Here is a 57,671-nt window from a genome sequence, read left to right as displayed (position 1 = left end):
AAGTGGGAGACATGGGCGAGAAGCTGCGGCGCACGGGTCTGTCGGCGGCCGCGGTGGCGGCGGCGCTGGCGCTGGTGGCCGGGTGCGGCGGCGATGGCGGGAAGGACGGCGCCGAGGGCGGCGGGAAGGACGCGTCCGCGCAGGAGAAGCCGGCGGCGGAGAACGCCGAGCCGCTGACCGCTGCCGAGCTGGAGAAGCGGGCGCTGAAGCAGGGGGACGTCGAGGGCCACCGCATCGAGAAGGCGACGGAGAAGGACCTCGCGGAGCAGCCGGGGGCGGTCAAGCCGGCCTCGTGCCGGCCCGTGGTGGACGCGATCGCCACGGCGGCGGCGGGTGATCCGGCCGCCACCGTGCTGCGCGACGCCCAGGAGAAGCCGGGGGGCACCCCGTCGCTGGACGAGAACACCACCGAGGAGGAGATGGACCGGGCCCTCGAGGACGCGCTCGGGGCGACGGTCGTCCGGATGGGGCTCTCCACCTACGAGGGGAAGGGCGCCCAGGGGGTGCTGGCGGAGTTCCGCGAGCAGCTCCAGGGGTGCGAGGGCACGTTCACCGTGAACGGGACCGAGCAGCGGGTGGACAGCCTCACGACGGACGCTCCGGCGCGGGGCGGGGACGAGGCGGTGACCTTCTCCATGGTCACCACCGACGAGCAGGGCAAGGAGATCCCGGGCTCGGCCTTCGCGGTGCACCGGAAGGGCAACGTGCTCGCCTTCTTCATGGCCGTCAGCTTCACCGCCGAGAAGAAGGGGGACGTGCAGGTGCCGGCCGCGCTGGTGGAGGCGCAGACGGCGAAGCTCGCCGGCTGAGCGGCGCCGCGCAGCGCGCGCTGGTGCCCGTCGCCGGGGCCGCGCTCGGGCGGGGCGGCCGGTGCTCCGGGAGCACCGGCCGTGTCACGGCGGCCACAGGATCAGCGATCCGGTGCGCCCACGTGCCGTGGATGTGGTCGCCGTCGGCGCGCAGGCGGGCGGCCGCGGGCCGTCGCACGGCCGGGCCCGTCGGTCCGCACGGGCGGACAAGGGGTCGGCGCGTCCGTTCGGTGCGCCGTGGGCCCGCGTCGAGTCCGTGCGCGGCGAGCCGTGGACGTGGTCGTGCCTGGCCGCGCCGGTCGCCGGCGCGCAGGCGGACGCGGGTCGTGGGCCGGCGGGGCGGACCGTCGGCGGGCGCGGGCGGGCCCCGATGGGCAGACCCGGGGTGCCCGGGCGAAACCGGGAAACGGGCGGCCGTACGGACGGGGCCCCGGCCGTCAGGCCGTCAGCCCGCTGCCGCGTCGGCCTCGGACTGGCGCTTGCCGCGTTCCATGAGGCGGTCGTGGCCGAAGTAGGAGCCGTCCAGGGCCGCTTGCTTGGCCTTCTCGTCGTCGTCGCCCGCGGGGGTCCCGTCGGTGTGCCCGGCGATGGTGAAGAAGGCGTACCGGCCCAGGGCGTTGACCGTCGTGCGGCAGAGCACCACGCGGCAGAAGTCGGGGACCCCGCCGCCGGGGAGGGCGGCGACGTTGGGCTCGTAGCCGGACTTGACCTCGGCGGCGGCGGCCTCGGAGCCGAAGACCGCGATGCCGAGGGTGAAGGCCAGGCCGTCCCGCTCGTAGGTGGCGCGGAAGAGCTTCTCGCAGCCGTGCTTCCTCAGCACCGGGACGAGGTCCTGCTGGGCGGCGTCGGCGCACTTCTTCGCGGTGTCGGTCTCGGCGCGCTGGTACTGCCGGCCCCGGACGGTGACCTTCTCGTCGGGGAAGAGGGTGTCCTCCCCGAGGGGGGCGGTGTCCTTCGCCGGGTCCTTGAGGTAGTCCTCCGGCGGGGCGGGCGGCCGCTCGGTGGCGAACGAGGGCTGGGGGCCGGTCGGCTCGGAGGGCAGGTCCCCGGGCGGGGGCAGCGACTCCGACGGCTTCGCCGACGGACTGGAGCCGCCGCCCTCGCTGATCACCGCGACCGCCACGATGCCGGCCACGGCGGCCGTGGCCAGTGCTCCGCCGCCCGCCAGCAGCCAGCGTCTGCGGCGGGCCCGCTTACGCTCGGCCTGCTCGGCGAGCGCGGCCCAGTCCGGAGTCGAGGAACCCCCGGGCCCCCATGCGGGACCCCCCTGCCCAAAGCTCATGGGGCGCATCTTATGCGGCCCGGAAAACCGTTGGCCCCGCACCGGCGGGCCTCGGGAGAATCCGCGGCATGGGCCATGTGGAGGCAGCGCATCTGGAGTACCACCTGCCGGACGGGAGGCCGCTCTTCGCCGACGCCTCGTTCCGGGTCGGGGAGGGCGTCTCGGCCGCGCTGGTGGGCCCGAACGGCGCCGGGAAGACGACGTTGCTGCGGCTGGTCGCGGGGGAGTTGCGGCCGGACGGCGGCACCGTGACCACCGGGGGCGGCGTCGGGGTGATGCCGCAGTTCGTCGGGTCCGTACGGGACGAGCGGACCGTCCGCGACCTGCTGGTGGCGGTGGCCCCGCGGCGCGTCCGGGAGGCCGCCCGCGCGGTGGACGACGCCGAGCTCGCGCTGCTGGCCGAGGACGGGCCGCCGGACGAGGAGGCCGCGCAGCTCCGGTACGCGCAGGCGCTCGCCGACTGGGCGGAGGTCCAGGGGTACGAGGCCGAGACGCTCTGGGACATGTGTACGACCGCGGCGCTGGGGGTGCCGTACGAGCGGGCGCGGTGGCGCGAGGTGCGCAGCCTCTCCGGCGGCGAGCAGAAGCGGCTGGTGCTGGAGGCGCTGCTGCGCGGCCCGGACGAGGTGCTGCTGCTGGACGAGCCGGACAACTATCTGGACGTGCCCGGCAAGCGGTGGCTGGAGGAGCGGCTGCGGGAGACCCGGAAGACGGTGCTCTTCGTCTCGCACGACCGGGAGCTGCTGGCTCGTGCGGCGGACCGGCTGGTCAGCGTGGAGCCGGGGCCGGCGGGCGGGGACGTCTGGGTGCACGGCGGCGGCTTCGCCACGTACCACGAGGCGCGGCGGGAGCGCTTCGCGCGCTTCGAGGAGCTGCGCCGCCGCTGGGACGAACAGCGCGCGCGGTTGAAGCGGCTGGTGCAGATGTACCAGCAGAAGGCGGCCTTCAACTCCGACATGGCCTCCCGGCTGCAGGCGGCCCGCACCCGGCTGCGGAAGTTCGAGGAGGCGGGCCCGCCGCAGCGCCCGCCGCGGGAGCAGGACATCCGGATGCGGTTGCGCGGCGGTCGTACGGGGGTGCGGGCGGTGATCTGCGAGGGGCTGGAGCTCACCGGGCTGATGGACCCGTTCGACCTGGAGGTGCACTACGGGGAGCGGGTCGCGGTGCTGGGGTCGAACGGCTCCGGGAAGTCGCACTTCCTGCGGCTGCTGGCGGGGGAGCCGGTGGCGCACGCCGGGGCGTGGCGCCTGGGGGCGCGGGTGGTGCCCGGCCACTTCGCGCAGACCCATGCCCACCCGGAGCTGGAGGGGCGCAGCCTGCGGGAGATCCTGTGGCGGGAGCACGCCAGGGACCGGGGCGCGGCGATGAGCGCGCTGCGCCGGTACGAGCTGGCGCAGCAGGCGGAGCAGCCGTTCGACCGGCTCTCCGGCGGGCAGCAGGCCCGCTTCCAGATCCTGCTGCTGGAGCTGGCCGGGGCGACGGCGCTGCTGCTGGACGAGCCCACCGACAATCTGGACCTGGAGAGCGCGGAGGCCTTGCAGGAGGGGCTGGAGCGGTTCGAGGGGACGGTGCTGGCGGTGACGCACGACCGCTGGTTCGCGCGCTCCTTCGACCGCTTCCTGGTCTTCGGCGCGGACGGGCGGGTGCGGGAGGCACCGGAACCGGTCTGGGAGGAGGGCCGGGTGGTCCGTGCCGGGTGAGCAGGGGCCGGGCGCCGGGCCGCGGCCGGCGGGGCGGGCGGGGCGTCGCCGGCCCGTACGGCGGCGGGGCCTGTTTTTGACCGCGGTCATGCGGACCGGTATTCTGCCAGTTCGTTATGTGTATCGGCTTGCTCATTCTCACGTGAGGGGCCCTTACACCGGCCCACCGGCCGAGCACCGGCATTCCGCACCCGGCCCGCGTCACCGCGTGCGGTCATGACTGCCGTGATCCGGCGGGTGGCCTTGTCAGGACCCGACTCCCGAGTCCGTGCGGCTCGGGGGACCACACTCACTGAAGAAGCGAAGGCTACGACCGTGCGTACGTACAGCCCCAAGCCCGGCGACGTCCAGCGCCAGTGGCACGTCATCGACGCGCAGGACGTCGTCCTGGGCCGTCTGGCCTCACAGGCCGCCACCCTTCTCCGGGGCAAGCACAAGCCGGTGTACGCGCCCCATGTCGACACGGGTGACTTCGTCATCATCGTCAACGCCGACAAGGTGCACCTCTCCGGCAACAAGCGGACCCAGAAGATGGCCTACCGCCACTCCGGCTACCCCGGCGGTCTCCGTTCCGTCCGCTACGACGAGCTCCTCGAGAAGAACCCGGCGAAGGCCGTCGAGAAGGCGGTCAAGGGCATGCTTCCCAAGAACACCCTGGGCCGGCAGATGCTCTCCAAGCTGAAGGTCTACGCGGGCGACCAGCACCCGCACGCCGCTCAGCAGCCGGTTCCGTTCGAGATCAGCCAGGTCGCGCAGTAAGTCCGGCCACCCCCTAAGACGAAGAGAATCCGAGGAGAACTCGTGGCCGAGACCACCCCCGAGACCCCTGTCAACGAGAGTGTCGACGAGGGCGTCCAGGAGTACACGACCGAGACCCCCGACGCCCCGGAGGAGTACACCTCCGAGTCGCTGGCCTCCCGCTTCGGCGACCCGCAGCCGGCCGCCGGCACCGGCCGCCGCAAGAACGCCATCGCCCGGGTGCGCATCATCCCGGGCAGCGGCCGCTGGAAGATCAACGGGCGCACCCTGGAGGGCTACTTCCCGAACAAGGTGCACCAGCAGGAGGTCAACGAGCCCTTCAAGGTGCTCGAGCTGGAGGAGCGCTACGACGTCGTCGCCCGCATCGCCGGCGGCGGCATCTCCGGCCAGGCCGGCGCCCTGCGCCTGGGCGTGGCCCGCGCCCTCAACGAGGCGGACGTGGACAACAACCGCGGCCCGCTGAAGAAGGCCGGCTTCCTCACCCGTGACGCCCGTGCGGTGGAGCGGAAGAAGGCCGGTCTCAAGAAGGCCCGTAAGGGCACCCAGTACAGCAAGCGCTGACGCCGCGCTTGCCGGGCGGCCGGCGCCGTCCCGGGCCCCGGCCCGGGAACCCGCCGGACCGCCGTTGGCAGCGTCGACGCCCCGGTGGCACGCACCGTGCCACCGGGGCGTTCCCCTTATCGGGGCAAGGGGACGAATCGGGGGTTTCCGCAGGCCGGCGGCACCCTCGGCGTGCCGCCGGGGCATAACGGCGGTGGGGCGCCCGGTGGCGCGTATACCTGGAAGGGCCGGGGAGGGCGCCAGCGCCCGACGGCCAGGCTCGACTCTCGGAGGAAGCACGGTGGGACGACTCTTCGGAACGGACGGGGTGCGCGGCGTCGCCAACGAGGACCTGACGGCGGAGCTGGCGCTCGGCCTGTCGGTCGCCGCGGCGCACGTGCTCGCCGAGGCGGGAACGTTCGAGGGACACCGCCCGGTGGCGGTGGTCGGGCGGGATCCGCGCGCGTCCGGGGAGTTCCTGGAGGCCGCCGTGGTGGCCGGGCTGGCCAGCGCCGGGGTGGACGTGCTCCGGGTCGGCGTGCTGCCCACGCCGGCGGTCGCCTACCTGACCGGTGCACTCGGCGCCGACCTCGGCGTGATGCTCTCCGCCAGCCACAACCCGATGCCGGACAACGGCATCAAGTTCTTCGCCCGCGGTGGGCACAAGCTCGCCGACGAGCTGGAGGACCGCATCGAGGAGCGGCACCGCGAGCACGCAGCCGGGGAGCCCTGGGACCGGCCCACCGGCGCCGGTGTCGGCCGGGTCCGGGACTACGACGAGGGCTTCGACAAGTACGTCGCCCACCTGGTCGGGGTGCTGCCCAACCGGCTCGACGGCCTCCGGGTCGTGATCGACGGCGCACACGGCGCCGCCGCCCGGGTCTCGCCCGAGGCCTTCGCCCGCGCCGGCGCCGAGGTGGTCACCATCGGCACCGAGCCCGACGGGCTCAACATCAACCACGAGTGCGGCTCCACGCATCTCGCCAAGCTGCGCGCCGCCGTCGTCGAGCACGGCGCCGACCTCGGCGTGGCGCACGACGGGGACGCGGACCGCTGTCTGGCCGTGGACGCGGCCGGGGACGAGGTGGACGGCGACCAGATCCTCGCCGTCCTCGGGATCGGCCTGAAGGAGGCCGGCGCCCTGCGGCAGAACACCGTGGTCACCACCGTGATGTCGAACCTCGGCTTCAAGCTGGCCATGCGCCGGGAGGGCATCGAGTTGCTGCAGACCGCCGTGGGCGACCGCTACGTGCTGGAGGAGATGAAGCGGGGCGGCTACTCGCTGGGCGGCGAGCAGTCCGGGCACGTCATCGTCCTGGACCACGCGACCACCGGTGACGGCACGCTGACCGGGCTGATGCTGGCGGCGCGGGTCGCGGCCACCGGACGGCCGCTGGCCGAGCTGGCCGCGGTGATGGAGCGGCTGCCGCAGGTGCTGGTCAACGTGCGGGACGTGGACAAGTCGCGGGTCGGCAGCTCCGCCGAGCTGGCCTCCGCGGTCGCCGACGCGGAGACCGAGCTGGGCGAGACCGGCCGGGTGCTGCTGCGCTCCTCGGGCACGGAGCCGGTCGTACGGGTGATGGTGGAGGCGGCCGAGCTGGAGCTCGCCCGGTCGGTGGCGGACCGGCTGGCGGACGTGGTCAAGCGCGCCCTCGGGTAGGGCGCCGCCGGGTGCGGGTGTACCTCGCCGCGGTGCCGGGTGCCGGGTGCCGCGGGGTGCCGGTGTTCCCGGACTCGGCGGCTGCGTGACCGCGGAGCCGAAGGCCCGGCAAAAAGCGGGTAAACCCGGACGACCGGGCGGAATGTCAGTGGCGTGGGTCACAGTTGTCGCAGGAGTGGACGCCGAGCCGGGCGGTCACGACCCGAGAGACTCCGAGGCCACGTCATGAGTTACGCGATCCAGGCAGAGGGCCTGGCCAAACGGTTCAAGGAGACCCAGGCGCTGGACGGCGTCGACCTGGCGGTGCGCACCGGTTCGGTGCTCGGCCTGCTGGGCCCGAACGGCGCGGGCAAGACCACCGCGGTGCGCATCTTCGCCACCCTGCTCCGGCCGGACGCGGGCCGCGCCACCGTCGTGGGTCACGACGTGGTGCGCGAGGCCGGCCGGGTGCGGTCCCTGGTCGGTCTCACCGGGCAGTACGCCGCGGTCGACGAGAACCTCACCGGCACCGAGAACCTGCTGCTCATCGGCCGGCTGCTGGGCATGCCGCGGCGGGAGGCGAGGGGCCGGGCGGCCGAGTTGCTGGAGCGCTTCCAGCTCGGTGACGCGGGCGGCCGGGCCGTGAAGACCTTCTCCGGCGGCATGCGCCGCCGGCTGGACCTGGCGGCCAGCCTGGTCGGGCGGCCGCAGATCCTCTTCCTGGACGAGCCGACCACAGGCCTGGACCCGCACAGCCGCGGGGAGCTGTGGGACATGCTGCGCGGCCTGGTCGCCGAGGGCGTCACGGCCCTGCTCACCACGCAGTACCTGGACGAGGCGGACCGGCTCGCGGACGACATCGTGGTGATCGACAAGGGCCGGGTGATCGCCGAGGGCACGCCCGACGAGCTCAAGTCGGCGGTGGGCGGCCAGGTGCTCCAGCTCCGCCCGCGGGAGGCGGCGGACCTGGGCGCGGTCGCCGTGCTGGTGGCCGAGGCGGCCGGCCCGCAGACCCAGGTCGAGGGTGAGGTGATCACCGCTCCGGTCAACGACCCGGCGGTCCTCCCCGCGGTGGTGCGGCGGCTGGACCAGGAGGGCATCGCGGTCGGCGAGCTGGCGTTGCGCCGCTCCTCGCTGGACGAGGTGTTCCTGGCCCTGACCGGCCACCGGGCGGAGCCCGAGGCGGAGCCTGCCGAGGGCCCGGAGGCGGCCGCGGTCGGCGCGGCGGAGTACTCCCGGGCGGAGAGTGCGTGATGAGTGCGACGACGCTGACCGCCCCGCTGACCAAGAGCGGCCGGGTCCGAGCGGGCGCGGGTGTCCGGCAGACGGGCACCATGGCGTGGCGGAGCCTGGTCTCGGTGAAGCACAACCCGCTGGAGCTGGTGGACTACAGCATCACGCCGATCATGTTCGTGTTCCTCTTCACGTTCGTCTTCGGCGGTCAGATGGCCGGCTCCCCGCAGGACTACCTGCAGTACGCCCTCGCGGGCATCATCGTGCAGAACACCCTCTTCATGTCGATGTACACGGCGATGTCGCTGAACAACGACCTGACGAAGGGCGTCTTCGACCGGTTGCGGAGCCTGCCCATCGCGCGCTCCGCACCGCTCTTCGGGCGGATCACCGCGGACCTGGCCAAGCAGCTCTGGGCGATGCTGCTGATGATCGCGCTCGGCTCCGCGCTGGGGTTCCGCATCACCGGCGGCCTGGACGGGTTCCTCGGCGCGGCGCTGCTGCTGATGATCTTCGCCGCGGCCGTCGCCTGGAGCGCCGTCCTGATCGGCATGCTGGCCGGGGACCCGGAGAAGGTGCAGGTCTTCGCCTTCACCCTGATCTTCCCCATCACCTTCACCAGCAGCGCGTTCGTCCGGGTGGAGACCATGCCCGGCTGGTTGCAGGCGTGGGTGGACGTCAATCCGGTCACGCATCTCTCCGACGCCTTCCGCGGGCTGCTGGTCGGCGGCGAGGTCGCCGCACCGGTGCTGTGGTCGCTGGTGTGGGCAGCCGGGATCGCGGCGGTCTTCCTGCCGCTGGCCATGCGGGCCTACCGGCGCCGCGCCTGAGCCGCGGGGTCGGCGCCGCGCCGGATGCGCGGGCCCCGGGGACGCGCCGGGCCGCCCGTCGGTCGTCGCGCCGGATACGCGGGGCGCCCGTCGCGCCGGATACGGAAGGGGGGCGTCGTACCCGGGCCGGGGTGGGCGTCCGCGCCCCGGTGCCCCGGTCGTCGCGCCCGGGCGGTCGCGCGTCAGCCGCCGGGCGCGTCCGGCCGGGGAGGCAGCCGCAGGGCCAGCAGGGCCAGGTCGTCGTGGCCGTCGCCGGGCTGTCGCTCGGCGAGCAGCCGGCACAGGTCGTCCGGCAGGAGACCGGTGTGCGCGGCGGCCAGCTCCTTCAGCGCGTCCAGCCCCCGGTCCAGCGGGTGGTCGCGGTGCTCGACCAGACCGTCGGTGAAGAGCAGCACGGTGGCGCCCGGCGGCAGCGGCAACCACTGGTCAGTGCGGGGCAGGGTGGCGTCCACGCCGAGCGGCAGCCCCGGGTCGGTCGGGGCGTAGTGCGCTTCCCCACGCGGGTCGAGCACCAGCGGCGGCGGATGTCCCGCGCTGCACCAGTGCAGCCGCCACCCGTCGTCGCCCTCCGGTTCGATCCGGGCCAGACAGGCGGTCGTCACCGGGTTCTCGGTGATGGCGTGCAGCGTCTCGTCGAGCTGGGCCAGCACTCTGCTGGGCGGGCTGCGCCGGTCGAAGAGCAGCGCCCGCAGCATGTTCCGGGTCTGCGCCATCGCCGCGGCGGCGGCGAGGTCGTGACCCACCACGTCCCCGATGACGGCCCCCAGCGTGCCGTCCGGCAGCAGCACCGCGTCGTACCAGTCGCCGCCCACCTCACCGGTAGCGCCCTCCCGCTCCGACGCGGGGCGGTAGAAGGCGGCCGCGCCGAACGGCCGCACGTCCGGCAGCCGGGGCAGCAGCAGCCGCTGGAAGTCCTCGGCCGTGTTGCGGGTCTGGCCGAAGAGGCGGGCGTTCTCGATCGCCACCCCCGCGGCGCCGGCGAGGGCGCGCACCACGGCCTCGTCGTTCTCGTCGAACGGGCGGCCGTCGGTGCGCTCGGTCAGATAGAGGTTGCCGTAGTCGCGGTCGCGCACGCTGATGCCCACCCCCAGCAGCGTCCGCATCGGCGGGTGCCCCGGCGGGAAGCCGGCCGAGTCCGGGTGCCGGGCGATGTCCGCCACCCGGAGCGGCTCCGGGTGGCGGATGAGCCGGCCCAGCAGCCCGCGGCCGTGCGGCAGCTCCACGCCCGCCAGCGCCGCCTCCTCCTCCGTGCTCAGCCCCACCGGGATGAACTCCGCCAGCGTCTCGCCGCGCTCGTCCAGCACCCCGAGCGCGCCGTAGCGGGCGCCGACCAGTTCCATCGCCGTGGTCACGATGCGCCGGAGCACGGAGGACAGGTCCAGCTCACGGCTGATCGCCAGCATCGCGTCCAGGACTCCCTGCATCCGCCGATGGGCATCACCGAGTTCCCGGAGACGGTCGGCGATCGCCTCCAGGTCGCCACCCGGCCCGTGCGCCTCGGGCACGTACCGTGCGCCCGGGGGCCGCCCCCGGGGGCCCTCCGGCCGCTCGGGCACCTCACCCACGGTGCCTCCCCGCTCATCACACTCCCGCGGTCCCGCTCGGGGCACGGGGCCACCCCCTCCATGGTGCGCCGCGCAGCCGCTCTCCGCCCGGCGGAGCGGGGCCGGACGGCGCACCGGCGGAACGAGGACTGAACGCGGACCTCCGCACATGTCGATCATGTGGGAAGGGTGTACGTGCCCCGGGGCCACCGCTTACGTTTCCTCCACGTGTCACCGCCGTATGGGGGACCCCATGAGCTCACTTCTCGCCCGGGTGCGCCGGCACCGGGACCGGGCCGCCGGACGCCCGTACGCGGCAGGCGCGCGCCCCTCGACCGCCGGCCGGGTCCACGAGGACATAGCGGCCGACCTGCCCGAAGAGGACCTGGGCGAGGATCTCGCCGAGTCCCTCGACCTCTACGTGCCCGGCAGCAAGCCGCGCTGCGAGGAAGCGGAATACCTCGATCTGCTGCAGGACGCCATAGAGCGGGCCGCCCACGAGGGGTGATGCGTGGATCCCCCGGGGCCGCGTCGTAGGCTTCGCGCATGTGCGGAATCGTGGGTTACGTGGGAGGGCGGTCCGCCCTCGAGGTGGTCATGGCCGGGCTGCGGCGTCTGGAGTACCGCGGCTACGACTCGGCCGGGGTCGCCGTGCTCGCCGACGGCGGGCTGGCCGCGGCGAAGAAGGCGGGCAAGCTCGCCAACCTGGAGAAGGAGCTGACCGAGCGGCCCCTGCCCACCGGGGCCACCGGCATCGGCCACACCCGCTGGGCCACCCACGGCGCCCCCACCGACGGCAACGCCCACCCGCACCTGGACAACGCGGGACGCGTCGCCGTGGTCCACAACGGCATCATCGAGAACTTCGCACTCCTCCGCGAGGAGCTGACCGAGCGCGGCCACACCCTGGAGTCCGAGACGGACACCGAAGTCGTCGCGCACCTGCTCGCCGAGTCCTTCTCCTCCTGCGGCGACCTGGCCGAGGCGATGCGGCAGGTGTGCCGCCGCCTGGAGGGCGCCTTCACCCTGGTGGCCGTCTCCGCGGACGACCCGGACGTGGTGGTCGGCGCCCGGCGGAACTCGCCGCTGGTCGTCGGCGTCGGGGACGGCGAGCACTTCCTCGCCTCGGACGTCTCGGCCTTCATCGCCCACACCCGGGAGGCCATCGAGCTGGGCCAGGACCAGGTCGTCGAGGTACGCCGGGACGCCGCCACGGTCACCGACTTCGAGGGCGCTCCCGCGGACGTGCGGAGGTTCCACGTGGACTGGGACGCCTCGGCCGCGGAGAAGGGCGGCTACGACTACTTCATGCTCAAGGAGATCGCCGAGCAGCCGCGGGCGGTCGCCGACACCCTGCTCGGCCGCATCGACGCCTCCGGGGCCCTGCGCCTGGACGAGGTGCGCATCCCCGACTCGGTGCTGCGGGAGATCGACAAGGTCGTGATAGTGGCCTGCGGCACCGCCTACCACGCGGGCATGATCGCCAAGTACGCCATCGAGCACTGGACCCGCGTCCCCTGCGAGACGGAGCTGGCCAGCGAGTTCCGTTACCGGGACCCGATCCTGGACCAGCGGACGCTGGTGGTGGCCGTCAGCCAGTCCGGCGAGACGATGGACACCCTGATGGCGCTGCGGCACGCCCGCGAGCAGGGCGCCAAGGTGCTGGCCATCTGCAACACCAACGGCTCCACCATCCCCCGCGAGTCCGACGCGGTGCTCTACACCCACGCCGGCCCCGAGGTCGCCGTCGCCTCCACCAAGGCCTTCCTCACCCAGCTCGTCGCCTGCTACCTGGTCGCCCTCTACCTGGGCCAGGTACGCGGCACCAAGTGGGGCGACGAGGTCGGCTCGGTGATCCGTGAGCTGTCCGGCGTCGCCACCCAGGTGGAGGAGGTGCTCACCACCATGGAGCCGGTGCGGGAGCTGGCCCGCTCCCTCGCCGGGAAGAACACCGTCCTCTTCCTCGGCCGGCACGTCGGCTACCCCGTCGCCATGGAGGGCGCGCTCAAGCTCAAGGAGCTCGCCTACATGCACGCCGAGGGCTTCGCCGCCGGCGAGCTCAAGCACGGCCCGATCGCCCTCATCGAGGACGACGTGCCGGTCGTGGTGGTGGTGCCCTCGCCGCGGGGCCGCTCGGTGCTGCACGACAAGATCGTCTCCAACATCCAGGAGATCCGGGCCCGCGGCGCCCGCACCATCGTCATCGCCGAGCAGGGCGACGAGACCGTACGCCCCTACGCGGACCACGTCATCGAGGTGCCGCCCACGCCCACGCTGCTCCAGCCCCTGGTGGCCACGGTGCCGCTGCAGGTCTTCGCCTGCGAGCTGGCCACCGCCCGCGGCAACGAGGTGGACCAGCCGCGGAACCTCGCCAAGTCCGTCACGGTGGAGTGAGGCGGCCGGTCCGGTGATCGTGGGGGTGGGGATCGACGTCGCGGAGATCGACCGGTTCGCGGCGGCGCTGGAGCGTACGCCGCAGATGGCCGAGCGGCTCTTCGTCGAGGCGGAGCTGTACCTGCCGAGCGGCGAGCGGCGCGGCGTCGCCTCGCTCGCCGCGCGGTTCGCGGCGAAGGAGGCGCTGGCGAAGGCCCTGGGCGCGCCGCGCGGGTTGCGCTGGACGGACGCGGAGGTGGTGCAGGCGGACTCCGGCCAGCCCTCCCTGGTGGTCCGCGGCACCGTGGCCGCCCGGGCGGCGGAGCTGGGCGTCTCCGGGTGGCACGTGTCGCTCAGCCATGACGCGGGCGTCGCCTCGGCAGTGGTGGTCGCCGAGCGCTGAGGGAGTCGGCACCCGTGCCGGGCGCGGGGCGAAGGGCCCTCCGGCCGCGGGGCGGACGCGGGTTCGTCACACTGGGCGCATGAGGACTGCGTACCGGGTGGAGACCGTACGGAACGCGGAGCGCGCCCTGATGGCGCGGCTCCCCGAGGGGACGCTGATGCAGCGGGCGGCCGCCGGGCTGGCCGCCGCCTGCGCCGGGATGCTGGTACGGACGTACGGGTCCCGGGTGGTGCTGCTGGCCGGCAGCGGCGACAACGGCGGGGACGCGCTCCACGCCGGGGCCCGGCTGGCCCGCCGCGGCGCCGGGGTGACCGCCGTGCTGCTCACCCCCGACCGCGCCCACCCCGGCGGGCTCGCCGCCCTGCGGGCCGCCGGCGGGCGGGCCGTCGGACCGGAGGAGGCCGGGCCCCCGCTCGCCCGCGCCCACCTGGTGCTGGACGGGATCGTCGGCATCGGCGGCACGGGCGGGCTGCGCCCCGGGGCGGCGGAGCTGGTGCGGGCGGTGGCGAACGCCGGCACGCCGGTGGTCGCGGTGGACCTGCCCAGCGGCGTCGACGCCGACACCGGCGAGGTGCGGGGTGAGGCGGTACGGGCCGCCGCGACGGTGACCTTCGGCGCCTACAAGCCGGGGCTGCTGGTCGACCCCGCGCGGGAGCACGCCGGGGCGGTGCGGCTGGTCGACATCGGGCTCGGGCCGTATCTGCCCGGTCCCGAAGAGGCCGCCGCCGAGGCCGCCCAGCACGCGGACGTCGCCGCGCTGCTGCCGCGGCCCGCAGCGGAGAGCGACAAGTACCGCCGCGGGGTCGTCGGGGTGGCCGCCGGGTCCGCGCGCTACCCGGGTGCCGCGGTGCTCGCCGTCGCCGGGGCGCTGCGCGGCGGCGCCGGGGCCGTGCGGTACGTGGGGCCGGCGGCGGACGCGGTGGTGCGGCGGTTCCCGGAGACGCTGGTGAGCGAGGCCGGGCCGGCCAAGGCGGGGCGCGTGCAGTCCTGGGTGGTCGGGCCGGGCCTCGGTGACGGCGCCGGACCTCGTGGCGCCCTGGAGGAGGTGCTGGCCTCCGAGGTGCCCGTGCTGGTCGACGCCGACGGGCTGCATCTGCTGGACCGCGCCGCGCTCCGCGGCCGTTCGCAGCCCACCCTGCTCACCCCGCACGCGGGGGAGGCGGCGGCGTTGCTGGGCGTCTCCCGCGAGGAGGTGGAGGCGGCCCGGATGAGCGCGGCCCGGCGCCTGGCCGCGGACACCGGGGCCTCGGTGCTGCTCAAGGGGTCGACGACGGTGATCGCCGGCCCGGACGGGGAGGAGCCGGTACGCGTCAATCCGACCGGTACCGGGCGCCTGGCCACGGCGGGCACCGGGGACGTGCTGTCCGGGCTGGTCGGTTCGCTGCTGGCCACGGGGCTGCCGGTACGGGAGGCCGCGTCGGCGGGGGCCTATCTGCACGGGCTGGCCGGGAGGGTGGCGGAGGAGCCGCCGTCCGCGATGGATGTCGCCGGGGCGCTCTCCCGTGCCTGGACCGACGTCGAGGCGAGCCGCCCCGGCTGAGCGGGGCGCGCCTGCGCGGCGGGCGTGCTCCGCACCACGGGGTGCGGTGCCGGCCGGAGGGGCGGCACCGGACACCCGGGCGGAGGGCGTTGCTCCCGCGGGGGGAAAAGGCCGTGCAGGGGGGTGGTCGTGGCGGGTCTCCGCGTGAGAGGGCCCGCGAACCGCGGGAGAGGTACGGGCGTGACTGCCAGAACCCCACGCCCACGCCTGGGCGCGGCGCTGCTCGCCGCCGCCACCGCCCTGCCCCTGTTCCTCGGCGGCGCCGCCACCTCCGCGGCGGCCGCCACGACCGACGACGGCCCCGGACCCGGCGGCCACGTCCCCGAGTCCCGGCTCGTCCCGGGCTTCCCGCTGCCGCCCAAGCAGCGCTACCAGCGCATCACCCCCGACCAGGGCGCCTTCCCGCCCCGCGAGGACCCGGGCCCGGCCGCGCGGCGCCCCGCGGACCCGGACGCCCCCGCACAGGGCGCCGACCGGCGGTACGGGCGCCCGGGGCCGGAGCGGCGTACGCCCGGCCCCGAGTACGCGACGCCCACCGCGCTCATCGAGTACGTACCGCCCGGTGAGGAGGTCACCGTCCCCGGCAGCGGCACGCGGCCGGCACGGCCGCCCAACCCGCGGCAGGAGCCGCGGCCGCAGTGCTCGGAGTCGACCGGGCCCTACCAGAGCTTCGTGGAGCGCCGGCTCGGCCTGGAGGTCGACGGCGTGCAGTCGCCCGCCGACTGCCGGGCGATCCAGAAGTACCAGACCCGGATCGGCATCTATCCGAACAGCGGCTTCGCGGGTCCCACCACCTGGAAGGTCATGACCCTCCGCTGGGCCCGCGCCAACCCGGACCAGCTCCGCGGCTGCCCGCGCACCAGCGGCACCGTCGCCTGTCTGGACCTGAGCCGGCAGATCATGTGGGTGCGCCACGGCGACCGGATGATCTACGAGCCGGTCCCGATCCGCAGCGGCAAGCCGGGCTACGAGACCCGCACCGGCTGGCACCGGATCACCAACCGGGTGCGGCACGAGCACTCCCGGCTGTATGACGCGCCGATGCCGTTCAGCCAGTACTTCAACGGCGGTCAGGCCATCCACGGGGTGTACGACGACATCTACACCGGGCCGGGGTCGCACGGGTGCGTCAATCTGCAGTACGAGGACGCGAAGCGCCTGTGGCACGTGCTGAGCCGCGGCGACCGGGTTTACATCTGGGGACGGAAGCCGAATCGCTAGCGGTGAGAGACTGGGCGGGTGAACCACCAGTCCTCCGCCTCGCCGCCCCCGCCGCCCGCGGCCGTGCCTCCGCCCTCCGCGGAGGCGTTCCGGGTCCGCGCCGAGATCGATCTCGGCGCGGTGCGGTCCAACGTCCGGGCCCTGCGGGCCCGCGCCCCCGGGGCGGCGCTGATGGCCGTGGTCAAGGCCGACGCCTACGGCCACGGCCTGTTGCCGTGTGCCCGTGCCGCCCGGCAGGCGGGCGCCGCCTGGCTGGGCACGGCCACCCCCGAGGAGGCGCTGGCGCTGCGTGCCGCGGGCGACCGGGGCCCGGTGCTGTGCTGGCTGTGGACGCCGGGCGGCCCGTGGCGGGAGGCCGTCGAGGCCGGGGTGGACGTGGCGGCGAGCGGCCGCTGGGCCCTGGACGAGGCGGTCGCGGGGGCGCGGGCGGCCGGGCGCACCGCCCGGGTCCAGCTCAAGGTGGACACCGGGCTGGGCAGGAACGGCTGTCCGCCCGCCGACTGGCCGGATCTGGTCGCGGCCGCCCGGGCAGCGGAGTCCGAGGGAACGGTGCGGGTCACCGGCGTCTGGTCGCACTTCGCCTGCGCGGACGAGCCGGGCCATCCGTCCATCGCCGCGCAGCTCGACGCGTTCCGGGAGGCGCTGTCCGTCGCCGGGCGGGCCGGCCTGGACCCCGAGGTGCGGCACCTGGCGAACTCCCCGGCCACCCTGACGCTGCCGGAGTCGCACTTCGACCTGGTCCGGCCGGGGGTGTCGGTGTACGGCCTCTCCCCGTCCCCCGAGGTGGGGAGCGCGGCCGAGCTGGGCCTGCGCCCCGCGATGACGTTGCGCGCCTCGCTCGCGCAGGTGAAGCGGGTACCCGGCGGGCACGGGGTGAGCTACGGGCACACCTACACCACCCCCGGCGAGACCACGCTGGCCCTGGTCCCGGCCGGGTACGCGGACGGCATCCCGCGGCACGCCTCCGGCACCGGCCCCGTGCTGGTGGCCGGGAAGCCGCGGACGGTCGCCGGGCGGGTGGCCATGGACCAGTTCGTGGTCGACCTGGGCGGCGACACGGCGGAGGCCGGCGACGAGGCCGTGCTGTTCGGCCCGGGCGACCGCGGCGAGCCGACCGCGGAGGACTGGGCCCGCGCCGTGGGCAGCATCGGATACGAGATCGTCACGCGCATCGGGGCGCGGGTGCCCCGGGTGTACGCCGGGGAGGACCCGGCCGGCGAGACACAGGGGGAGGCATGACCGGATGGGCGAGGGGACGGGCGGGTGGCTGCGCCGTGCCGGGATCGCGGGCGCTGCCCTGGGAGCCGTCGCGGGCGCCGCGGCCGCCGGCCGTGCAGCGGACCGGCTCATGGTGAACCGCACGGTGCGGCGCAGGGCGCAGCTCACCCTGGACATCGCGGGGCCCTACGGGTCACTGCGCGGCACCCCGGCCACCGTGCACGCCGAGGACGGCACCGAGCTCTACTACGAGGTGGAGGAGTTCGTCGTGGACGCGCCGGACGGGGATGCCGGGGGCTCCCGGGAGGCCCGGGAAGCCGCGGCGGCCGTCGCGGAGGGGGCGGAGGAGCCGGGCCCGCTGGGCGCCGACGGGCTCGGCGGACCGGGCGTACGGCCGGTGCGGCTGGACCCCCCGGGCGAGGACCCGCCGGAGGGCGCCCGGTCGCGGCTGCTGCGCGGCCGTGGCGCGGAGGGAGCCGGGGCGCCGCCCACGGTCGTCTTCTCGCACGGGTACTGCCTGGGTCAGGACTCCTGGCACTTCCAGCGCGCGGCACTGCGCGGCGGGGTGCGCTGCGTCTTCTGGGACCAGCGCAGCCACGGGCGGTCCGGGCGGGGGCCGGCGGGCGAGCCGGTGAGCATCGACGTCACCGGCCGGGACCTGAAGGCGGTGCTGGACGCGGCGGTGCCGGAGGGCCCGATCGTGCTGGTCGGGCACTCGATGGGCGGCATGACGATGATGGCGCTGGCCGAACGGTTCCCGGAGTTCGTGGCGGAACGGGTGGCCGGGGCGGCCTTCATCGGCACCTCCGCGGGCCGCCTGGACGAGGTGACGTACGGGCTGCCGGCCGCCGGCGTACGGGCGGTACGGCGGCTGCTGCCCGGGGCACTGCGGGCGCTGGCCGCGCAGAGCGGGCTGGTGGAGCGCGGCCGGCAGGCGACCTCGGATCTCTTCGCGACCCTGGTGCGGCGCTACTCCTTCGGCAGCCCCGGCGAGGTGGACCCCGGGGTGGCGCGGTTCGCGCAGCGGCTGATCGAGGCGGTGCCGGTGGACGTGGTCGCGGAGTTCTACCCGGCCTTCGCCGAGCACGAGAAGACGGCGGCCCTGGACGCCTTCGCCGAGCTGCCGGTGCTGGTCCTCGCCGGGGACCGGGACCAGATCACGCCGCACGCGCACAGCGAGGCCATCGCCGCGGCGCTGCCCGGCGCGGAGCTCGTGACCGTGACGGACGGCGGGCACCTGGTGATGCTGGAGCAGCCGGGGCTCGTCGACGCGCACCTCGCGGCCCTGCTGGCGCGTACCATCCGGAGCCATGGAAGCACCGCACCAGAACCACCCTCCGCAGGGCGCCGGGGCCGTCGTGGACAGGGACCGGACCGAGCACGCCGTCACGGTTGAGACGCCGGACGGGATGCGGGAGCTGGGCCGCCGGCTGGCCGGACTGCTGCGCCCCGGCGATCTCGTACTGCTGACCGGGGAGCTGGGCGCGGGCAAGACGACGCTGACCCGCGGGCTCGGGGAGGGCCTGGGGGTACGCGGCGCGGTCACCTCGCCGACCTTCGTCATCGCCCGGGTGCACCCCTCGGTCTCGGGCGGGCCGCCGCTGGTGCATGTGGACGCGTACCGGCTCGGCGGGGGGCTGGAGGAGATGGAGGACCTGGACCTGGACGTCTCGCTGCCGGAGTCGGTGGTCGCCGTGGAGTGGGGCGAGGGGAAGGTGGAGGACCTCTCCGAGGACCGGCTGCACGTGGTGATCGAGCGGCGGCTCGGCAACGGGACCGGCGCGGGCGGTACGGGCGGCGGTCCGGACGCCGGGGGGCAGACGGGTGAGGACCACGACGTGCGGCGGGTAACGGTCACCGGCGTCGGCGCCCGCTGGGCCGCGGCAGACCTGACCGCCCTGGGCTGAGCGCCCGGGCCGGGCGCGGGGCCCACGCACCGGAGGCCGGGTGCGGACGCGGGCGCCGGGCGACTGGCGTCGGGGCCCGTGCACCGGGTGTCGGGCCGCGCCCCGGGAGCCGGAGGCCGGAGAGCGGGCGCCGCGTACGCGCACCGGGCCCTGTCCGCGGCGCCGGAACGGCGGCGCTGCCCGGCCGGTCCCGGCCCGCCCGCGTTTCCGACAACGCGTCGGCAAGCGGTTGCGCGGAGGGCTACGCCCGTGGTCACATGGGGGGTACGCGAGGAGGTTAGGTCTGCCTAACTCCGTGCCCGACCCCAGGAGGAGCTCATGCCGGCCGAGGAGCGGAAGCGCCCCCGCGCGGGGCAGCAGGCGTCGCCGTCGATGAGTGAGCTGCTCGCCTCCTGCGCCGCGGCGGACGCGGTCTCCCGGCCGCCGTCGGTGCCGGAGCCCGTTCCGGCGGCGGGCCCGCCCGAGGAGCCGCACGGCGCGACCGAGCCGTCCGTGGGGCGCGACGCCGCGTAGCGGGGCAGCCCGGGTCCGCGTACGGGCCGCTCGCGGATCCCTCTTCCGGGTGATTCTTCGTCCCGTGTTCTCGGGGCGTGCCCGTCCCCCGGGGAGAGGCAGCGGCGAGGGCCGTCGGGGTCCTCAGGGCACGACCACGACCGTGGTGCCGACGTCGGCGAAGAGCCACATGGCCTCGCCGTCCGCCCGCCGCTGGCGGACGCCACCGGTGCGTTCACCCGGCTCCGGGTCGGGCCGGGAGCCGTCCAGGGCGGCGCTGAAGCCGACCGTGGTGCCGTCGACGCTCGCGAACCGCACCACGTTCTCCACCGGCACCCCGTCGGAGCCGGTCACCCGCGCGGAGCGCGAGCTCACCCGGTACTCGCCGGGCGGCGGGCTGACGGAGCTCGGCCACACCCGGTAGGTGCGGGTGACCTGTTCACCCGTGCCGACCAGCCAGACCCGCTGTGCGTCGAGGGCGTAGACCACGCGTTCCCCGTCCCCCGAGCCGGCGGGCAGCGGAGGCCTGCCGGGCCGGGCGTCGTCGGTGCCGCCGTCGCCGCCGGGGGAGGCGGAGGCGGACTTCCGGGCCTCGGGGCCGTCGTCCGGCACCCGGTCCGCGGCGGCGGACGCCTGGTAGGCGAGGAAGGCCACCGCGGCGAGCGCCGCGGCGGTCAGCCCGGCCACGAATGCTCCCGCGCTGCCACCGCTGCTGCGTGCCACGTGTGCCGCCCTTCCTCGCTCTTCCCGCCCCGCCCGACGTTAGCAGTCCGGGGGGATCTTGGTGGCGTGGCTCCCACCGGCGTCACCTGGGCGCCGTCCCGTGTCGTCCCGCGCGCCGTCCCACCGCCTTCGGGGCCCGGGTGCGGTGCGCGGTGGGGCGACGGCGGGGACGCGGCGGGCGCCGGCCGCCGTAGGCTTGGGCCCGTGCTGTTGCTCGCTCTGGACACCGCGACCCCCGCCGTCACCGTCGCCCTGCACGACGGCGACCGCCTCCTCGCCCGCTCCGACCAGGTCGACGCCCGCCGGCACGGCGAGCTGCTGCTCCCCGCGGTGGACCGCGTGCTGCGGGAGGCCGGCCGGGAGCTGACCGAGGTCACCCGTCTCGTGGCCGGCGTCGGCCCGGGCCCGTACACCGGCCTGCGGGTCGGGCTCGCCACCGCCGAGTCCTTCGGGTCGGTGCTCGGCCTGCCGGTGCTCGGCCTCTGCACGCTGGACGGCATCGCCTACGCGACCGGGCTCACCACCCCGTTCGTGGTGGCGACCGACGCCCGCCGCAAGGAGGTCTACTGGGCGCGCTACGCCGACGCCCGGACCCGGCTCGGCGAGCCCGCCGTGGCCCGGCCCGCGGAGATCGCCGGCGAGGTGGCGGGGGTGCCGGCGGCCGGTGCGGGCGCGCTGCTGTACGCGGACACCTTCACCGGGGCCCGCCCCGACCTGCCGTCCCAGGCGTCGGCCGCGGCGCTGGCGGCGCTCGCCGCGGAGCGGCTCACCGCAGCGGGGACGGCGGCGGCCGCGGTGGACGCGGCGCCCGCGGACGCCGGCTTCCTGCCGCCCCGCCCGCTCTATCTGCGGCGCCCGGACGCCAAGGTGCCGGCCGGCTACAAGGTGGTCACCCCGCGGTGAGCACCCCGGCGGACGGAGTCGTGACGGTGGACGGCGGGTCCGGTGGGACCGTCGTCCTCCGCGAGATGCGCTGGTGGGACATTGACGCGGTGCTCGGCCTGGAGAAGGTGCTCTTCCCGCAGGACGCCTGGACGGCCGGGATGTTCTGGTCGGAGCTGGCGTACGCCCGCGGCCCGCGCCCGACCCGGCGCTATCTGGTGGCGGCGGAGCCGGACGGCCGGCTGGCCGGGTACGGCGGGCTGGCCGTCACGGACCGCACGGGCGACGTGCAGACCATCGGCGTGCTGCCCTCGTACGAGGGCGGCGGCCTCGGCTCCCGGCTGCTGACCGCGCTGCTGTCCGCGGCCGACGACTTCGCGTGCGAGGAGGTCATGCTGGAGGTGCGGGTGGACAACGCCCGTGCCCGGCGCCTCTACGAGCGCTTCGGCTTTCGTCCCGTCGGCGTCCGCCGCGGCTACTACCAGCCGGGCAACATCGACGCCCTCGTCATGCGGCGGCCGTCCGCCGCCGTGCACGAAGACCACACCCAAGGAACGACCACCCATGGCTGACGAGCCCCTTGTCCTCGGTATCGAGACCTCCTGCGACGAGACCGGTGTCGGCGTCGTCCGCGGCCGGACCCTGCTGGCCGACGCCGTCGCCTCCAGCGTGGACGAGCACGCGCGGTACGGCGGCGTGGTGCCGGAGGTGGCCAGTCGCGCCCATCTGGAGGCGATGGTTCCCACCGTCGACCGTGCGCTGCGGGAGGCCGGGGTCGGCCCCCGGGACCTGGACGGCGTGGCCGTGACCGCCGGGCCGGGGCTGGCCGGGGCGCTGCTGGTGGGCGTCTCGGCGGCGAAGGCGTACGCCTACGCGCTGGGCAAGCCGCTCTACGGCGTGAACCACCTGGCCTCGCACATCTGCGTCGACCAGCTCGAACACGGTGCGCTGCCGGAGCCGACGATGGCGCTGCTGGTCAGCGGTGGGCACTCGTCGCTGCTGCTGGCCCCGGACATCACGGCGGACGTGCGGCCGCTCGGCTCGACCATCGACGACGCGGCCGGCGAGGCGTTCGACAAGATCGCCCGCATCCTGCACCTCGGCTTCCCCGGCGGCCCGGTGATCGACCGGTACGCCCGGGAGGGCGACCCGGAGGCCATCGCCTTCCCGCGCGGGCTGACCGGGCCGCGGGACGCGCCGTACGACTTCTCCTTCTCCGGTCTGAAGACCGCCGTCGCCCGCTGGATCGAGGCGAAGCGGAACGCCGGGGAGGAGGTGCCGGTCGCCGACGTGGCCGCGTCGTTCCAGGAGGCCGTCACCGACGTGCTCACCCGCAAGGCCGTCCGGGCCTGCCGGGACGAGGGGGTCGACCACCTGATGATCGGCGGTGGCGTGGCGGCGAACTCGCGGCTGCGGGCGATGGCCGAGGAGCGGTGTGCGGACGCGGGCATCCGGCTGCGGGTGCCGCGGCCGAAGCTCTGCACCGACAACGGCGCCATGGTGGCGGCGCTGGGCGCGGAGATGGTGGCCCGCGGACGCTCCGCCTCGCACTGGGACCTGCCCGCGGACTCCTCGCTGCCGGTGACGGAACCGCATGTCCCGGGCGTGGCGGGGGACCCGTACGGTACGGGGCCGCGGCAGGTCCCCGGTCCCGCGCACGACCACGACCACGTCCACGAACTCAGCCGGAAGAACCTCTACGAGACATGACCGTCGCACTGATGTGGGAGGCCCGGGCCGCCGAGGGACGGGACCAGGAGCTGCTCACCTGGTGCCGTGCCCAGGTGCTCGTCCCGGCCCCGCCCCGCCGTGAGACCTTCGCCGCGCCCGGCGGCCGCGTACTGGTGATCACCTGGTGGTCGGCCGACCTCGACGCGGAGCTGCCGGAGCTGCCGGATCCGCCCGAAGAGCTGAGCGCCCGGCCCGTGCATCGCTGGCGCTTCGAGCAGGTGCAGGGCGGGACGGCCTAGCACGACGGGGGTGGTGGCCGGACCACCACCCCCCGGCTGCCCGCGTCGTCGCAGGTCGGCGGCGCTCCGGGTGGCCGCATGCGCATCGCCGCCGGGCAGAAGTGTGTCGGGCGCACCTGTGCCGGGCGGCGGCTCCCCCCGCACCGTGGACTCCACCGAAAGCGGACGAAGGGGGAGTCCCGTGGGGTCCAGCACCGCAGTCGTCACCCGTCAGCAGAGCCCGGTCCGGCGCCCGCGCCGGCGTGCCGGGGCGGGCGGACCGGCCCGCCACGAGCGGGTGCCGGACGCCGTGGTCGCCGAGGTGTGCAGCCGCATTTTCGCCTCGCTGCCCCGCAGCGACCAGCGCCGTAAGGGCGAGCAGTATCTGCGCGGGTTACTTGCCGCCGAGGGTCGCAAGTCGATCCGCAACATCGCCTCCTGTGTGGGCGACCGGGCGGCGGAGCAGAGTCTGCACCACTTCATCACCTCCTCCACCTGGGACTGGCGGCCGGTGCGCACCGCACTGGCCTGTCATGTGGACGAGACCCTGCGTCCGGACGCCTGGGTGGTGCGTCCGCTGGTGATCCCGAAGGCGGGGCAGCACTCGGTCGGTGTGGAGCGCCGGTTCGTGCCCTCGCTCGGACAGGTGGTCAACAGCCAGCAGGCCCTGGGCGCCTGGGGTGTCGGCGCGGACGCCGCGGTACCGGTCGACTGGCGGCTGGTGCTCTCCGGGGACGGCCGGAACGGCTGCCCGCAGCAGCTCCGGGAGGGCCTGCCGCCCGCGGCGCCCGTGGACTGTGCCGCGGCCGCGGCCGCCGGGCTGGGCCGTGCGTCGGGGCTGCGTCCGCGGCCGGTGGTGCTGGACCTCCCGGAGGCCGACCCGGGGGTGGCCGTGCGGCGGTTCGCCGAGCGCGGGATGCACGTGCTGGCGCACGCGGCGGGCACCACGGTGGTGACCGCGGCCGACCCGGTGGTGCACGGGCTGGAGAACCGGGAGTTCACCGCGCAGCAGTTGCTGCACATGGTGCGTACCCTGCGCCGCCCGGTGGACTGGCCGGATCCGCTCACCGGGGCGCCGCGGGTGAGCCTGGTGGCGGGCGTACGGGTGGAGCTGCCCGGCTCCGGGCCGGGTGCCCGGCACCGCCGGCCGCTGCTGCTGCTGGGGGAGTGGGACTCGCCCCGCGGGTGGCCGCAGCGGTGCTGGCTCACCGAGCTCGGCGGGGTCGCGCCGGCGGTGCTGCTGCGGCTGGCGAAGCTGTCGCTCCGGGTGGAGCCGGCCTGCGCGGCGGTCTCCACCCAGGTCGGGCTGATGGACTTCGAGGGGCGGTCCTTCGACGGCTGGCACCGGCACGTGACGCTGGCGTCGGCGGCGCATGCGGTCCGGGTGCTGAGCGCCCGCGGGGAGCGGGTGGGCGCCGGGCTGTGGGAGCGGCCGGCCTGAGCGGTCCTCAGCCCTCCTGGCCGGGTGCCCGGAGGGTGCCGCGCACCCTCTGGAGGCGCAGCGCGAGCTGGATCTCCAGGGCGCGGGCGGGCTTCTGCCACTCCGGACCGAGCAGTTCGGTGATCCGCTCCAGGCGGCGGGAGACGGTGTTCGGGTGGACGTGCAGGTTGTCCGCGGCGTGCGTCGGGCTGCTGCCCGCGTCGAAGTACGCCTCCAGGGTCTGCACGAGCTGGGTGAAGCGCTGGGCGTCGTAGTCCAGCACGGGGCCGATGGCGTCCGCGACGAACCCCGAGACGTCACGGGCGTCGCCGAGCAGCACGCCGAGGAAGCCGAGTTCCCGGGCCGAGGCGGTGGTGCCGTGGCAGTCGAGCGCGGCGAGCGCGTCCAGGCAGCGTAACGCCTCCTGGAGCGCGGGCCGGACCGGTTCGAGTCCGGTGAAGGGCCCGGCGGCGCCGACCGTCACGGGACGTTCCAGCAGCGGTGAGAGGGCGTCGGAGACGGCCTGCGCGGCCCGGGCGGCGTCGTCGCCCGGGAGGAGTAACGCGATCACGCCGTCCCGGATGCTCTTCAGACCGCCGGTGCGGTAGGTGTACGAGGACGCCCACACCAGGGCACGTCCCTGGGAGCCGCCCTCCGGGCGGGCGACCACCACGACGTGCGGGCGGTCCAGGTCGATGGAGAGCCGGCGGGCCCGCTCCTGGAGCTGCTCGTACTTCTCCGGCGGGGTGGTCAGCAGGTCGTCGAAGAAGGCGTCCCGGAACTGGCTCTCCGCGACGGAGGTGCTGCGGACCATGAGCTGGAGCACGCCTGCGGTGCGTGCCGCGTGCTCCAGCAGGTGCCGCTCGCTGTCCCCGGTCTGTCCGGTCGGGCCGGGGCAGAGCACCAGCGTGCCGAGGTCCTCGGCGCCCGCGGTGACGGCGGCCACCCGGCAGCCGTCCGCGGTGCTCACCGTGTGCCGGGAGTGGTGGGCGTCCAGCGCGGCGCGGGTCAGCCCCTCCTCGTCGAGCTCCGCCGGGGGCTCGCCGTGCGCGGCGAGCGTACGGCCGTCCGTGCCGCGGACGAGGACCGTGCCCCCCAGCGCCTGCCCGGCCAGCCGGGCGAGCCCGGCCAGGTCGCCGCCCGTCAGCACCAGGTCGGTCATGGCGACCACGGCGTCGTGCAGCCGGGCGCCGTCGGCGAGGCGGGACTTGGTGCCGGAGATGTCCACCTCCAGCTCGGCGACCTCGGCCTGGACGCGGTTGAGCGCGCGCGACTTCTCGATGGCCACGGCGGCGAGGTCGGCGAGGGAGGTCAGCAGCGCGATCTCGTCCGGGGTGAAGTGCCGGATCTTGCGGTCGGCGCAGTAGAGCACCCCGAAGTGGGAGTCGCCGTGCCGCAGCGGCACGGCGAGGATCGCGTGCAGGCCCTCGGCCCGCACCACGTCGTCGATCACCTCGGAGTGCTTGATGCTGTCGTCCGCCAGGTAGTCGGGGCTCCAGAACGGGGCGAAGTTGCGCTGGACGTCGACGGAGAGGCCGGCGCTGCCGGGGATCGTCATGCCCTCGGTCAGCGCGGTGGTCTGGCCGTCGGCGGTGTGCACGTAGTAGTCCCCGTCGGCGGCCTCGGAGGGGAAGCTGATGTAGGACATGTCCACGTGCAGCAGGGCGCGGGCGCGCCGGGTGATGACCTTGAGCAGGGCGTCCAGGGTGTAGGGGAGCGTCAGGTCGCGAGCGGTCTCCACCAGCGCGTTCAGCCCGGCCTCGCGGCGCTGCTGGCTGTGCATCAGGTCCCGGACGTTCAGCGCGAGTTCCCGGGCCCGGGCGAGTTCGGAGAGCTCGTCCGGGGTGGCGCCGATGCGGCGGGCCTCGTCGACCAGCGCGTCGTAGGCGGCCGACGGGGCGTGCCGGACGAGGAGCTCCAGCATGGAGAGGGCGCTGCCAGCCGTTCTCGGCACATGCGCATTCACCCGGTTACCCCCCGTTCGCGGCGACGGCCAGTGTCCCACGCGCCTGGGCTCGAACGTAGAGGGTCCGACACGCTCAGTCAACGTGCCCCCGTAGCTGCGTGACCTTGTGAACTTGTGCGAAGCGGGTGTGCTCCCGCCACCAGGGTGCCGCGGGCACCGCGCGCGGGCGCCGAGTGTGTTGTCCGGTGACCTTCTGGCCGTCACGCCCGGTGCGCGACCGTGAGGGCACAGCAACGGCGCACGGCCGCCGCGAGGATACCCGCGCCGCAGGCCGCCTGCCGGACTTTCCGAAGGACTGGGGGATCCACCATGCGAGAAGTACGCAGCTACGTGCGTTCGCTGGAGCGCAGCGAGCGCGCCCGTACCAGACCGGACCGGCCGCGCGTGTTCACCATGCGGGGGCGGATATGGGACCTCCTGGACGAGGTCTTCGCCCCGAACTACTCGCCCTCCACCAGCGTCTCGCTGGAGTTCCTCGGCAGCTTCGACGACGTCGAACTGCCCCGCAGCGGCTCGCTGCTGGAGATCGGCTCCGGCACCGGGATCGTCGCCGTCACCGCCGCGCTCATGGGCTGCGACCGGGTGCTCGCCTCCGACATCAACCCGCAGGCCGTGCGGAACACCGAGCTCAACGCGCGTCGCCACGGCGTCTCCGGCCGGGTCCGCTCCGTGCACAGCGACCTCTTCGCCGCCCTCCCCCCGCACGAGCGCTTCGACACCGTCTTCTGGCACTCCAACTACGTGCTCGCGCCCCCCGGTTTCCGCTACCGGGCACCCCAGGAGTGCGCGTACGTCGACCCCGGGTACGAGGCCCACCGCCGCTTCCTCGCCGAGGCGCCCCGCTGGACCACTCCGTACGGCGCCGCGCTGCTGCACTTCAGCAGCCGCGGCGACCTGGACACCCTGCGCCGGCTCGCCGACGAGACCGGCCGCCGGCTGGTGCAGCGCAGCCGCCGGGTGATCCGGGACGGCGACGACCGCGTGGAGCACCTCCTCTTCCAGGTGGTCGCCGACTGATGCGGATACTCCTGGTCGACAACTACGACTCCTTCACCTACAACCTCGCCCACCAGATCGCCGAGGCCACCGGCCACGAACCGGTGGTGATCCGCAACAACGAACCCCACTGGTCCCCCGGGGTCCTCGGCGACTTCGACGCCGTCGTCATCTCCCCCGGCCCCGGCACCCCCGAACGCGACGCCGACTTCGGCATCTGCCGGGAGATCATCCAGACCGGCGAACTGCCCACCCTCGGCGTCTGCCTGGGCCATCAGGGCATGGCCCACTGGCACGGCGGCCGGGTCGGGCGGGCCCCCGAACCGCGGCACGGCCGGCTCTCCCCGGTGGTGCACGACGGCACCGGCCTCTTCGACGGCGTGCCCTCCCCCTTCGAGGTGGTGCGCTACCACTCGCTGGCCGTGCACGAGCTGCCCGCCGAGCTGGAGGCCACGGCCTGGACGCCGGACGGCGTGCTGATGGGCCTCCGGCACCGCAGCCGCCCGCTGTGGGGCGTGCAGTTCCACCCGGAGTCCGTGTGCAGCAGCCACGGCCACCGGATCATCCGGAACTTCGCGCGGCTCGCCCGCGGCCACCGCGCGGCCCGCCCGCAGCCGGTGACCGCGCTGCCCATCGGCCCGGCCGTCGCCGACCGGTCGCCCGGCGAGCGCCGCTACGAGGTCCTCGGGCAGCGGCTGTCCACCCGCTGGGACGACGAGGTCGCCTTCGACCGGCTGTTCCGCGACGGCCCGCACGCCTACTGGCTGGACGCCTCCCGGCGCGACGGCGCCCGCGGCCGCTTCTCGGTGATGGGCGACGCCTCCGGGCCGCTCGCCCGGGTGGCCACCGCCGACGTCCCGCGCCGCACCGTCACCGTGACCGGCGCGGACGGCACCCGCACCGTGGCCCGCGACGCCTTCCTCGACTGGCTCGACCGCGACCTGCACGGCCTGCGGGTCCGTACGCCCGCACTGCCCTGCGACTTCGCGCTCGGCTGGGTCGGCTACCTCGGCTACGAGCTGAAGGCCCAGTGCGGAGGCGACGCGGCACACCGCTCCACCGAGCCGGACGCCGCCATGGTCTTCGCCGACCGGGCCGTCGTCTTCGACCACGAGCGCCGGGAGACGTATCTGCTGGCGCTCGCCCCCGAGGGGCGGACCGCCGCCGCCCGCGCCTGGCTGGACCGCACCACCCACCGGCTGGGCGCGCTGGCCGGCGTGGCACCCGCGGCGCCGCCCCGGCCGCCGCAGCTCGGCGAGGTCCGGCTGCGCCACGACCGGGAGCGCTACCTGGAGCTGGTGGAGGAGTGCCGGCGGGAGATCGCGGCCGGCGAGACCTACGAGGTCTGCCTGACCAACATGGCCGAGGCGGACGGCAGTCCCGACCCGTGGGACGCCTACCGGCTGCTGCGCCGCAGCAGCCCCGCCCCCTTCGGCGCGTTCCTCACCCACGACGGCTTCTCGGTGCTCAGCACCTCGCCGGAGCGCTTCCTGCGGATCTCCGCGGACGGCGTCGCCGAGTCCCGGCCCATCAAGGGCACCCGCCCGCGGGGAACGACCCCCGCGGAGGACGCGGAGCTGCGGGCCGGGCTGGCCGCGGACGAGAAGGACCGCTCGGAGAACCTGATGATCGTCGACCTGGTCCGCAACGATCTCGGGCGGTGCGCCGCCTGGGGCTCGGTGGAGGCACCGGAGGTCTTCCGGGTGGAGAGCTACGAGACCGTGCACCAGCTCGTCAGCACCGTGCGGGCCCGGTTGCGGGAGGACTCCTCGCCGGTGGACTGCGTCCGCGCGGCCTTCCCCGGCGGGTCCATGACCGGTGCGCCGAAACTCCGCACCATGCAGCTCATCGACCGGCTGGAGGGCGGCCCCCGCGGGGTCTACGCCGGCGCCATCGGCTACTTCTCGCTCTCCGGCGCGGCGGATCTCAGCATCGTGATCCGCACCGCCGTGCTGACGGAGGGAAAGGTCCGGTACGGCACCGGGGGCGCCGTCGTGGCGCTCTCCGACCCGGAGGCGGAGTTCGAGGAGACCGCGGTGAAGGCGGCGCCGTTCCTCGCCCTGACCGGACGGGAGTTCCCTGGACGGGCGGGCGCCCCGGCGGTGAGCGCCGCACGCTGACGGCCCGCCGCACGCTGCACGCCCGTCACACGCCCGCCGCACGCGGGCACGGGGGACGCGACGGAGGCCGCGGAGGCGGCGGAAGAGACATGAGCGACCAGGGAGGCGGCAGGGGCGACGCGCCCCTGCCGCCTCCCTTCCGTGCGCGGCAGCTCCGCGTGCCGCGCCCGCGGCGTCCGGGCAGGGGCGTCCGGCAACCGCTTCGTCCAGCTCCTGGAAAAAGCCGACGACTTTCTGTGCAAAGCCTTCTCGTCCGTGGCCGAAGTCACTACGGTGCACGACGTACCGCATTGCTCCACCCGTGGCACCCCGCCCCCTCGACGGGCCCACGGCGGCGCGACGGCGCGCGCCTGTGCCGGCGACACACACCCGTCCCCCAACGGAGGATCGCGTGCACGGGAGAATCAGGAGACTGGTATCCGCGGTGACGGGCGTTCTGCTCGTCGCCGCCGGCGCCACCGCACTGCACACACCGGCCGGAGCGGCGCCCGCCCCGGCCCCGGCCGCCGCAGGGTTCCAGCAGGTGACCCTGGCCAAGGGCGAGCCGGAGACGGGCGAGCCGATGTCGCTCGCCGTACTGCCGGACCGATCGGTGCTGCACACCTCGCGAGACGGCACCGTCCGGCTGACCGACGCCGCCGGGAACACCTCGGTGGCCGGGCAGATCGACGTCTACAGCCACGACGAGGAGGGGCTGCAGGGGGTCGGGGTCGACCCGGGCTTCGCGCAGAACCGCTTCGTGTACCTCTACTACGCGCCGCCGCTGGACACCCCGGCCGGGGACGCGCCCGGCACCGGATCGCCGGCGGACTTCGAGCCGTTCGACGGCGTGAACCGGCTCTCCCGGTTCGTGCTGCGCGCGGACGGCACCCTGGACACCGGCAGCGAGACGAAGATCCTCGACGTGCCGGCGTCCCGCGGTATCTGCTGCCACGTGGGCGGGGACATCGCCTTCGACGGGGACGGCAACCTGCTGCTCTCCACCGGGGACGACACCAACCCGTTCGCGTCCGACGGCTACACACCGATCGACGAGCGGGCCGACCGCAACCCGGCCTTCGACGCGCAGCGGTCGTCCGGCAACACCGACGACCTCCGGGGCAAGATCCTGCGCATCCGGGTGCAGGCGGACGGGTCGTACACCGTCCCGGACGGCAACCTGTTCGCCCCGGGAACGTCCGGCACCCGCCCGGAGATCTACGCGATGGGCTTCCGGAACCCGTTCCGGATGAGCGTCGACCAGGAGACCGGCACCATCTACGTGGGCGACTACGGCCCCGACGCGGGCGCGGACGACCCGGCGCGCGGCCCCGGCGGCCAGGTCGAGTTCAACCGGATCACCCAGCCGGGCAACTACGGCTGGCCGTACTGCACCGGGGAGAACGACGCCTACACCGACTACGACTTCGGCAGCGGCACCTCCGGAGCGTCCTTCGACTGCGGCGCCCCGGTGAACGACTCGCCGCACAACACGGGCCTGCGGGAGCTGCCCCCGGCCCAGCCGGCGTGGATCCCGTACGACGGCGGCTCGGTGCCGGAGTTCGGCACCGGTTCGGAGTCCCCGATGGCCGGCCCGGTCTACCGGTACGACGCCGGGCTGGACTCCGCGGTGAAGTTCCCCCAGGAGTTCGACGGCGACTTCTTCGCCGGCGAGTTCGGGCGGCAGTGGATCAAGCGGATCGAGCAGGACGCGGGCGGGACCGTGCAGTCCATCAACGACTTCCCCTGGGAGGGCACCCAGGTGATGGACATGGCCTTCGGCCCGGACGGCGCCCTCTACGTCCTGGACTACGGCACCGGCTACTTCAGCGGCGACGAGAACTCCGCGCTCTACCGGATCGAGGCGATCACCGACGGCCGGTCCCCGGTCGCGGAGGCGTCCGGCACCCCCACCTCCGGGCAGGCCCCGCTGACCGTTCAGTTCTCCTCCGCGGGCAGTCAGGACCCGGACGGCGGTGCCCTGGAGTACTCCTGGGACTTCGGTGACGGCGGCACCTCGACGGCCGCCGGCCCCTCCCACACCTACGACCGGAACGGCCGGTACACCGCCACGCTGACCGTCACCGACCCGGACGGCGCCACCGGCACCGCCTCCGTCCAGGTGACGGTCGGCAACACCGCGCCCACCGTGCGGCTGACCGTGCCCGACGACGGAGAGCTCTTCGCCTTCGGCGACACCGTCCCCTTCGAGGTGACGGTCACCGACCCGGAGGAGCAGATCGACTGTTCCCGGGTGACCGTGAACTTCGTCCTCGGACACGACACCCACGGCCACCCGATCACCTCGGCCGAGGGGTGCAGCGGGACCATCCAGACCTCCAAGGACGACGGCCACGGCGGCTACGAGAACGTCTTCGGCGTGCTCGACGCCGAGTACACCGACGCCGGGGCGAACGGTCAGCCCCCGCTGACCAGCCACGACCAGGCCGTCCTGCAGCCCGAGCACCGGCAGGCCGAGCACTACACGGACGCGTCCGGCGTGCAGGTGGTCAGCCACACCAACGCACACGCCGGCAGCACCGTCGGCCACATCGAGAACGGCGACTGGATCGCCTTCGAGCCCTACTCCGTGGACACCGCGAGCGCCCTCACCGCGCGGGTCTCCTCCGCCGGCGCCGGCGGCACCCTGGAGATACGGGCCGGGGCCCCGGACGGCACCCTGCTCGGCAGCACCGAGGTGCCGGTGACCGGCGACTGGGAGACCTTCCAGGACGTCACCGCCGAGCTTTCCGGGCAGCCCTCCGGCACCACCACGCTCTACCTCGTCTTCACCGGAGGCGCCGGCGCGCTCTTCGACGTCGACGACTTCACCTTCACCACCGACGGCGGTCCGGACCCGGGTCCGGTGTCGGGGCCGATCACGGGGATCGGGGGGAAGTGTGTGGATGTGGCCGGTGGTGACGCGTCGGACGGTACGCAGGTGCAGTTGTGGTCGTGCAACGGTTCGGCGGCGCAGGAGTGGTCGTTGCCGGGTGACGGGACGGTGCGGGCGCTGGGGAAGTGCCTGGATGTGTCCGGTGGCGGTACGGCGGACGGTACGAAGGTGCAGGTGTGGTCGTGCAACGGGACGGGTGCGCAGGTGTGGGAGGCGCATGCGGACGGTTCGCTGGTGAATCCGCAGTCGGGGAAGTGTCTGGATGCGGAGGGGGTGTCCTCGGCGGACGGGACGCGGCTGCATCTGTGGTCCTGTCACGGCGGGGAGAACCAGCGCTGGGTCCTGCCCGGGTGACGCCCGGCCGGAGGAGCAGGCCGGCGGTCCGCGGAAACCCGTGACCCGCTCGGCCGGGCGGCCCCCTCGGCACCGCTGAACCCGCCGGGGGGGACCGCCGGCCCGTGCCGCCTCGTACGGCACGCACGCGCACCGCACGCACGCACACCACGGCGCCGGGTGCGCCCCGGCACGCCCCGGCACGTCCGACACGACTCGACACCGCATCCGAGAGGAAGCGAACCGCTGTGTCCACGACACTGACCAGACTCGCCAGAGCGGCCGCCGGCGCACTCCTGTGCGCCGCGGCCCTGCCCGCCACGGCGGTCGCCGCACCGTCGCCGGAGGCACCCGCCCCCGGCGACGCGGCGCCCGCCGCCGACCCCGCCTACCAGGTGCTGGCCTTCTCCAAGACGGCCGGCTACCGGCACGGCTCCATCGACGAGGGGCTGACCGCGCTGCGGGAGCTCGGCGCCGCGCACGACTTCACCGTCGATGCCACCGAGGACGCCGCCGCCTTCGACAGCGCGAACCTCGCGCAGTACGAGGCCGTGGTCTTCCTCTCCACCACCGGGGACGTCCTGAACGCCGCCCAGCAGGAGGCGTTCGAGGGGTACATCCGGGACGGCGGCGGCTACGTGGGCGTGCACGCCGCCGCCGACACCGAGTACGACTGGCCCTTCTACGGCGGCCTGGCCGGGGCGTACTTCGCCTCGCACCCGCACATCCAGCCGGCCACCGTGGTGGTGGAGGACCGGGCCCACCCGGCCACCGCCCACCTCGGGGAGGGCTGGCAGCGTACCGACGAGTGGTACAACTACCGCAGCAACCCGCGGGAGCGCGCCCGGGTGCTGGCGTCCCTGGACGAGTCGTCCTACGAGGGCGGCACGATGGGCGGGGACCACCCGATCGCCTGGTGCCAGGAGTACGAGGGCGGGCGGTCCTTCTACACCGGCGGCGGCCACACCGAGGCCTCCTTCGCCGACCCGGCCTTCCGGCAGCACCTGCTCGGCGGCATCCGCTGGGCCGCCGGCGCCGCCCAGGCCGACTGCCGCCCGGAGACCGGCTACACGCCGCTCTTCGACGGCACCGGGCTGGACGGCTGGACGCAGGCCGGGCCCGGCTCCTTCACCCTGGAGGACGGCACCCTCACCTCCCAGGGCGGCATGGGACTGCTCTGGTACGAGCAGCAGGAGTTCTCCTCGTACTCCCTGAAGCTGGACTGGCGGATGGCCGGTGACGACAACTCCGGCGTCTTCGTCGGCTTCCCCGCCTCCGACGACCCGTGGTCCGCGGTGGACAACGGCTACGAGATCCAGATCGACGCCACCGACGCACCGGAGCGCACCACCGGGGCGGTCTACGGCTTCCAGTCCGCCGACCTCGCCGCCCGGGACGCGGCCCTGAACCCGCCGGGGGAGTGGAACACCTACGAGATCCGGGTCGAGGGGGAGCGGCTGCGCCTCTGGCTGAACGGCACCCTGATCAACGACTTCACCAACACCGACCCCGTGCGCAGCCTCGCCGACGGGTACATCGGCCTGCAGAACCACGGCGACAGCGACGAGGTCTCCTTCCGCGACATCCGGATCAAGGAGCTCGGCTCCGGTCCGGACCCGGGTCCGGTGTCGGGGCCGATCACGGGGATCGGGGGGAAGTGTGTGGATGTGGCCGGTGGTGACGCGTCGGACGGTACGCAGGTGCAGTTGTGGTCGTGCAACGGTTCGGCGGCGCAGGAGTGGTCGTTGCCGGGTGACGGGACGGTGCGGGCGCTGGGGAAGTGCCTGGATGTGTCCGGTGGCGGTACGGCGGACGGTACGAAGGTGCAGGTGTGGTCGTGCAACGGGACGGGTGCGCAGGTGTGGGAGGCGCATGCGGACGGTTCGCTGGTGAATCCGCAGTCGGGGAAGTGTCTGGATGCGGAGGGGGTGTCCTCGGCGGACGGGACGCGGCTGCATCTGTGGTCCTGTCACGGCGGGGAGAACCAGCGCTGGGTCCTGCCCGGGTGACGCCCGGCCGGCCCTGACGCACGGTCCCGCCCCGACGCCACCCTCCGGGGCGGTACCGGCACCGCCCGGCGCCTGACGACACCGGTCAGGCGCCGGGCATCTCCAGCAACTGCGCCACGCTCTCCCGGAGCTGCTCCCACAGCGTCCGCCGGCTCGCGCAGGCCTCCCGCTCCAGCTCGGCCGCCACCGCCTCGTAGGAGACGCCGAAGTCCCGCAGCGCGTCCAGATCCTGGCGGGCACTCACATGGCGGCCGGAGAGCGTGTCGCCGCCCAGCAGCGCGTGCGCGGCGACCGCCTCCAGCGTCCCCTCGGTCATCGCGCAGGTCACGCCCCAGGCCACCAGCCCGTCCGCGTAGCGGGTGTCGGGCCCGGCCGGGCCCAGCGCCTCCGTCGCCGTCCAGACGACCTGCGGCGGCCGGGCGCCGCGCTCCGCCAGCGGCCGCCACCGCTCGCCGCCCAGCGCCCGTTCGTAGGCGCGGTAGACCAGCCGGGCGTGGGCCTGTGCGGCCCGGCCCATCGGCGGGCGGCCCGGCGGGGCGCCCGCGGCGGCGAGCCGGGCGTCCACCGCGGCGTCGACCGGACCGACCGGTACCGAGACCGCGGTGCCGATCACGGACAGGTCCCGGCCCGCGGCGGCGGCCCGCTCCAGCCCGTCGAACATGGCGTCGAAGACCTGCCGGCACCGCCCGGCGTGGAAGACGCAGGTGGCGTCGACACCGATGCCCTCGGCGAGCAGCCCGGTGACGACCGGCAGGGTCTCGTCCGACACCGGCACCTTCAGCAGCAGGTTGGGCCGGTCCACGGCCCACCAGGCGGCCCGCCCCTCGGCCAGCATGGTCCGCGGCGGGGTGTGCGCGGTGTCGATGGAGACCAGGCCCAGGCCGTGCCGGCCGGTCCGGTAGGAGGGCAGCAGGACGTCGCAGGCCCAGCGGGCGTCGAAGGAGACCAGCCGGCGGGCGGCCTCCCCGGCGGTGATGCCCCGCTGGGCGAAGTCCGCGAACTGCGGGCGGTAGGCCGGGGCCCACACCTCCTTGGCGGTGTCGCCCGCGGAGGCGGTCAACCCGGTCAGCGAGCGCTCCTCGACCAGCCGCGCGAGCCGCCCGGAGCTGAGCAGCTCCCGGTCGAGCCCGTCGAGCCAGATCCCCACACCCTCCGCTCGCAGCCGCGTCAGGCAGTCGCTTGCGGGCGGGCGGGCGTCCATGGGGACGGGACTCCTCTCCCGGCTCCGGAAAGCCGAGCGAGCGGCGGGGGGAAGGTGAGCGGTCCCTCCGACGATAGATCACACCGGCAGCCCTGCACCGGGTCGTGCGGCGTACTTCGTCAAGTAGCCGCGCCGGACGGCCGGGTCACGCAGCCGGACGGCGGCGACCTGACGGAGTCCGGCGCCGCCGATGGCAGCCCGTACGCCGGTCCGCCCAGAATGCGGATCACCCCGTGTCCCAGCGGGGCGCCCGACAACCGAGGGAGCGCACAGCCCGTGACCAACGTAGCCGTCATCTACTACTCGTCCACCGGTAACGTCCACAAGCTGGCCACCGCCGCGGCCGAGTCCGCCGAGAAGGCGGGCGCGGAGGTGCGGCTGCGCCGGGTCGCCGAGCTGGCGCCGGAGGCCGCCATCCAGGGCAACCAGGCGTGGGCCGACCACGTCGCCGCCACGGCGGACGTGGCCACCGCCGAGCTGGCGGACCTGGACTGGGCCGACGTGGTGCTCTTCGGCACGCCGACCCGCTTCGGCCTGCCGGCCGCGCAGCTCAAGCAGTTCATCGACACCGCAGGCGGCCTGTGGTTCCAGGGCAAGCTGGTGAACAAGGTGGTCTCCTCGTTCGCCTCCACCTCCACCGCGCACGGCGGCCAGGAGAGCACCCTGCTCGCCCTGAACAACACCTTCTACCACTGGGGCGCCATCATCGTGCCGCCCGGCTACGCGGACCCCGTGATGTTCGCCGAGCAGAACGGCAACCCCTACGGTGCCAGCAGCATCTCGTCCAACGAGCCGGGCAACGTGCACCAGGAGAACATCGCCTCCGTGGAGTTCCAGGCCCGCCGGGCGGTGGAGATCGCCACCGCGCTGAAGAAGGGCCTCGCGGCGCTCGAAGACTGAGCGCCGGTGACCCGGGCGGAGGGAAGCGGAGCGGGGACCAGGGCCGGGCCGGCCCTGGTCCCCGCTCCGCGTGCGGCCCGCTCCCGTGTGACGCGAGCTCTCCTTCGGCGCGACGTTCCGCGCGCACGTTCCGGGCGAATCCTCCGCGCGCACGCTCCGCGCGAGCGGCCCTCGTCCGTGCGAGGGGCGTGCGGGCCGTGCCCCGGTCCGTCCCCTCGGCGGAGCGCCGGCCCGGCCGTCAGGAGCCGGGCCGGCCGTCTGTGGTGCCGGCCGCTCGCGCCGTCCCGCGCCCCGTGGGATACGCGCGACGGGTGGGCGTCCGCGCGCGCCGCCGGCGGGGGTGTCAGCCGTCCGACGCGAGCGCGGGCACGGCGCCGATGCGGCCGCTCTGGTAGTCCGCCACCGCCTCGACGATCTCCTCCCGGGTGTTCATCACGAACGGCCCGTACTGGGCGATGGGTTCGCGGATCGGCCGCCCGCCGAAGAGCAGCACGTCCAGCGTGCCGGCCGGGCCCTCCTGGTGCTCGGCGGCGGTCACGGTGAGCGCGTCCCCGGCGCCGAAGCAGGCGAGCTGCCCCTCCACCAGCGGCCGCTCGCCGGACCCGAAGGTGCCGAGCCCCTGCACGACGTAGCCGAAGGCGTTGAACGGGCGGGGCCAGGGCAGCTCCAGCCGGGCGCCGGGGCCGAGCGTGGCGTGCAGCAGCAGGATCGGCGTCACGGTCCGGCCGGGCCCGGTGTGCCCGTCCAGCTCACCGGCGATCAGCCGGACCAGGGCGCCGCCGTCGGCGGAGGCGAGCAGGGTGAGGGAGGTGCCGCACAGGTCCTGGTAGCGCGGCGGGTCCCACTTGTGGCGCGCCGGGAGGTTCACCCAGAGCTGGAAGGAGTGCATCACGCCGCCGCGGGCCAGCATCCCCTCGGTGGGCATCTCGTCGTGCAGGATGCCGGAGCCGGCGGTCATCCACTGGGTGTCGCCGTCCTCGATGACGCCGCCCCCGCCGTGCGAGTCCTGGTGGGCGATGGCCCCGTCCAGCACGTAGCTGACGGTCTCGAAGCCGCGGTGCGGGTGCCAGGGCGCGCCCTTGGCGTCGCCCGGTGCGTACTCCACGGAGCCGATGTGGTCGAGCATCAGGAAGGGGTCGGTGCGCTGCGGCGGCAGGGCACCGGGGAAGACCCGGCGGACCGGGAAGCCCGCCCCCTCGGTGCCGTGCTGCGCGGTGACGACCCCCACGGCCTTGCGCGGGGCGGCGAGGCCGGGACCGGGCCGGCTGATCCGGTCGAGCAGCAGCAGATCGTCGACGGTGACGGCAGGCATCCCACTTCCTTCGTTCGGCGCGGCGCCGGACCAGGGCCGCGGGAGAGCACACGTGCGGCCAGGCTTGCGGGCGCGCAGCCCGGCGGCCAACGGCGCGCACGGGACTCCGTCAGGTCGGCTCGTCCGGGCAGGGTGCGCACACCTGGGGGAACGTGCTCACTTGACGAAGTGCCGGAGGCGAGGGGCGCCGAGCGCCCCCACGGCTACACCATGTGAGGTCATGGCCCCGGCGTGGTGGCACCCGCGTACTCCCGGGCCGCCGTGCCCGGCGGCGCGCCGCCGGTGCCGGACAGCGGCAGGGGGCACGGAGGGCGCCGCCGTACGGGCACCCGCGGAACCGAACGAGGAGAGCGCAGCATGACCGACGCCACCATCGCCGCCGACCCGGGAACGGTCACCGTCTGGTCCGACATCGGCTGTCCCTGGGCCAGCCTGGCCCTGCACACGCTGCGGGCCACCGCCCGCGCGCGGGGCCAGGAGCTGCTGATCGACCACCGGGCCTTCCCGCTGGAGCTGTTCAACAGCCAGCCCACGCCGAAGTTCATCGTGGAGCCCGAGGTCATCGTGATCGGTGCGCACCGTCCCGAGCTGGGCTGGCGGGTGTGGTCGGGCGCCGAGTCGGACTACCCGTCCACCACGCTGCCCGCGCTGGAGGCCGTACAGGCCGCCAAGGACCCCGCCGTGGGCGGGCTGCGCGGCAGCGACCAGCTCGACGCCGCGCTGCGCCACGCGTTCTACGCGCAGAGCCGGTGCATCAGCGTCCCCTCGGTCATCCTCGGACTCGCCGAGGAGTGCCCGGCGGTGGATGCCCCGGCGCTCGCCGGGGCCATGGAGCGCGGCGCGGGCCGCGCCGAGGTGTACGCGCACTGGCGGATCGCGGAGGGGCCGCAGATCCAGGGCAGCCCTCACCTGTTCACGGCGGGCGGCTTCGCCGCGCACAACCCCGGCGCGCACTTCGCCTGGACGGGCGACCCGCAGCAGGGCGGGCTGCCCCGGCTGGACGGCTACGACGCCTCCTGGGCCGAGAAGCTGCTGGACGGCCTGCGGGAGGAGAAAGGACGGTAACCGAGCATGAGCCGAACGGGGACGCGAGGCAGGCGGGCCGGTCCGCGGACCGGTTGGCACAGCCTCACCGAGGCCGAGCTGCGCGTGGCGCGGCTGGTCGCGCTGGGGCTCTCCAACCGGGCGGTGGCGGCCGAACTCGTCCTGTCCCGGCACACGGTGGATTCCCATCTGCGGCACATCTTCCGCAAGCTCGGGGTCAACAGCCGGGTCCAGGTGGCCCGGCACGCGCTGCTGCACGAGACCCCGCGCTGACCGCGGAGAGCGCCGGCCCCGCTCCTACCGAGCGGCCGTGAAGACGCGCGCCGGGCCCTTGGGAAAAGGGCGCGCCGCGCGTGTTCCGGCGCGTCCCCGTGCCCTTCTCCGGCACCTGACACAGTCACCGGGCGCCGGTTGTCCGGTCCCTGCGCAAAGCCATTGATTGATGGGGTAGCCCGTCGTTTTCACCGAATCGACCCTGAGGAGAACGATGTCGTCCGCCGCCGACCCCATTCTGGAAATGCCTTTCGACGCCCAGCCCGACCCGGACGCCTTTCTGCGTGCCGCGCTGCGCTGGCACTTCTCGCCGGAGACCGGCTCGCCCTTCTGGCTGCGGATAGCGGAGACCCTGGACTTCGACCCGGTCGCCGACATCCGCAGCTACGACGACCTGACCCGCTTCCCCAACGTGGCCGGCCGGCTGCGCGAGGTCCCGGTCCGGGACCTCGTCCCGCGCGGATACGGCCCCGACCCGGAGATCATCGGGATCTACGACAGCGGCGGCACCACCGGCGCCCCCAAGCGGGTGGTGATGCTGCGCGAGTGGCTGGACATGCTGCTGGCCCACAGCAGCGCCCAGCTCGACGCGCACGGCGTACCGCGCGGCGTGGACTGGGCGCTGTGCATCCCCTCCGGCCCGCACATGGTCGGGGAGACCTTCCACCGGCTGGTGAAGCACCGGGGCGGCCTGCCCTTCCCGGTGGACGTGGACCCGCGCTGGGTGAAGAAGCTCATCGGGCGCGGGGCGAAGGCGGAGGCCGAGGCGTACACCGAGCACCTGGTGGACCAGCTCGCCCCCACCCTCCAGTCGCAGGAGATCGGGGTGCTCATGCTCACCCCGCCCACCCTGGAGCGGCTCAGCCGGCGCGACGACCTGGTGGAGCTGGTACGCAAGAAGGTCAAGGCGATCATGTGGGTCGGCACCCAGCTCGACGCCGACACCCGCCACCTCTACCGCACCGAGCTCTTCCCGGACGCCGCCTTCGTCAGCGGCTTCGGCAACACCATGACCCTCGGCCACGTCACCGAGCGGCCCGGCCTGAGCGACGACGAGCCCTGCGTCTACGACCCGTTCTCGCCGTACATGACCTACAACGTCATCGACGGCGACACCGGGCGGCCGGTGCCGTACGGCGAGCGCGGCCGGATCGTCATGCACTACGTCGGCAAGAGCCTGCTGCTGCCGAACAACCTGGAGCGCGACTACGGCACCCGCATCCGGCCGCTGCCCGGGCAGACCGGGGACGCCATCGCCGACGTCGCCCCGGTCAAGGAGTTCGACAACGAGACGGTCATCGAAGGGGTCTACTGATGGCGGGCCCGCGGATCGCCCCCGAGGCCTCCCCCGCACCCGCCGGCCCCGGCGAGGACGCCGGGGCCGGGGAGGCACCCCCGGTCCAGTTGGAGGCGCTCGGCCCGCGCGGCGCCTACCGCGCCCGCAAGCGGCTCACCGTGCCCGACGTCGCCGGCCGGCCGGTCGCCGAACTGAGCGTCGTCCCGCAGCTCTTCGTCGGCCGTGCGCTGACCGCGCTGCGCCGTGCGGAGAACCTGCCCGAGGAGGAGCGGCTGGCCGCGCTGGCCCGGGCCGCCCGCGTCTTCCGGGAGGGCACCGTCGGCGGGCTCTCCTACGACGCGTACGAGCGCCTGGTCAGCCGGGTCTCCGGGGTGTCCCGTACCGCGGTGCGCGCCGCGGCCGACGAGATCGCCACCGCCGCGCACCGGGCGCACTTCGCGGCGCGGCACGCCCGCCCCACCGGGGCGGTGGCCGACTGGCGGGACCCGCTCACCCGCACCGGGCGCGCGGTGTGGACCCGCCGCGGCGACGTCCTGGCCGTGCACGCCGCGGGCAACCACCCGGCGCCGCACGCGCTGTGGCTGGAGGCGCTCGCCCTGGGCTACCGGATCGCCGTACGCCCCTCGCGGCGCGAGCCGTTCACGCCGCACCGGCTGGTCGCGGCGCTGCGGGCGGCGGGCTTCGCGGACGACCAGGTCGCCTGCCTGCCCACGGACCACGCCGTCGCGGGCGAGGTGCTGGCCGGCGCCGACCTGGGCGTCGTCTACGGCGGCGACGACGTGGTCCGCCGGTACGCCGGCGACGCCCGGGTGCTGGCGCAGGGACCCGGCCGCTCCAAGGTGCTCCTCACCGCGGACACCGACTGGCGCGACCACCTGGACGTGCTGGTCGACTCCGTCGCCCACCACGGCGGGGTCAAGTGCGTCAACACCACCGCGGTCTTCGTCGAGGGCGACCCGGCGCCGGTCGCCGAGGCGCTGGCCGAGCGGCTGGCCCGGCTGCCGAGCCTGCCGCCGGAACATCCGGACGCCGTACTGCCGGCTCAGCCGGCGGCCGCCGCCCGTGCCCTGGAGGAGCATCTGCTGACCCAGGCCAAGGGCGCCACGGCCTGGCTCGGCGGCGACGGCGTGGTGGACGAGCTGCCCGGCGGCGGGGCGGTGCTGCGGCCCGCCGTGCACCAGCTCGACCGCGGTGACGCCCGGGCCGGCATCGAGCTGCCCTTCCCGTGCGTCTGGGTGGCCCCGTGGACGCCGGAGGACGGCCTCGCCCCGCTGCGCGACACCCTGGTGCTGGGCGCCTTCACCGAGAACGCCGGGCTGGTCGACGCGCTGGTGGCGGAGCCCACGGTGGCCAACGTCTACCTCGGCGACCACCCGACGCACTGGATGGAGCCCGGGACGCCGCACGACGGCTATCTGGGCGAGTTCCTCATGCGCACCAAGACCGTCATCCGCGACTGAGGCCCCGCCCGCGGCTTCCCTCCGCCGCGGCACCCGCCGCGGCACCCGCCGCGGGCCCGCGCCGCGGCCTCCCGCGCAGCGCCGGCGGCACCGGAAATCCGGTGCCGCCGGCGCTTTTCGCGCCTTCCGGCACCGCGTGAATACGTGACACCGAATATCCGAATTCACGGTCCGGGGCATCACGTATATTCGCCATTCTGCTTTTTCCGCGGGCAGTGCCGGACCTGACGAAGTCCGGCGCCTCTCTTTTTCCGTGCGGAGTTCCGCCGCCCAGAATTCTGGTCAGTCCGACAACGGGAGGCATTGGTGGAGAAGGATCTCGCATTCCTCCGTGAGCTGCCGGCCCGGCAGCAGCCCGACTGGGGGAATCCACAGGTTGTCGAGGAAGTACGGGACGAACTGGCGCGGCGGCCCGCGCTCGTCACCTTCGAGGATGTGCGCACCCTGCGCGGCCTGCTCGCCCGGGCCGCCGCCGGCGAGGTCCAGATCGTGCAGTCGGGGGACTGCGCGGAGGACCCGGCCGAGTGCACCAGCGGCTATGTCGCCCGGAAGTCCGGGCTGCTCGACGCCCTCGCGGGCGTCATGCGGATGTCCACGCACAAGCCCGTGCTGCGGGTCGGCCGGATGGCCGGTCAGTTCGGCAAGCCGCGCTCCTCGCCCACCGAGGTCGTGGACGGCGTCGAGCTGCCGGTCTACCGCGGGCACATGGTCAACAGCCCGGAGCCCGACCCGGAGCGCCGCCGCCCCGACCCCCGCCGCATGCTGGCGGGCCACGACGCCGCACGGCGCGCCGTGGAGTACCTGGGGTGGACCGGCGGCGAACGGGCCCGCCGGGTCGCGCCGCCGGTGTGGACCAGCCACGAGGCGCTGTTGCTGGACTACGAGATCCCCCAGGTGCACCGGGACCCGGACGGCCGTCCCGTGCTCACCTCCACCCACTGGCCGTGGATCGGCGAACGCACCCGCCAGCCCGACGGCGCCCATGTCGCCCTGCTGGCCCACGTGGCCAACCCGGCGGCGTGCAAGGTCGGCCCGGCGATGGAACCGGACGAGCTGCTCGCCCTGTGCGCGCGGCTGGACCCCGCACGGGAGCCCGGCCGGCTCACCCTCATCGCCCGCATGGGCGCCGGGGCCGTGGCCGAGCGGCTGCCCGCCCTGGTCACCGCGGTGCGGGAGGCCGGCCACCCCGTCGTCTGGCTCACCGACCCCATGCACGGCAACACCGTGTGCACCGCGGAGGGCTTCAAGACCCGGCTGGTCGAGACGGTGACGCACGAGATCGCCGAGTTCCAGCGGGCGGTGTACGGGGCCGGCGGGGTGCCCGGCGGGCTGCACCTGGAGACCACCCCGGACGACGTCTCCGAGTGCGCCGCGGACGAGGACGCCCTCTCCCGCGTCGGCGACAAGTACACGAGCTTCTGCGACCCGCGGCTGAACCCGCGGCAGGCGCTGACGGTCGCGGGCGCCTGGCAGGTCTGAGACCCGGCCCGCCGGTCCGGGGCGGCCCCTTCGGGGCGTCGTCGCCCCTCACCGCCCCACGGGGCGCGGACCGGCGGACGACTCCGGGCCCGTGCGGCGCCGGAGCCGAGGCCCCCGGTGGCCGGCCCCGGCCCGGTGGGCCCGGTGATCCGGCCCGAGCCGACCCCCCGAGGGGACGGCATGTCGACACCCACCGGCGGATGCGGTGGATGCCCCGAAAGGAGCCACATGGAAGAGAAGGTCGCTCTCGTCACCGGCGCGGCCGGCGGCATCGGCGAGGCCGTCGTACGGACCCTGGGCGAGCGCGGTGCACGGGTCGCCGCGGTGGACCGGGACGGTACCCGGCTCGCCGAGACCGTGGAGAAGATGCAGGCCGACGGGCTCGACGTGGAGGCGTTCGCCGGCGACGTGACGTCGAGCCCCGACGTCGAGTCCCTGGTCGGCCTGGTGGAACGGCGGTTCGGCACACCCGACTTCCTGGTCAACGCGGCCGGCGTGCTGCGGCTGTCCGAAGCCCGGGCCCTCACCGACGACGACTGGTCGGCCACCTTCGCGGTGAACACCACCGGGGTCTTCTTCGTCTCCCGGGCGGTGGTCAACCGCATGATCGCCGCCGGCCGGCGCGGCGCCGTCGTCACGGTCGCCTCCAACGCCGCCAGCACGGCCCGGGTGGAGATGGCCGCCTACGCCGCCTCCAAGGCGGCCGCGACGATGTTCACCAAGTGCCTGGGGCTGGAGGTCGCCCGGGACGGCATCCGCTGCAACCTGGTCGCCCCCGGCTCCACCGACACCGCGATGCTCAGCTCGATGTGGGCCGACGACACCGGACGCAAGGGCACCATCGAGGGCCGCGCCGAGGCGTACCGGGTGGGCATTCCGCTCGGCAAGCTGGCCCGCCCCAAGGACGTGGCCGACGCCGTCGCCTTCCTCCTCTCCGACGAGGCGGGCCACATCACCATGCACGACCTCACCGTCGACGGCGGCGCGGCGCTCGGCGTCTGAGCCGCGCCGGGCCGCGGTCCCGCGCCCGTAGCAACGACAGCCGTCCGCACCGCGGCCGGCCGGACCGGACCTGGAGGACACCACCATGGCCGGAATACCCGAGATCGAACCCTATCCGCTGCCCGCGCCGGGCGACCTGCCGGAGAACACCGCCCGCTGGACGGTCGACCCGGCACGTGCCGTCCTGCTCGTGCACGACATGCAGCGCTACTTCCTGCGGCCCCTGCCCGGCACCCTCCGGGACGAGCTGGTGCGCAACGCCGCCGGACTGCGCGAGGCGGCGGCCGCCGCCGGCATGCCCGTCGCCTACACCGCCCAGCCGGGCGGCATGACCCCGGAGGAACGCGGCCTGCTCCGCGACTTCTGGGGCCCCGGGATGACCCCCGAGCCCGCGGACCGCCGGGTCGTGGACCCGCTGGCGCCCCGGCCCGGCGACTGGGTCTTCACCAAGTGGCGCTACAGCGCCTTCCACCGCACCGACCTGCTCGCCCGGCTCCGCGAGGCCGGCCGGGACCAGCTCGTGCTGTGCGGGGTCTACGCCCATGTGGGGGTGCTGATGACCGCCTGCGACGCCTTCAGCCACGACATCCGCACCTTCCTGGTCGCCGACGCGGTCGCCGACTTCTCGGCCGCCGACCACCGGCTCGCCGTGGAGTACGCCGCCCGCCGCTGCGCGGCCGTCACCACGGCCAAGGAGATCGTCACCGGACTGGAGAGGGGGCAGCGATGACCGGACCGGCAGGCGGCGCCGCGCCGCCCGACGACCTGCTCGCCCGGGTGCTGGACGGCCGCCACGCCGCCTACGCCCTGCTGCACCGCCCGGAGACCGCGGGCCGGGGGCTGCTGGAGGTGGTGGCCGGCGAGGCCGGCACGGCCCGTACGCTCGCGGACGTTCCGCTGCCCGGCCAGGACGCCGCGGCGACGGCACCCGGCGGGGCCGTGGAGCCCCCGGCGGGCGGCCCCCGCCACGACGTACTGGCGCTCGTCCCCTACCGGCAGCTCGCCGAGCGCGGCTTCGACGCGCCCGACGACGGCGCCCCGCTGCTCACCGTGACCGTCGCGGAGCAGCAGACCCTGGCGCTCGCCGAGGCGCTGCCGCGCCTGCCCGACGAGCCGATCGAGGTGACCGAGGGCGGCTTCGACGTCTCCGACGAGGAGTACGCGGCCACCGTGAAGCGCGTCGTGACGGACGAGATCGGCACCGGCAAGGGCGCCAACTTCGTCATCAAGCGGTCCTTCGTCGCGGACATCACCGGCTACACGCCGCGCAGCGCCCTCACCTTCTTCCGGCGGCTCCTGGAACGGGAGGCCGGCGCCTACTGGACGTTCCTGGTCCGCACCCGCGACCGCACCCTGGTCGGCGCCTCCCCGGAGCGGCACGTCAGCCTGCACGACGGCACCGCCGTGATGAACCCCGTCAGCGGCACCTACCGCTACCCGGCGGGCGGCCCCTCGCTGCCCGAGGTCATGGACTTCCTCGCCGACCGCAAGGAGGCCGACGAGCTGTACATGGTCGTCGACGAGGAACTCAAGATGATGGCCCGCTTCTGCCCGGAGGGCGGCCGCGTGGAGGGCCCCTACCTCAAGGAGATGGCCCGGCTCGCCCACACCGAGTACGTCCTCACCGGCCGCTCGGACCGGGACGTGCGGGAGATCCTCCGGGAGACCCTCCTCGCCCCGACCGTGACCGGCAGCCCGCTGGAGAGCGCCGCCCGGGTGCTGGCCCGCTACGAGCCGGAGGGCCGCGGCTACTACAGCGGGGTCGCCGCGCTCATCGGCCGGGACGCCGCCGGCGCCCGCACCCTGGACTCGGCCATCCTCATCCGCACCGCCGACATCGACCGGCGCGGGCGGGTACGGATCGGGGTCGGCGCCACCCTGGTGCGCCACTCCGACCCGCTCTCCGAGGTCGCCGAGACCCGGGCCAAGGCCGCCGGGCTGCTCGCCGCCCTCACCGAGCGCCGGGCCGGCGGCCTGGGCGGGCACCCGACCGTACGGGCCGCGCTGGAGCGGCGGAACGCCACCCTGGCGGGCTTCTGGCTGGCCCCGGAGGAGGACCGGACGCGGGTGCCGGTGCCCGGGCTGGCGGGGCGCCGGGTGCTGGTGGTGGACGCCGAGGACACCTTCACCGCGATGATCGCCCACCAGCTCCGCTCGCTGGGGCCGGAGGTGACGGTCCGCCGGTTCGACGAGCCGCACGACACCGCGGAGTACGACCTGGTGGTGATGGGCCCCGGGCCCGGCGACCCGCGGGACCTGGCGCACCCCAAGATCGCACACCTGCACGCCACCCTGCGCCGGATGCTCCACACCCGGCAGCCCTTCCTCGCGGTGTGCCTGAGCCACCAGGTGCTCGGCACCCTGCTCGGCTTCGACCTGATCCGCCGGGACGTGCCCAACCAGGGCGTGCAGCGCACCATCGACCTCTTCGGGGAGCGGGTCCGGGTCGGCTTCTACAACACCTTCGCGGCCCGCAGCGAGGAAGACAAGGCGGAGGTGGAGGGCGTCGGCGTGGTGGAGGTGAGCCGCGATGCGGACAGCGGAGAGGTGCACGCGCTGCGCGGGCCCGGCTTCGCCTCCATGCAGTTCCACGCCGAGTCGCTGCTCACCGAGGACGGACCGCACCTCACCGCCGGCCTGCTGCGGGAGGTGCTCGGCACGTGAAAGCCGTCGTCGCCTGGTGGGATCTGCCCGGGCCGGATTCCGGACGCACCGTGGCCGCGCTGCGCGGATTCCTGCGGAACGAGGCCGTGCCGCGATTCGCGGAATTCCCGGGACTGCGGCTGAAATTCTGGATATCCGACGCGGAGCGCGGACGCTGGGGCGCCGTCTTCCTCTGGGAGTCGGAGGCCGCCGCGCGGCAGCCGCTGCCCACGCGCGCCGCCGAGATCCTCGGCTCCCCACCCACGTCGGTGCACCGCTTCGACGTGGAGGCCGCGGTCGAGGGCGTCCACACGACCCCCGACCTCACCGGGCTCGGGCTCGCCTTCGCGGCCGCCGGCGGGGCCGCGCAGTACGGCGCCACGGGGGGCGCGGCCGGGGCTCCGGCCCCGGCCGCCGCCCCGCCTCCGGGCGGCGACGGGCCCGGCGGCGGCCGGGCGGCAGACGCCGGGACGACGCACATTCCGGAGCTCTTCCCGTTCTGACGCCTTTCTTTCTGACGAAGTCGAATTGGCCTCGTTGACCGGAATTGGTCCGGTTGCCGACAGTCGATTCCACAGCCTTTCCGGCGGCAGCGCGCCGGTGCCCAGCGGGAAACAGGAGACATGACATGCCTGCACGATTCGACGGCAAGGTCGCACTGGTCTGGGGTGGTGGTGTCATCAGCCGCGCCGGCGCGCTGGCGTTCGCCCGGCAGGGCGCCAGCGTGGTGGTCGCCGGTGCCGACACCGAGGACCTGGAGACCACGGTCAAGCTCATCCGGCACGAGGGCGGCGAAGGCGCCGCGGTGGCCGCCGACATCACCCAGGACGGTTCGGCCGCCGCCGTCCGCATGGTGGCCGAGGCGGCCGGGCAGTACGGGCCCCTCGACATCGCCTTCAACAACGCCACCCTCTCCGGCCCCAGCCAGCCCGTCGCGGAGATCTGCGAGAACGTCTGGGCGGAGACCCTCGCCCACAACCTCACCGGCGTGTGGCTGACCATGAAGCACGAGATCGCCCACATGCGGCAGCACGGCGGCGGGGTGATCGTCAACACCGCCTGCAACCTCGCCAGCAACGGCCTGCTGCCGGGGCTCGGCGCCTACGCGGCCTCCAAGGCCGCGCTGGCCACCCTCACCCGTACGGCGGCCGGCGAGTACATCGGCGAGGGCATCCGCATCAACGCCATCAGCCCCGGGCCGACCCACGAGCCCGCCCCGGACGGGAGCGTCCCGGAGCCCCACGAGCCCGGGGGCGGCGGCGCCTCCCCGGAGGAGGTCGCCGACACGGTGCTGTGGCTCTGCTCGGAGGCCGCCGGCTTTGTCGTCGGCCACGACCTCGTGCTCGACAAGCAGCGCGCCGCCTGACCGGCGGCACACCGCGACCGACCGACCGACGACGCGGCCCGTCCCCGTACGGCGACGGCCCGCCCCCACCGGCCAAAGCCGGCGGCCCCTTACCAGGAGGACTGATGGCGAAGATACTCATCGCGGGCGGCGGCATCGGCGGCCTCGCCGCCGCGCTGGCCACCGCCGAGCGCGGGCACCGGGTGACCGTCCTGGAGCGCTGGGACTCCTTCACGGAGCTCGGCGCCGGCATCCAGCTCGGGCCCAACGCCTTCCACGCCCTGGACCGGCTGGGCGTGGGCGAGCAGGTGCGGGCCCGCGCCGTCTTCATCGACGAGCTCCGCTTCATGGACGGCACCACCGACGAGAAGGTGCAGTCCATGCCGCTCACCGGCGCCTACCGGGAGCGCTTCGGCAACCCGTACGCCGTCGTGCACCGCACCTGCCTGTTCGAGCCGCTGCTCGAGGCCTGCCAGGCCCGGGACGGCATCGAACTGCGGGCGAACAGCCCCGTCGCCCGCTACGAGCAGGACGGCACCGGTGTCACCGCGGTGCTCGGCACCGGCGAGCGGATCACCGGGGACGTGCTGATCGGCGCGGACGGCATCCGCTCCACCGTCCGCGCCCAGATGCTCGGCGACGGCGAGCCGCGGGTGTCCGGGCACACCATCTACCGTTCCGTCATCCCGATGGCGGAGGTCCCCGAGGACCTCCGCTGGAACACCGTCACCCTGTGGGCCGGACCCAAGTGGCACTTCGTGCACTACCCGATCGGCAGCGGCAAGTACCTCAACCTGGCCGCCACCCGGGACGACGCCGCCACCGAGGCCGTCGCCGGCGTGCCCGCCGACCGGGAGCACGTGCTCGGCGAGTTCCCGGACCTCGGCCCGGTCGCCCGGCGGCTGCTGGAGCTCGGCCGGAACTGGAAGTCCTGGGTGCTCTGCGACCGGGAGCCCGCCGACCGCTGGACCGACGGCCGGGTCGCGCTGCTCGGCGACGCCGCCCACCCCATGCTCCAGTACGCGGCCCAGGGCGCCTGCCAGGCCCTGGAGGACGCGGTGGTCCTCGGCGCCCTGCTGGACGGCCCGGCCGACGAGGCCGTGCAGCGGCTGGAGAAGTACAGCGCGGTGCGCCGGGAACGCACCGCCGCGGCCGCCCTGGTGGCCCGGGAGATGGGCCGGCAGCTCTACCACCCGGCGGGCGAGGCGGCAGCGGAGCGCAACCGCATGCTCCGGGCACTCTCCGCCGAGGACCTCTACCACAAGGTCCAGTGGCTGCACGGCGAGCGGGACTTCGGCTCCGGCAGCGAGGACTGACCGGCGGCGGCACACCGCCGGCACACGGAAGCGCCGGGCGGCCCGGGGGACGGGCGGCCCGGCGCTTCCGTGCGCGCGGCACGCGGCCGGACGGCTGCTACGCCGCGCTGCCCTCGGGGACCCGGAGAGCGGCGGGCTCGTAGGTGAAGGGCTGGTAGCCGGCCAGGGCCCGGAAATCGCGGGAGAGCGCCGCGAAGTCCGCGTTCCACACCAGGAAGGTGCCGCCGACCGTCACCAGGTCGGAGGTGCGGGCCACCCGGTCGCCCGGCCGCACCGTCCAGCGCATCTCGTAGGCGCTCTCCAGCTCCGGCTCCACCAGCTCCCGGATCACGCCCTCGCGCAGCGGCAGGCAGGCGTCGAAGCAGTAGACCTGCTCGCCCTCCCACGGCCGGGAGCGCACCCCGCTCTCGATGCCGAAGGCCAGGTTGACCAGGGCCAGCCCGTAGTGCCGCTGCATCGCCGCCAGCCCCGACATCCCCTTGAACCGGGCGCCGACCTCCAGGAAGACCAGCTCGTCGGAGGCGGTGCGGAAGAGTTCCAGGTGCGAGGCGCCGTCCGGGCGGCCCAGCGCGTCCAGGGCCCGGCCGGCGAAGGCCACCATGCGGCCCACCCGCGGGTCGTCGTCCAGCAGGTTGATGTCGGCGTTCACCCGGCCCTCCGCCACCTCGGAGGAGTTCACCAGATACTCCGTGACGCCGCCGAAGACGGTCCGTCCGCCCGCCGAGACGATGTTCACGCTGTAGAGCGTGCCGTCGACGAACTCCTCGTACTCGTAGGCGCGCCCCAGCTCGCCGCCGGCCGGCAGCGCGGCGAAGTCCGCCCAGGACTCCACGAAGACGACGCCGAGGGAGCCGGCGGCGTCGGTCGGCTTGAGCACGAACGGCAGCCCGACCTCGCCCACCAGCCGGTCGAAGTAGGCCCGTGCTCCGGCCGCGTACCGGGCGGGCTCCCAGCGCCCGAAGGCCGGCACCCGCACCCCCGCGGCCGCCACCCGGCGCTTCATCTCCAGCTTGTCCAGGAACGGCACGATGTCCGCCGGCCGCGGCCCGTCCAGGTCCAGCCGCTCCCGGATCCGGGCGGCCGCCAGCAGGTTCTGCTCGGCGTAGCAGTGCACGGTCGGTGCCGGGCCGTGCCCGGCCTCCGCCGACACGCCCGCCACCACGTCGGCGGCCGCGTCCGCGTCGACCTGCGGCACCAGCAGCGGTTCCGGGTCGGGCGCCGAGCCCGGCACCAGACGGATCGCGTCGAACCAGCCGCGCTGCTCCGCGGTCAGGTGCTCGGCCGCGTCCCGCTCGGTGCTCACCAGGACCAGCCGTACGCTGCCGGGCTCCTCGAACAGTCCCGGGTCGAAGGCTTCCAGGCCACGGGTGCCGATGATCACTGCCGTCTTCACGCGAGTGCTCCTTCCGTTGCGGGTGCTGCGGGCTCGGGGGGCGCCCCGCGTCCGTGCGCGGGGGCCGCGGGGGCGAGGTGTGCGGGGGCGATCAGGTGGTTGTTCGGGTTGTCGCCGAGCGGGACGCCGTTGACGGTGGTGCGGCGCCGGGCGGCGAGCAGGTCCCGGTGCAGGGCGGCGGGTGAGCCGGCGGCCAGCACGAACATGGCGACCGTGTCGAGCTGGTCCGACCGGCCGGAGAGCGGCCCCGGCTCCTGGAGCAGCCGCGGCAGCAGCGCCTCCGGCGGGAACCCGACGTCCCGCAGCCGGGTGGTACCGGGCGGCGGCAGCAGCCAGGTGTCGGCGGCGCAGCGCCCGGTCGGCCGGAGCGCGGCGGTGTCCGGAGCCCGGCCGCAGCCCAGGTCGGTGAGCAGCCGCTCGTAGGGGGTGCCGAAGACCAGCGAGAAGGTCGGCACGGCCGCGACGCCGGCGGCCCGCGGGTTGAAGTCGATCAGTTCCACCGGCCCGTCCTCCGGCACCATGACCTCCAGGTGGGTGGGGCCGTGGGTGAAGCCGAGCGCCCGGTGGTAGGCGTGGGCCGCCGCGGTGATCTCCGCCTGCCGCGGGTGGGCGTACGGGAAGACGGTGGCCTGTTCGACGACCCGGTCGGCGGCCAGCACGTAGCGCCCGGTGAGCCCGACGGTGTGCACGGTGCCGCCGTGCACCAGGGACTCCACGGAGAGCAGCTCGCCCTCGGCTCGCTGTTCCAGCACGAAGCGGTCGGTGGCCGGGGTGCCTCCGGGCCGGCGGCCGCCGAGGACGTAGTCACGGGTGAGCGGCGAGGCCGGCCCGTCGTGCCGGATGCGTCCGGCAGCCGCGCGCAGCGCGGCCGGGGAGGAGACGGTGAAGCAGAGTGCGCTGCCGGTGCCGTGCGCGGGCTTGAGCACGGCGGCGCCCGGGAAGTCCCAGGAGTCGCTGCGGAGCGCCGCGGTCAGCGTGGTGGAGCGCAGCCCGGTCAGTCCCGCGGCCCGCAGCCGGTCCCGTACGGCGGCCTTGTCCAGCAGGGCGCGTACCGCGGCCGGGTCGTTGCCCGGCAGGCCGGCGCGGGCGCGCAGTTCGGCGTCCCAGGGGAGGGTCGCCTCGAAGGCGGCGTAGGTACCGGCGATCTCGTACCGGGCGCAGAGGTCGTCGAGGACGGCGCGCACGGTGGTCGCGTCGGACCAGGCCGGCAGCGGCACCGTCTCGTCGACGAGTCCGTCAGGGACCCGGAACGGCCCCGTGCGCGGCAGCGGGCTCCGGTTCACCGCGACCACCGTCAGGCCGCGGGCCTTCGCCTCCTTCGCCACCAGCGTCACGTGGCCGACCACTTCGAGCAGGACGAACGCGCGCGGACGGGGCCGCGGGGGAGGGGATGCCGAGGTCTTCACGAGAGCTCCCTTGCCGGGACGGGCGCCTCGCCCCCAGCTCCCAGCAGGCGACGAGCAGCGCGATGAGGACGAGGTCCAGTGCGATGGCCCACTCGGCGCCGAGGGCGTCCATGGCGCGGGAGAAGGCGAAGCCGAGAACGGCCATCAGGCTGTACCCCACTGCGGACAGCAGCCCGACGACCGAGGAGATCCGGGCGTCCGGCGTACGGGCGATCAGCCGCTTGTACTGATGCGCCCAGATCAGCTCGCCGCCGAAGACGACGGCGACGAAGGCCAGCAGGGTCAGCGTCAGGCTGTCCTGCGCCAGCGGGACCGCCGCGTACAGCAGCGTGGCGGCGACCGCCGTGCCGAGGTTCAGCCGTCGCTGCCGGTGCTCCGGCACCAGGCCGCGGCGGCCGAGGTACTGGTAGGCGAAGACGCCGGCCGTGACGGCGACGGACTCCGCGGTGAAGAAGAGCGCGGTGCCCGGCTCGCCGAGCCCGAACCACAGCTCGGGCATGGCGGAGATCAGTACCTCGTAGGTGGCCTGGAAGGCCGTCACGGAGAGCACGATGTAGAAGAACGCGGTGCCCAGCACGGGGTCGCCGCGGACCAGCCGCACCGCCCCGGCCACCCCGGCCAGCGGGCCGCGGGCGTCCCGCCGCGCGGCGCGACGGGCCCGCGCGGTGCGCTCCCGGTGCGGCCGGACGAGGGCGAAGAGCGCAGTGGCGAGCAGGAAGGTCGCGACGTCGATGAGGACGACCGTGACCATCCCGGTGAAGCGCAGCAGCACGGTGCCCACCGCGCCGGCGGCGGCGACGGCGATGAAGAGGCTGGAGTTGAAGACCGCGGAGAAGGTGTCGGTGCCCTCCTCGTCGAAGAACTGCACCAGGCCCTTCACCCGGGCGGTGTTCACCGCACTGTTGAGCAGCGCCCGCAGGAAGATCACCGCGACGGCCAGCGGGAACCGTTCGGGGGTCAGGCAGGCCAGGAACGCGGTGGTGACCGCGGCGGCCGTGACGTTCAGCACCAGCAGCAGCCGCCGTGCGTCCGCCCGGTCGATGAACGACGCCGCCAGCAGCCCCACGAAGAGGTTGGCGACCCAGTCGGCGGCGAAGACGGCGGAGGCCAGGGTGGCGCTGCCGGTCTCGCCGTAGACGTAGGCCACGTACGAGATCATCAGCAGCTTGGAGCCGAAGAGCGAGATGAACGAGGCCGCATAGCTGAGCAGGAAGTTGCGGTCCAGATAGACGCTCATGGCGGGGCTCTCCGGTTCCGGGAGGCGGGCGAGGGGCGCGCGGGAGGGCTGCGGGACGGGTGGAGCGGAGCGACGGGGAGCGGACGCGCTCCCCGGGGCGGGGGAGTCCCCGGGGAGCGCGGTCCGGGCCCTCCGGCGGAGCGGGGCGGGGAGTCCCCCGCTCCGGCAGGAGGGCGGTCGGGCGTGGCCGCGGGGTCCGGGAGGGACCCGCGACGGGGAGGCGTCAGGGGCGGTGGACGCTCCGCGGCCACGCACGGTCCTCGTCCACCCGGGAGACCAGCGGGAGGTCCCGGATGTCGTGGTGGTTCAGCACCCACATGAGGAAGCGCTCCATGCCCATCCCGAAGCCCGCGGTGCGCATCGGGTGGCGGTACTTCATCTCGGCGTACCAGGCGTAGTCCCGCTCCGGGACGTCGTGCAGGGCCAGCGCCTTGCGGATCTCCTCACCGGTGGCGTGCCGCTCGCCGGAGCCGACGACCTCGCCCATCCCGAAGAAGAGGTCGGCGTTGGCCGCCGTGCGGTGGTCGGGGTCGCCGAACGCCTGGTAGAAGGGGACCGACAGGTGGTCGAAGTGCGTCACCCAGAGGAACTCGCTGACGGTCTCCATCAGCTTGTGCTCACCCTTGCGGGTGAGGGTGCGCCAGGTGCCCTCGTCCCGTACGCAGCCCTCCTCGCCCTCCAGCAGCGAGACGGCCTCCTCGAAGGTGATGCGGGCGAACGGGCCCTCGTGACGGGCCATCCGGTCCAGGTGCGAGGTGTCGCCGGCGGCGAGTGCCACCCGGTCGCCGTAGGTCTCCAGCACCGCCTTCGCGAGCGCCTTCACATAGCCCTCGACGTAGTCGATCAGGTCGTCCAGGCCGCCGGGGATCTCCGCCTCGCTGTGGCTGTACTGGCCGAGGTGGGTCTCGTCCGGGTCCTCGCCGCGGAACGACGGCATGACGGTGTAGCAGCCGCCGGGGGCCAGCCGGATGCCGTACTCCAGCAGGAACTGGCTGGAGTCGGGCAGATAGGTGTCCACGCCGCCGACCGTCACCGGCACCGGCTCGGAGTCGCTGCCCAGCCCGGTCGGGCAGGTGATGGTGCGGGTCGTCAGCGGAAGATACTGCGCCTTGAGACCGCGTGCCCGGGCGTATTCGACGGTGCTGGAGAGAAAGAGATCCTGGAGGTCGGAAACGAGCCGGTACCACGGGGATTCCAGTGCCCGCAGGAATTCACCGGGGGCGTTTCCCCAGGTGTGCGGCGGCCGTATCGCGGACGGCGCGACAGCGGGCGCGGTGGTGTCCTCGGCGGCGTCCAGGAGGGTCATGCGGAAACTCCGATCCGGGTTGCGGGCCGCGCGATGGCGGCCGTTTCGGGGCGGGCGAGTGCGAGATAGTCCGGGGTGCGGACGGCGAGGGAGAGGTCGAGCCGGGCGGCGCTCAGGAAGATCTCGTCGTGGTCCAGCAGGGCCGGGTCCACCACGGGGGTCAGTTCGGGGGCGAAGGAGAACGGCGGGATGCAGCCGCAGGTCGCGCCGGAGAGCCGTGCCGCCGTCTCCCGGTCGGCGAAGGCGGCGTCCCTGCCGCCGTACAGCCGGGCGAGTTCGTCCAGGTCGACGAGGCGGTCGCCGGGGACGACGGCGAGCACGTACCGGCCCGAGCGCTTGGAGAGCCGGACCCGCGCGACGATGCACTTGGCCGCCTGCGCGGGCGGGTGGCCGCGCAGCCGGCTGGCCACCTCGGTGCGGCCCTCGGGCGCGTGCGGCACCAGCCGGTAGCGGGCGCCGCCCTCTTCCAGCAGGCCGATGATGCGGCCGCACGTGCCGTCCAGATACTGCCGCGGTAAGAGTTCCAGGGGTGCCGTCATTCTCGAATTCCCTTCGATGGGGGACAGCAGGGCCGAGGGGTGCACGACTTCCCGGCGGCGGCCCCCGGTTCGGAATTACGGGAAGTGCGCTCGCGTTCCTCGCGACTACTGCGAAGACGGTATGCGGGCGTGCTGTACCGGGAAATGGGCGACGGCAGACTTCATCAAGTCCCGGCGGATGCGGAGCGTCCGGACGCCGCGCATTCCGGCGCCCGTCCGGCGCCTGTCGCGGTGTCCGGGTGGCGCGTGTTGCGGCGCCGGTGCGCCGGCAAGCTCAGGCGCCGGCCGGGTGGCCGATCAGCATCGTGGGGGCGCCGGCCGCACGGGTGAGGAAGACCGTGGCGGTGTTCGGGCCGCGCAGCCGGAGCCGGCGCCGCAACTCCTCCGGCTCCACCGCGGAGCCCCGCTTCTTCACCGTCAGGGTGCCGACCTCGCGCTCGCGCAGCAGCGCCCGCAGCCGCTTCAACTGGAACGGCTGCCCGTCGGTGATCTCGTACGCGGTGGCGTACGGGGTGGGGACGAGCGTGTCGGCGGTGACGTAGGCGATCGCCGGGTCGATCAGGCGGCCGCCGACCGCGGCCGCCACCTCCGCGACCAGATGGGCGCGGACCACGGCGCCGTCGGGCTCGTAGAGGAAGCGGCCCACCGGGCCGGCCGGCGGGTCGGGCAGGCCCGCCCCGGCCAGCGTGTCGCCCTGCGGCAGCAGGGTGGCCCGTACGCCGGGCGGCCCGCCGAACCAGAGCACCGCCTCCTTCACCTCGCCGCGGTGCGAGACCCACTCCGCCTCGGCGCCCTCCGGCACGGAGGCGTGCGGAATGCCGGGCGCCACCTTGAGCGCGGCCTGCCCGGACCGCCGGGCGGTCCCGACCGCCCAGCTCAGCGGCGGCTCGTACGCCTCCGGATCGAAGACGCGGGCGCCGCGGCGGGCGGCGCTGCGGCGCGCGGGGTCGACGAAGACGGCATCGCAGCCGCCGGTGTCCACGGAGGTCACGTCGGCCTGCCGCACCTCGATGCGGTGGGCGAGGCCGAGGGCCTCCGCGTTGGCGCGGGCGACGGTGCAGGTGAGGGGGTCCCGGTCCACCGCCAGCACGGAGATCCCGGCGCGGGCCAGGGCCAGTGCGTCGCCGCCGACGCCGCAGCCCAGGTCGGCGACGCGCCGCACGCCGCGGCCGGCGAACCGCTGCGCGCGGTGGGCGGCGACGGCGGCGCGGGTGGCCTGCTCGACGCCGTCGGGTGTGAAGAACATCCGCTCCGCGTCCGCCCCGAACTTCGCGGCGGCCCGCTGCCGCAGCCGGGCCTGCCCGAGCGCGGCGGAGACCAGCGGCGCCGGGTGGGTGCGGCGCAGCCGGGTGGCGAGGGCCAGCTCCCGGGCGGGGTCGTGGTCCCGGAGCTCCTCCAGCAGCAGCCGGCCCTCGTCGGTCAGCAAGGCGGCGAAGACGGCCGACGGGTCGTCGCCCGTGCCGGGTGCGGGTGAGTCGGATGCGGCCACATGGCTCATTCTCCCCGCCACGCCGTTCCGGCGTGGCGGGACCCCGGCGGGTCGGTGACACGATCCGGCGTTATGCGGTTTGTACGACAAAAGGGAAATATGGCTTGGCGGGCCTCGCGGCGGGCGCTGACCGCCTCGACCGTGGCCCTGCTCGCCGCCGCCTGTGCAGGGACGGCCGTCCGCCCGGAGGGGGCGGCCCCCGCGGGCGCGCAGGACGGGCCGCGCCCGCTCCAGCGGCCGAGCGGGGCCCCGCCGCACGCGCACGT

At 74.8% G+C, this 57,671-nt stretch carries 49 protein-coding genes; 37 read left to right on the top strand and 12 right to left on the bottom strand.

What is annotated here, in order from left to right; translation table 11 throughout:
• Positions 1-11 precede the first annotated feature (11 nt).
• The gene (locus HOY81_RS13875) at positions 12-809 is read left to right on the top strand and encodes a sensor domain-containing protein (RefSeq protein WP_237320649.1); all 798 of its coding nucleotides are present in this window, start codon (positions 12-14) and stop codon (positions 807-809) included.
• Positions 810-1,254: 445 nt separating this feature from the next.
• On the opposite strand, the gene HOY81_RS13870 is transcribed toward HOY81_RS13875, so the two are convergent.
• Positions 1,255-2,091, bottom strand: a complete 837-nt coding sequence (locus HOY81_RS13870) for a hypothetical protein (RefSeq protein WP_237320648.1) — start codon at positions 2,089-2,091, stop codon at positions 1,255-1,257.
• A gap of 68 nt (positions 2,092-2,159) precedes the next feature.
• On the opposite strand from HOY81_RS13870, the gene HOY81_RS13865 reads away from it, so the two are divergent.
• From HOY81_RS13865 to HOY81_RS13840, 6 genes are all read left to right on the top strand, one after another.
• Complete coding sequence (locus HOY81_RS13865) at positions 2,160-3,791, top strand: ABC-F family ATP-binding cassette domain-containing protein (RefSeq protein ID WP_237320647.1); 1,632 nt, start codon at positions 2,160-2,162, stop codon at positions 3,789-3,791.
• A gap of 315 nt (positions 3,792-4,106) precedes the next feature.
• Positions 4,107-4,550 carry a 50S ribosomal protein L13 gene (gene rplM, locus HOY81_RS13860; RefSeq protein ID WP_237320646.1) on the top strand — a complete coding sequence of 148 codons (444 nt, stop codon included), beginning with the start codon at positions 4,107-4,109 and terminating at the stop codon, positions 4,548-4,550.
• Positions 4,551-4,592: 42 nt separating this feature from the next.
• Positions 4,593-5,111 (top strand): 30S ribosomal protein S9, encoded by a 519-nt coding sequence (rpsI, locus tag HOY81_RS13855; RefSeq protein WP_237320645.1) that lies wholly within the window; start codon positions 4,593-4,595, stop codon positions 5,109-5,111.
• 280 nt (positions 5,112-5,391) lie between these two features.
• Positions 5,392-6,750, top strand: coding sequence for a phosphoglucosamine mutase (glmM, locus tag HOY81_RS13850; protein ID WP_237320644.1), 1,359 nt, complete (start codon positions 5,392-5,394; stop codon positions 6,748-6,750).
• Between the two features lie 225 nt (positions 6,751-6,975).
• A complete protein-coding gene (locus tag HOY81_RS13845; protein WP_237320643.1) occupies positions 6,976-7,983 on the top strand; it encodes an ATP-binding cassette domain-containing protein in 1,008 nt (335 codons plus the stop codon).
• On the top strand, positions 7,983-8,792 hold the full coding sequence (locus tag HOY81_RS13840) for an ABC transporter permease (protein ID WP_237320642.1): 810 nt from the start codon (positions 7,983-7,985) through the stop codon (positions 8,790-8,792). Before HOY81_RS13845 ends, HOY81_RS13840 begins: the two co-directional genes overlap by 1 nt.
• Before the next feature lie 182 nt (positions 8,793-8,974).
• On the opposite strand, the gene HOY81_RS13835 is transcribed toward HOY81_RS13840, so the two are convergent.
• Positions 8,975-10,216 carry a PP2C family protein-serine/threonine phosphatase gene (locus tag HOY81_RS13835; protein WP_237320654.1) on the bottom strand — a complete coding sequence of 414 codons (1,242 nt, stop codon included), beginning with the start codon at positions 10,214-10,216 and terminating at the stop codon, positions 8,975-8,977.
• Positions 10,217-10,589: 373 nt separating this feature from the next.
• On the opposite strand from HOY81_RS13835, the gene HOY81_RS13830 reads away from it, so the two are divergent.
• From HOY81_RS13830 to HOY81_RS13790, 9 genes are all read left to right on the top strand, one after another.
• Positions 10,590-10,844, top strand: coding sequence for a hypothetical protein (locus HOY81_RS13830; protein ID WP_237320641.1), 255 nt, complete (start codon positions 10,590-10,592; stop codon positions 10,842-10,844).
• Positions 10,845-10,882: 38 nt separating this feature from the next.
• On the top strand, positions 10,883-12,730 hold the full coding sequence (gene glmS, locus HOY81_RS13825; RefSeq protein ID WP_237320640.1) for a glutamine--fructose-6-phosphate transaminase (isomerizing): 1,848 nt from the start codon (positions 10,883-10,885) through the stop codon (positions 12,728-12,730).
• Positions 12,731-12,743: 13 nt separating this feature from the next.
• Entirely contained in the window at positions 12,744-13,112 is a 369-nt protein-coding gene (locus HOY81_RS13820) for a holo-ACP synthase (protein ID WP_237320639.1), read from the top strand.
• A 79-nt stretch (positions 13,113-13,191) separates the two neighbouring features.
• Positions 13,192-14,652, top strand: a complete 1,461-nt coding sequence (locus HOY81_RS13815; protein WP_237320638.1) for an NAD(P)H-hydrate dehydratase — start codon at positions 13,192-13,194, stop codon at positions 14,650-14,652.
• A gap of 180 nt (positions 14,653-14,832) precedes the next feature.
• Positions 14,833-15,873: a L,D-transpeptidase gene (locus HOY81_RS27685; protein WP_237320637.1), complete on the top strand. Its 1,041-nt coding sequence runs from the start codon at positions 14,833-14,835 to the stop codon at positions 15,871-15,873.
• A 63-nt stretch (positions 15,874-15,936) separates the two neighbouring features.
• The gene (gene alr, locus HOY81_RS13805) at positions 15,937-17,112 is read left to right on the top strand and encodes an alanine racemase (protein ID WP_237320653.1); all 1,176 of its coding nucleotides are present in this window, start codon (positions 15,937-15,939) and stop codon (positions 17,110-17,112) included.
• A 4-nt stretch (positions 17,113-17,116) separates the two neighbouring features.
• A complete protein-coding gene (locus tag HOY81_RS13800) occupies positions 17,117-18,487 on the top strand; it encodes an alpha/beta fold hydrolase (protein WP_237320636.1) in 1,371 nt (456 codons plus the stop codon).
• Between the two features lie 13 nt (positions 18,488-18,500).
• Positions 18,501-18,998, top strand: coding sequence for a tRNA (adenosine(37)-N6)-threonylcarbamoyltransferase complex ATPase subunit type 1 TsaE (tsaE, locus tag HOY81_RS13795; protein WP_237320652.1), 498 nt, complete (start codon positions 18,501-18,503; stop codon positions 18,996-18,998).
• Between the two features lie 318 nt (positions 18,999-19,316).
• Positions 19,317-19,511, top strand: coding sequence for a hypothetical protein (locus HOY81_RS13790; RefSeq protein WP_237320635.1), 195 nt, complete (start codon positions 19,317-19,319; stop codon positions 19,509-19,511).
• A gap of 123 nt (positions 19,512-19,634) precedes the next feature.
• Here the strand turns inward: HOY81_RS13790 and HOY81_RS13785 are convergent, their stop codons facing one another.
• The gene (locus tag HOY81_RS13785) at positions 19,635-20,213 is read right to left on the bottom strand and encodes a L,D-transpeptidase (protein WP_237320634.1); all 579 of its coding nucleotides are present in this window, start codon (positions 20,211-20,213) and stop codon (positions 19,635-19,637) included.
• Positions 20,214-20,417: 204 nt separating this feature from the next.
• Between HOY81_RS13785 and tsaB the strand changes: the two genes are divergently transcribed.
• From tsaB to HOY81_RS13760, 5 genes are all read left to right on the top strand, one after another.
• Positions 20,418-21,116 (top strand): tRNA (adenosine(37)-N6)-threonylcarbamoyltransferase complex dimerization subunit type 1 TsaB, encoded by a 699-nt coding sequence (gene tsaB, locus HOY81_RS13780; RefSeq protein ID WP_237320633.1) that lies wholly within the window; start codon positions 20,418-20,420, stop codon positions 21,114-21,116.
• Between the two features lie 65 nt (positions 21,117-21,181).
• Positions 21,182-21,667, top strand: coding sequence for a ribosomal protein S18-alanine N-acetyltransferase (gene rimI, locus HOY81_RS13775; protein WP_237320651.1), 486 nt, complete (start codon positions 21,182-21,184; stop codon positions 21,665-21,667).
• Positions 21,660-22,805: a tRNA (adenosine(37)-N6)-threonylcarbamoyltransferase complex transferase subunit TsaD gene (tsaD, locus tag HOY81_RS13770; RefSeq protein WP_237320632.1), complete on the top strand. Its 1,146-nt coding sequence runs from the start codon at positions 21,660-21,662 to the stop codon at positions 22,803-22,805. The genes rimI and tsaD overlap by 8 nt, the downstream gene beginning before the upstream one ends.
• Positions 22,802-23,065, top strand: coding sequence for a hypothetical protein (locus tag HOY81_RS13765; RefSeq protein ID WP_237320631.1), 264 nt, complete (start codon positions 22,802-22,804; stop codon positions 23,063-23,065). The genes tsaD and HOY81_RS13765 overlap by 4 nt, the downstream gene beginning before the upstream one ends.
• Positions 23,066-23,246: 181 nt before the next feature.
• Positions 23,247-24,485: a transposase gene (locus HOY81_RS13760; protein WP_237320630.1), complete on the top strand. Its 1,239-nt coding sequence runs from the start codon at positions 23,247-23,249 to the stop codon at positions 24,483-24,485.
• A gap of 7 nt (positions 24,486-24,492) precedes the next feature.
• On the opposite strand, the gene HOY81_RS13755 is transcribed toward HOY81_RS13760, so the two are convergent.
• Complete coding sequence (locus HOY81_RS13755) at positions 24,493-26,418, bottom strand: helix-turn-helix domain-containing protein (protein WP_237320629.1); 1,926 nt, start codon at positions 26,416-26,418, stop codon at positions 24,493-24,495.
• A 321-nt stretch (positions 26,419-26,739) separates the two neighbouring features.
• Between HOY81_RS13755 and HOY81_RS13750 the strand changes: the two genes are divergently transcribed.
• From HOY81_RS13750 to HOY81_RS13735, 4 genes are all read left to right on the top strand, one after another.
• A complete protein-coding gene (locus HOY81_RS13750) occupies positions 26,740-27,447 on the top strand; it encodes a 50S ribosomal protein L11 methyltransferase (protein WP_237320628.1) in 708 nt (235 codons plus the stop codon).
• Positions 27,447-29,546 carry an aminodeoxychorismate synthase component I gene (gene pabB, locus HOY81_RS13745; RefSeq protein WP_237320627.1) on the top strand — a complete coding sequence of 700 codons (2,100 nt, stop codon included), beginning with the start codon at positions 27,447-27,449 and terminating at the stop codon, positions 29,544-29,546. The genes HOY81_RS13750 and pabB overlap by 1 nt, the downstream gene beginning before the upstream one ends.
• A gap of 391 nt (positions 29,547-29,937) precedes the next feature.
• The gene (locus HOY81_RS13740; protein WP_237320626.1) at positions 29,938-32,775 is read left to right on the top strand and encodes a PQQ-dependent sugar dehydrogenase; all 2,838 of its coding nucleotides are present in this window, start codon (positions 29,938-29,940) and stop codon (positions 32,773-32,775) included.
• 227 nt (positions 32,776-33,002) lie between these two features.
• A complete protein-coding gene (locus tag HOY81_RS13735) occupies positions 33,003-34,763 on the top strand; it encodes a ThuA domain-containing protein (RefSeq protein WP_237320625.1) in 1,761 nt (586 codons plus the stop codon).
• Between the two features lie 85 nt (positions 34,764-34,848).
• Here the strand turns inward: HOY81_RS13735 and HOY81_RS13730 are convergent, their stop codons facing one another.
• Positions 34,849-35,964 carry a transaldolase family protein gene (locus HOY81_RS13730; protein WP_237320624.1) on the bottom strand — a complete coding sequence of 372 codons (1,116 nt, stop codon included), beginning with the start codon at positions 35,962-35,964 and terminating at the stop codon, positions 34,849-34,851.
• A 276-nt stretch (positions 35,965-36,240) separates the two neighbouring features.
• On the opposite strand from HOY81_RS13730, the gene wrbA reads away from it, so the two are divergent.
• Positions 36,241-36,864: an NAD(P)H:quinone oxidoreductase gene (wrbA, locus tag HOY81_RS13725; RefSeq protein ID WP_237320623.1), complete on the top strand. Its 624-nt coding sequence runs from the start codon at positions 36,241-36,243 to the stop codon at positions 36,862-36,864.
• Positions 36,865-37,207: 343 nt separating this feature from the next.
• On the opposite strand, the gene HOY81_RS13720 is transcribed toward wrbA, so the two are convergent.
• The gene (locus tag HOY81_RS13720) at positions 37,208-38,176 is read right to left on the bottom strand and encodes a pirin family protein (protein ID WP_237320622.1); all 969 of its coding nucleotides are present in this window, start codon (positions 38,174-38,176) and stop codon (positions 37,208-37,210) included.
• A gap of 357 nt (positions 38,177-38,533) precedes the next feature.
• On the opposite strand from HOY81_RS13720, the gene HOY81_RS13715 reads away from it, so the two are divergent.
• The 11 genes from HOY81_RS13715 to HOY81_RS13665 all read left to right on the top strand — a co-directional run bounded on the left by HOY81_RS13715 (position 38,534) and on the right by HOY81_RS13665 (position 50,035).
• Positions 38,534-39,241: a DsbA family protein gene (locus HOY81_RS13715; protein ID WP_237320621.1), complete on the top strand. Its 708-nt coding sequence runs from the start codon at positions 38,534-38,536 to the stop codon at positions 39,239-39,241.
• Positions 39,242-39,247: 6 nt separating this feature from the next.
• Entirely contained in the window at positions 39,248-39,493 is a 246-nt protein-coding gene (locus HOY81_RS13710) for a response regulator transcription factor (RefSeq protein WP_237320620.1), read from the top strand.
• A gap of 214 nt (positions 39,494-39,707) precedes the next feature.
• Entirely contained in the window at positions 39,708-40,808 is a 1,101-nt protein-coding gene (locus HOY81_RS13705) for a phenazine antibiotic biosynthesis protein (RefSeq protein ID WP_237320619.1), read from the top strand.
• A complete protein-coding gene (locus HOY81_RS13700; protein ID WP_237320618.1) occupies positions 40,808-42,250 on the top strand; it encodes an aldehyde dehydrogenase family protein in 1,443 nt (480 codons plus the stop codon). Before HOY81_RS13705 ends, HOY81_RS13700 begins: the two co-directional genes overlap by 1 nt.
• A gap of 306 nt (positions 42,251-42,556) precedes the next feature.
• Positions 42,557-43,729 carry a 3-deoxy-7-phosphoheptulonate synthase gene (locus HOY81_RS13695; protein WP_237320617.1) on the top strand — a complete coding sequence of 391 codons (1,173 nt, stop codon included), beginning with the start codon at positions 42,557-42,559 and terminating at the stop codon, positions 43,727-43,729.
• A 228-nt stretch (positions 43,730-43,957) separates the two neighbouring features.
• Entirely contained in the window at positions 43,958-44,731 is a 774-nt protein-coding gene (locus HOY81_RS13690; RefSeq protein ID WP_237320616.1) for a 2,3-dihydro-2,3-dihydroxybenzoate dehydrogenase, read from the top strand.
• Between the two features lie 85 nt (positions 44,732-44,816).
• Positions 44,817-45,461 (top strand): isochorismatase family protein, encoded by a 645-nt coding sequence (locus HOY81_RS13685; protein ID WP_237320615.1) that lies wholly within the window; start codon positions 44,817-44,819, stop codon positions 45,459-45,461.
• Complete coding sequence (locus HOY81_RS13680; RefSeq protein ID WP_237320614.1) at positions 45,458-47,395, top strand: anthranilate synthase family protein; 1,938 nt, start codon at positions 45,458-45,460, stop codon at positions 47,393-47,395. Before HOY81_RS13685 ends, HOY81_RS13680 begins: the two co-directional genes overlap by 4 nt.
• Complete coding sequence (locus HOY81_RS13675) at positions 47,392-47,877, top strand: YdhR family protein (RefSeq protein WP_237320613.1); 486 nt, start codon at positions 47,392-47,394, stop codon at positions 47,875-47,877. Before HOY81_RS13680 ends, HOY81_RS13675 begins: the two co-directional genes overlap by 4 nt.
• A 125-nt stretch (positions 47,878-48,002) precedes the next feature.
• Positions 48,003-48,740, top strand: a complete 738-nt coding sequence (locus tag HOY81_RS13670; RefSeq protein WP_237320612.1) for an SDR family oxidoreductase — start codon at positions 48,003-48,005, stop codon at positions 48,738-48,740.
• A 104-nt stretch (positions 48,741-48,844) separates the two neighbouring features.
• The gene (locus HOY81_RS13665; protein ID WP_237320611.1) at positions 48,845-50,035 is read left to right on the top strand and encodes a 3-hydroxybenzoate 6-monooxygenase; all 1,191 of its coding nucleotides are present in this window, start codon (positions 48,845-48,847) and stop codon (positions 50,033-50,035) included.
• A 97-nt stretch (positions 50,036-50,132) separates the two neighbouring features.
• Here the strand turns inward: HOY81_RS13665 and HOY81_RS13660 are convergent, their stop codons facing one another.
• The 6 genes from HOY81_RS13660 to HOY81_RS13635 all read right to left on the bottom strand — a co-directional run bounded on the left by HOY81_RS13660 (position 50,133) and on the right by HOY81_RS13635 (position 57,414).
• Complete coding sequence (locus HOY81_RS13660; protein ID WP_237320610.1) at positions 50,133-51,428, bottom strand: acetyl-CoA carboxylase biotin carboxylase subunit family protein; 1,296 nt, start codon at positions 51,426-51,428, stop codon at positions 50,133-50,135.
• A complete protein-coding gene (locus HOY81_RS13655; RefSeq protein ID WP_237320650.1) occupies positions 51,425-52,354 on the bottom strand; it encodes an ATP-grasp domain-containing protein in 930 nt (309 codons plus the stop codon). Before HOY81_RS13655 ends, HOY81_RS13660 begins: the two co-directional genes overlap by 4 nt.
• Positions 52,355-52,664: 310 nt before the next feature.
• Complete coding sequence (locus HOY81_RS13650) at positions 52,665-54,071, bottom strand: MFS transporter (RefSeq protein WP_237320609.1); 1,407 nt, start codon at positions 54,069-54,071, stop codon at positions 52,665-52,667.
• 223 nt (positions 54,072-54,294) lie between these two features.
• Positions 54,295-55,377, bottom strand: a complete 1,083-nt coding sequence (locus HOY81_RS13645) for an amino acid--tRNA ligase-related protein (protein WP_237320608.1) — start codon at positions 55,375-55,377, stop codon at positions 54,295-54,297.
• The gene (locus HOY81_RS13640; protein ID WP_237320607.1) at positions 55,374-55,916 is read right to left on the bottom strand and encodes a YbaK/EbsC family protein; all 543 of its coding nucleotides are present in this window, start codon (positions 55,914-55,916) and stop codon (positions 55,374-55,376) included. Before HOY81_RS13640 ends, HOY81_RS13645 begins: the two co-directional genes overlap by 4 nt.
• A 274-nt stretch (positions 55,917-56,190) precedes the next feature.
• Positions 56,191-57,414, bottom strand: coding sequence for a class I SAM-dependent methyltransferase (locus HOY81_RS13635; RefSeq protein WP_237320606.1), 1,224 nt, complete (start codon positions 57,412-57,414; stop codon positions 56,191-56,193).
• Positions 57,415-57,671 lie beyond the last annotated feature (257 nt).

The organism is Streptomyces sp. JJ36, assembly GCF_021696945.1.
Classification (GTDB): Bacteria; Actinomycetota; Actinomycetes; order Streptomycetales; family Streptomycetaceae; genus Streptomyces.
This window is presented reverse-complemented; position numbering and strand designations above follow the sequence as displayed.

Bases quoted from the DNA above. Each gene is read 5' to 3' on its own strand.
- HOY81_RS13875 (WP_237320649.1), top strand. From the start codon at position 12: ATGGGCGAGAAGCTGCGGCGCACGGGTCTGTCGGCGGCCGCGGTGGCG.
- HOY81_RS13870 (WP_237320648.1), bottom strand. From the start codon at position 2,091: ATGAGCTTTGGGCAGGGGGGTCCCGCATGGGGGCCCGGGGGTTCCTCG.
- HOY81_RS13865 (WP_237320647.1), top strand. From the start codon at position 2,160: ATGGGCCATGTGGAGGCAGCGCATCTGGAGTACCACCTGCCGGACGGG.
- HOY81_RS13845 (WP_237320643.1), top strand. From the start codon at position 6,976: ATGAGTTACGCGATCCAGGCAGAGGGCCTGGCCAAACGGTTCAAGGAG.
- HOY81_RS13840 (WP_237320642.1), top strand. From the start codon at position 7,983: ATGAGTGCGACGACGCTGACCGCCCCGCTGACCAAGAGCGGCCGGGTC.
- HOY81_RS13835 (WP_237320654.1), bottom strand. From the start codon at position 10,216: ATGCAGGGAGTCCTGGACGCGATGCTGGCGATCAGCCGTGAGCTGGAC.
- HOY81_RS13830 (WP_237320641.1), top strand. From the start codon at position 10,590: ATGAGCTCACTTCTCGCCCGGGTGCGCCGGCACCGGGACCGGGCCGCC.
- glmS (WP_237320640.1), top strand. From the start codon at position 10,883: ATGTGCGGAATCGTGGGTTACGTGGGAGGGCGGTCCGCCCTCGAGGTG.
- HOY81_RS13815 (WP_237320638.1), top strand. From the start codon at position 13,192: ATGAGGACTGCGTACCGGGTGGAGACCGTACGGAACGCGGAGCGCGCC.
- HOY81_RS13800 (WP_237320636.1), top strand. From the start codon at position 17,117: ATGGGCGAGGGGACGGGCGGGTGGCTGCGCCGTGCCGGGATCGCGGGC.
- tsaE (WP_237320652.1), top strand. From the start codon at position 18,501: ATGCGGGAGCTGGGCCGCCGGCTGGCCGGACTGCTGCGCCCCGGCGAT.
- HOY81_RS13790 (WP_237320635.1), top strand. From the start codon at position 19,317: ATGCCGGCCGAGGAGCGGAAGCGCCCCCGCGCGGGGCAGCAGGCGTCG.
- rimI (WP_237320651.1), top strand. From the start codon at position 21,182: ATGCGCTGGTGGGACATTGACGCGGTGCTCGGCCTGGAGAAGGTGCTC.
- tsaD (WP_237320632.1), top strand. From the start codon at position 21,660: ATGGCTGACGAGCCCCTTGTCCTCGGTATCGAGACCTCCTGCGACGAG.
- HOY81_RS13765 (WP_237320631.1), top strand. From the start codon at position 22,802: ATGACCGTCGCACTGATGTGGGAGGCCCGGGCCGCCGAGGGACGGGAC.
- HOY81_RS13750 (WP_237320628.1), top strand. From the start codon at position 26,740: ATGCGAGAAGTACGCAGCTACGTGCGTTCGCTGGAGCGCAGCGAGCGC.
- pabB (WP_237320627.1), top strand. From the start codon at position 27,447: ATGCGGATACTCCTGGTCGACAACTACGACTCCTTCACCTACAACCTC.
- HOY81_RS13730 (WP_237320624.1), bottom strand. From the start codon at position 35,964: ATGGACGCCCGCCCGCCCGCAAGCGACTGCCTGACGCGGCTGCGAGCG.
- HOY81_RS13720 (WP_237320622.1), bottom strand. From the start codon at position 38,176: ATGCCTGCCGTCACCGTCGACGATCTGCTGCTGCTCGACCGGATCAGC.
- HOY81_RS13715 (WP_237320621.1), top strand. From the start codon at position 38,534: ATGACCGACGCCACCATCGCCGCCGACCCGGGAACGGTCACCGTCTGG.
- HOY81_RS13710 (WP_237320620.1), top strand. From the start codon at position 39,248: ATGAGCCGAACGGGGACGCGAGGCAGGCGGGCCGGTCCGCGGACCGGT.
- HOY81_RS13705 (WP_237320619.1), top strand. From the start codon at position 39,708: ATGTCGTCCGCCGCCGACCCCATTCTGGAAATGCCTTTCGACGCCCAG.
- HOY81_RS13700 (WP_237320618.1), top strand. From the start codon at position 40,808: ATGGCGGGCCCGCGGATCGCCCCCGAGGCCTCCCCCGCACCCGCCGGC.
- HOY81_RS13690 (WP_237320616.1), top strand. From the start codon at position 43,958: ATGGAAGAGAAGGTCGCTCTCGTCACCGGCGCGGCCGGCGGCATCGGC.
- HOY81_RS13685 (WP_237320615.1), top strand. From the start codon at position 44,817: ATGGCCGGAATACCCGAGATCGAACCCTATCCGCTGCCCGCGCCGGGC.
- HOY81_RS13680 (WP_237320614.1), top strand. From the start codon at position 45,458: ATGACCGGACCGGCAGGCGGCGCCGCGCCGCCCGACGACCTGCTCGCC.
- HOY81_RS13670 (WP_237320612.1), top strand. From the start codon at position 48,003: ATGCCTGCACGATTCGACGGCAAGGTCGCACTGGTCTGGGGTGGTGGT.
- HOY81_RS13665 (WP_237320611.1), top strand. From the start codon at position 48,845: ATGGCGAAGATACTCATCGCGGGCGGCGGCATCGGCGGCCTCGCCGCC.
- HOY81_RS13650 (WP_237320609.1), bottom strand. From the start codon at position 54,071: ATGAGCGTCTATCTGGACCGCAACTTCCTGCTCAGCTATGCGGCCTCG.
- HOY81_RS13645 (WP_237320608.1), bottom strand. From the start codon at position 55,377: ATGACCCTCCTGGACGCCGCCGAGGACACCACCGCGCCCGCTGTCGCG.
- HOY81_RS13640 (WP_237320607.1), bottom strand. From the start codon at position 55,916: ATGACGGCACCCCTGGAACTCTTACCGCGGCAGTATCTGGACGGCACG.
- HOY81_RS13635 (WP_237320606.1), bottom strand. From the start codon at position 57,414: ATGAGCCATGTGGCCGCATCCGACTCACCCGCACCCGGCACGGGCGAC.